The sequence below is a fragment of the Jingyaoa shaoxingensis genome (assembly GCF_014385005.1).
Lineage (GTDB): Bacteria > Bacillota > Clostridia > Lachnospirales > Lachnospiraceae > Marvinbryantia > Marvinbryantia shaoxingensis.
In genome coordinates this window covers 1-57,671 of sequence record NZ_JACRSZ010000010.1, presented here as the reverse complement: position 1 = coordinate 57,671, position 57,671 = coordinate 1, and the positions used below count along the sequence as shown (strand labels likewise).

The window sequence follows — 57,671 nt, the reverse complement described above, 5'->3', positions numbered from 1 at the left end:
TTTTATTTATTTATATTTTCATGGACAGCTGGAATGATTATCTCTGGCCGTTGATTGTAACCAGCAACGCCAGTAAAAATACGCTTCAGGTAGCGCTGGCGCAGTTACAGGGGGCTTATAACAGTACAGATTATGGTATGGTCATGTGCGGAGTTATGCTGGCTACATTACCATTGTTTATCATTTTCCTGCTTTGCAGCAAACAATTTACCGCTGATATTGCAGCAGGATCTATCAAAGACTGATCGTAGAAAGGAAAACGACCGATGTATCGTGGAGAATTATTGAATTTAAACTGGAAATTTCGCCAGGGATTTGATCCTGACTGCGTGAATACACCGCAGGAAGAGGGATATGAAAAAGTACATATTCCGCATACGGTGCAGGAGATTCCATATGACTGTTTTGACCAGTATATGACCTGTATGGTATCCACTTATGTGAAATATTTTGAACTGACAACAGAACAGATCAAGGGGAAACGCATCCTGTTGTCTTTTGAAGGAGTATCTGCTTATTATGATCTGTACCTGAATGGAAAACTGGCAGGTAATCATAAAGGAGCATATTCTATGGCATTGTTTGATGTGACGGATTATGTAAAAGCCGGAGAAAATCGTATGGTTTTGATGGTAGATTCGAATGAGAGAGAAGATATTCCTCCAAATGGCTCTACCGTGGACTATCTGATTTATGGTGGAATTTATCGGGATGTGCGACTGTTTATTCAGGAAGATATTTATATCAGACAGGAACTGGTCCGATATGAAATGAACGATGAGGAAGATACGGTAACACTGGCACCGGAACTTCTCGTAACCAATCACGGAGAAGAAAAAGTAATGTCAGTAAAAACCTGTGTTTATGAAGATGACAGTACACAGGTATTCTGGCAGGATGAGCAGAAAGTGACGGTACCGCAGGGAGCTGCCGCTGTGCATCTGACGGAAAAGGCTCTTCCACAGGTAAAGAGATGGACATTGAATGATCCAAAGCTTTATCGGATTGAGACAGTTCTTTCTACAGAAGACGGAAAAGAAGTGGATCGATTTGAGACGCATACAGGTTTTCGCACGATAAAAGTGACACCAGAGGGATTTTATCTGAATGGGGAAAAAGTAATTTTAAACGGTCTGAATCGTCATCAGTCTTTCCCATATGTGGGCTACGCCCTCGGGAAGCGGGCTCAGGAAAAGGATGCAAAGCTGTTAAAGGAGTTTATGGGATTAAATATCGTTCGCTGTTCTCACTATATGCAGTCAGAATATTTCCTGAACTGCTGCGATCGCATTGGGCTGATGGTTTTTGAAGAGATCCCGGGATGGGGATTTATTGGTGGAGAGGAATTTAAAAAGGTTGTGTTCCAGGATCTGGAAAACATGGTGCTGGGACATTATAATCATCCAGGTATTGTTATCTGGGGAACCAGACTAAACGAAACGACAGACTGTGATGAACTGTATGAGGAGACAAATCGCCGTTGTAAAGAAATGGATTCTTCCAGACCGACCACCGGTGTTCGTTGGGAAACAGGAAGTCATTTGATTGAAGATATTTACAGTTATAATGATTATACAGAAGATGATAAGGGCGAATTCCAGATTCTGACCTCCCAGCAGGCTGCAGAACGTCCGGATTTTGTACCGTACCTGATAAGTGAACATACCGGAGCCATTCTTCCGACCAAACCAGGAGACAGTGAAGAACGGCGCGAACAGTTCGCTATTCGTCATGCAAGAGTGATGAGTAAAGTAAAAACGACCAGAGGATATCTGGGAGCACTTGGATGGTGTATGTGTGATTACAACACACACAACGATCACAACTCCATGAATAAAGTCTGCTATCACGGAGTACTGGATATGTTCCGTGTACCAAAATGGGCGGCCTATGCATATGCCAGTCAGAAATCACCAGAGCAGGAGATCATCTTAGAACCATGTTCGGCGGTCGGTCGTGGAGAACGTTGTGAGCCGGTACCATTTTATGTTCTGACTAATTGCGATTATATTGAAGTGACATTTTCCAAAGATATCACCCGTGCTTATTATCCAAGTATGAAGTTCCCGGGTCTGGCTCATCCACCAATTGAAGTGACGGAAAATGGAGAATTCTGGCAGCATCGTTGGGAAGGAACAAAAATTGTCGGCTATATTGATGGAAAGCCAGTGGCAGAAAGAATCTATTCCAATAATCCACGTCTTTCCAGATATCATACGATTGCAGACGATCTGAAACTGAATAATGACAGAGTAGATGAGACCAGAATCGTCGTTTATGCAGAAGATGAGAATGAAAACCGTATGCATTGTCATCAGGGGGTATTGTCGATATCAGTAGAAGGTGATCTGGAACTGATCGGACCGGAGCATATTCCATTTATGGGAGGAGCAGCAGCTTTCTGGGTTAAGACAAAAGCAACGGGAAAATCTGGGACAGGAACCGTTCATGTATGTGGACAGGCACCTTTGAGAAATTATAAAGAGAGTGTGAAGATTCAATTAATTTAAGACATTTGTGATAAATAGAATCAGAAATCTGTATTGAATTTTGGCTTCATATATGTGAAGGTACTGAACAGATATGAATTATGAGAAATACAGGAGAGATAACCACGAATGACCGGTGACTGCGGCGTACAGAAATAAAGGCTTTGATTTTACGATTACATCGTCCACTGCATTTGATCACAAGTGGATCTATGGAAGAAATATCTTTGAAAGTATTTCCGAGATTGTTGATGAGATCTTTGAAAACTATTTATCCAGGCCGAATGTGAAACAGCCGATTCTGACCCAATATTGTGATGGAAGCAGGGTAACCTGTCCACAATGGATGAGTCAGTGGGGATCCAAAGCACTGGGTGATCAGGGATATTCTGCAATTGAGATACTCCGGTATTATTATGGAGACTCTATGTATATTAATCAGGCAGAGCAGGTGGCAGGAATTCCGGCATCCTGGCCGGGATATGTACTGGCACTTGGCTCTACAGGAGATGCAGTGTTGCAGATTCAGGAACAGCTCAATGCCATTTCCAATAATTATCCATTGATTCCCAGAGTGGCTGTAGACGGAATCTATGGACCGGCGACAGCAGAAGCTGTTCGGATCTTTCAGGGGATCTTCGGCCTGACCCAGGATGGAATCGTGGGAAGAAGAACCTGGTATAAAATTCAGGAGATTTATGTCGGTGTTACCAGAATAGCTGAACTCAACCCTTGAAAACACGGAAAAAAGCCTGAAAAAAGGCAAATTAAAAACCGGTAAACCAGTGATTTTCAGACAAAAATTAATAGAAAATGGGTTGAAAAAGGGAAATGAGTATGCTATCATATTGACAATTTGGGATGAAGGAGGGAAGAGAACACATGTATTCTTGCAGGCGTTCTGTTCCCTTTTCTGCTATAATAATGCTGACAGGCAGATAAGTTGCATGACTGCTTGCAGGCTGGACAACTTATCTATCTGGCAGATAAACAGACATGAACAAGAAGTGCGATAGCACGGATTGTGAATGGATGACACATTTTCGGGAGCTCGCAGAGTGAAGAAAATGTAATTATTATTTTATAAATTGAGGATATAAGAAAGGCAGGTTTACAAATGAAAGCATTCCTTATACTGGAAGACGGCACTGTATTTAGCGGTCAGAGCATCGGTTCAACAAGGGAAGTGATCAGTGAGATCGTATTTAATACTTCCATGACAGGATATCTGGAGGTTCTGACAGATCCATCTTATGCAGGACAGGCTGTTGTGATGACCTATCCACTGATTGGTAACTATGGTATCTGTTATGAAGATATGGAGTCAGAGAAACCATGGCCGGATGGATACATTGTGCGGGAACTTTCCAGAATTCCAAGTAACTTCCGTTCACAGGGAACCATTCAGGAGTTTCTGGCTAAACATGATATCCCTGGAATTGCAGGCATCGATACCAGAGCATTGACCAAGATCCTTCGTGAGAAAGGTACCATGAACGGTATGATTACCACGAATGAGAATTATAATCTGGAGGAAGTGCTTCCAAGACTGAAGGACTACACGACAGGAAAAGTAGTGGAAAAGGTAACCTGCAAAGAAAAGTATGTGCTGGAAGGCAATGGTCCGAAGGTTGCACTGATGGATTTTGGCGCCAAGAAAAATATTGCAAGAAATCTGAACAAACGTGGATGTCAGGTAACTGTATATCCGGCACTGACTACAGCAGAAGAAATTCTGGCAGATCATCCGGACGGCATTATGCTTTCCAATGGCCCTGGAGACCCGAAGGAATGTACTTCTATTATAAAAGAGATCAAAAAGCTGTATGACAGCGAGGTACCGATTTTTGCGATCTGCCTGGGACATCAGCTGATGGCACTGGCTAATGGTGCAGATACTTATAAGATGAAATACGGACATCGTGGAGGCAATCATCCAGTGAAGGATCTGAAGACCGGAAGAGTCTATATTTCCTCACAGAATCATGGATATGTGGTAAATACCGATACATTGGATCCATCCATTGCAGTTCCGGCTTTTACAAATGTCAATGATGGAACAAATGAAGGACTGGCTTATACAGGAAAAAACATCTTTACCGTACAGTTCCATCCGGAAGCGTGCCCTGGACCACAGGATTCCGGCTATCTGTTTGATCGTTTTATGAATATGATGGAGGTGAATAAGTAATGCCAAAGAATCCAGATATTAAAAAAGTACTTGTGATCGGTTCCGGTCCGATTGTCATCGGTCAGGCTGCAGAGTTTGACTATGCAGGAACGCAGGCATGCCGTTCACTGAAAGAAGAGGGAATCGAAGTAGTACTGCTGAATTCCAACCCTGCCACCATTATGACAGATAAGGATATTGCAGATCACGTATACATCGAACCACTTACGGTAGAAGTAGTGGAGCAGCTGATTTTAAAAGAGAGACCGGACAGTGTACTGCCGACTCTGGGTGGACAGGCAGGATTGAACCTGGCCATGGAATTGGAAGAAAGAGGATTTCTGAAGGAACAGGGCGTTCGGCTGATCGGTACCACTGCAGAGACGATTAAGAAGGCAGAAGACCGTCTGGAATTCAAACTGACTATGGAGAAGATCCATGAGCCGATTGCGGCATCCAAGGTAGTAGAATCCATAGAAGAAGGTGTGAAATTCACCCAGACCATCGGTTATCCGGTGGTACTTCGTCCGGCTTATACATTAGGAGGAAGCGGCGGCGGAATTGCTCACAATTACGAAGAACTGACTGAGATTCTGGAAAATGGTCTCCGCCTTTCCCGTGTGGGACAGGTTCTGGTAGAGCGCTGCATCGCAGGATGGAAAGAGATCGAATATGAAGTAATGCGAGACAGTGCAGGCAACTGTATCACTGTTTGTAATATGGAAAATATTGACCCAGTTGGTGTGCATACCGGTGACAGTATCGTAGTTGCTCCATCCCAGACACTGGGCGACAAAGAATATCAGATGCTCCGTACATCTGCATTAAATATCATCAGTGAACTGAATATTACCGGTGGATGTAACGTACAGTATGCATTGAATCCGGACAGCTTTGAATACTGTGTTATCGAGGTAAACCCTCGTGTAAGCCGTTCTTCTGCGCTGGCTTCAAAAGCAACCGGTTATCCGATTGCAAAAGTAGCGGCCAAGATTGCCCTTGGCTATACACTGGATGAGATCAAGAACGCCATTACCGGCAAGACCTATGCCAGCTTTGAACCGATGCTGGACTACTGTGTTGTTAAGATTCCAAGACTGCCGTTTGATAAATTTATCAGTGCAGAACATACGCTGACCACTCAGATGAAGGCAACCGGTGAGGTCATGAGTATCTGCAATAATTTTGAAGGTGCTTTGATGAAGGCAATCCGTTCCCTGGAACAGCATGTGGACTGCCTGTTGTCATACGATTTTTCAGATCTGGATGAAGACGAACTGATGAAGCAGCTGCGAAAAGTAGATGACCGCCGGATCTGGGTCATTGCAGAAGCACTGCGTCGAGGTATTTCTTACGAAGTGATCCATGATATTACAAAGATTGATATCTGGTTCATTGATAAACTGGCAATTCTGGTTGAGATGGAAGAGGCGTTAAAGAATCAGGAGCTTACACCGGAACTGTTAAAAGAAGCCAAGAGAATTGAATTCCCGGACAATGTCATTGCCAGACTGACCGGCAAGACAGAAGAAGAGATCAAAGAAATGCGTTATGCGAATGGCATTGTCGCTGCTTACAAGATGGTAGATACCTGTGCAGCTGAATTTGCAGCATCTACACCATATTATTATTCAGTATTTGGCAGTGAGAATGAAGTGGTGGAAACAAGAGACCGTAAAAAAGTACTGGTACTTGGTTCCGGCCCGATTCGTATCGGACAGGGTATTGAATTTGACTTCTGCTCCGTACATTGTACTTGGGCATTTGCAAAAGAAAATTACGAAACCATTATTATCAATAACAACCCGGAAACTGTCAGCACCGACTTTGACATTGCAGATAAACTGTATTTTGAACCGCTCACACCGGAAGATGTGGAAAATATCGTTAATATTGAAAAACCGGACGGAGCTGTTGTTCAGTTCGGTGGACAGACTGCGATTAAGCTGACAGAAAGTCTGATGAAGATGGGGGTACCGATTCTGGGAACCTCTGCAGAGAATGTAGATGCGGCAGAAGACAGAGAATTGTTTGATGAGATTCTGGAAAAATGCCAGATTCCAAGACCACAGGGACATACGGTATTTACAGCTGAAGAAGCAAAGAAAGCTGCCAATGAACTGGGATATCCGGTACTGGTAAGACCTTCGTATGTACTGGGCGGTCAGGGTATGCAGATTGCCATTAACGATGAAGACGTAGACGAATTCATCGGCATTATTAATCGTATCGCGCAGGATCACCCGATTCTGGTGGATAAGTATCTGATGGGTAAGGAAATTGAGGTAGATGCGGTGTGTGATGGAACCGATATCTTAATTCCGGGTATTATGGAGCATATCGAGCGAGCTGGTATTCATTCCGGAGACAGCATCTCCGTATATCCGGCGCAGAGCATCAGCGCCAGTGTGAAGAAAACCATCGAAGAATATACCAGGAGACTGGCTCAGTCCCTGCATGTCATCGGTCTGATCAACATTCAGTTTATTGTGTGTGGAGAAGAGGTATACGTGATTGAGGTAAATCCTCGTTCCAGCCGAACCGTACCGTATATCAGTAAAGTGACCGGTATTCCGATTGTACCTCTGGCGACAAAGGTGATCTTGGGAACCAAGATCAAAGATCTGGGTTATGAACCGGGACTTCAGCCAGAAGCAGACTATTTTGCAATAAAGATGCCAGTATTCTCCTTCGAGAAGATCCGTGGCGCAGATATCAGCCTTGGACCGGAGATGAAATCTACCGGTGAGTGTCTTGGTATTGCGAAGACTTTCAACGAAGCACTTTACAAGGCATTCCTGGGAGCCGGTATTCGTCTGCCGAAGCATTACAACATGATTATGACGGTACGTGATGAGGATAAGGAAGAAGCAGTGAAGATCGGAAAACGATTTGAAGCACTGGGTTACAATATTTTTGCAACCAAAGGAACCGCAAAGGCTCTGATGGATGCGGATGTACAGGTTCGTATGACACGTAAGATCGAACAGGAATCCCCGAACATCCTCGACCTGATTCTGGGACACAAGATTGATCTCGTTATCGATATTCCATCTCAGGGTGTGGAAAAGAGCAGAGACGGATTCGTTATCCGTAGAAATGCCATCGAGACAGGTGTTAATGTACTGACAGCCATTGACACCGCAGGAGCACTGGTTTCCAGCTTGGAAAATGCGGATGTGACAAAACTCTCATTAATTGATATCGCAACAATCTAAGGAAAAATAGTATCAGATGTCAAAGACCATATTTTCATACAAAATGATTGTATTAAAAATATGGTCTTTGTTTTACATATTGAATTTAACGCGTCAAAGTGTTACAATATAATGAGTTTGAGAACTAAAGTAACCGATACCATTCGGCAGGGAGTATACAATGGCAAAATACATTACAAAGCGACTTCTGATGGGACTGGTCAGTCTGTTCGCACTCATTACAGTCACTTTTTTTCTGACCAGGCTGATGCCTGGAAATCCATTCGATATCAGTAATGTGAATCAGGCAGTGCAGGATCGCATTATGAGCTATTATGGTCTGGATCAGCCGGTACATGTACAGTTTGGCATGTATCTGAAGAATCTGTCTCATGGAGATCTGGGAATATCCTATAAGAAAGTTGGGACAACCGTAAATCAGCTGATTATGCAGGAAGCACCCTATACAATACAGATCGGTATGCTTGCATTTATCATTGCCCTGATTCTTGGAACCATCATTGGCATCGCTATGGCAGTTACCAGAAAAGAAGGAGTGCGTGGGAGTCTGATGTTTCTCACTGTTCTTGGAATCAGCATTCCCAACTATGTGCTGGCACTTTTGCTGATGCTGGTCTGTGGGGTTACGCTGAAATGGTTCCCGGTAGTAGGCTTAGGAAGCTGGAAGCATTATATCTTGCCGGTAACAGCCATGACTGTGTATCCACTTGCTCAGATATCCAAGCTGGTTAAAAGCAGTTATTCCGAAGCCATGCATCAGGATTACGTGATTATGGCAAGAGCCAAAGGAATCAGTAAAGTGCGTATTTCTTTTGTGCATATTCTGAAAAATGCCATGATTCCGGTTATTACCATATCCGGACCGATGGTGGCATTTCTTCTTACCGGTAGTTTTGTAGTAGAGAACATCTTCACCATACCGGGAATCGGACGGGAGTTTGTCAATTCCGTCAGCAATCGAGATTATACAGTAATTATGGGACTTACCATATTTCTTGGAATTATTCTGGTGCTCTGTAACCTGATTTCAGATATTATCTGTGCACTGGTAGATCCCCGTATTAAGCTGGAAAAGTGAGGTCTGTAAGTATGTTAAAACCGGAAGAGTATTTTGAACCGCTTCCTGCCAGTGAAAAAAATGAAGAATACATAGCCATGGAGAGTAAATCTTTTGCAAAAGATGTGTGGGAACGGTTTTGTAGTAATAAAAGGGCGCTGGCGGGCCTGATTCTGTTGGGAATTATTGTTGTCATAGCAGTCATTGGCCCATGGATTTCGCCATATCCTTATGATGGAATGGACACTATGATTTCCAATCAGGGTGCGTCTCTGGCACACTGGTTTGGAACAGATCAGATGGGAAGAGATGAATTCACCCGAGTACTGTACGGAGCACGTATCAGTCTGATGATTGGATTTGTGGCAACGGCAGTGAATGTGGTAATCGGCATTATTTATGGAGGAATCGCAGGATACATCGGCGGTAAAGTGGACATGGTCATGATGAGAATCGTAGATGTGATCTACTCCGTTCCTGCCATGATCTATATTATTCTGATTATGCTGATTCTTGGCTCTAATGTATATAGTGTCATGATAGGTATCTGTGTAAATGGCTGGGTAAATATGGCGCGCATTGTCCGCAGTGAAGTCATTACATTGAAAGAACGGGAATTTGCGGTGGCAGCATTCGTGATGGGAGCATCCAAAAAGAGGATTCTGTTTCGCCATCTGGTGGTAAATGCCATGGGACCAATCATTGTAACGGCAACTTTGATGGTTCCACAGGCAATCTTTAATGAAGCTTTTTTGAGTTTTATCGGAATCGGTATTTCCGCACCGGCAGCCAGTCTTGGAACACTGGCACAGGATGCGAAGATGTTGCTGGCAAAATATCCGATGCAGATGGTATATCCGGTAGCGGTGATCTGCGTGGTAATTTTTGCACTGAACTTTATAGGGGACGGCCTGGAAGAGGCACTGAACCCGAAAGGAAGACGTTAATGGATAATTTACACAGAGAATTACTGAAAATAGAAGATCTGACGGTGGACTTTTCCACCAGACAGGGAATAATTCATGCAGTTCGCAACGTGAATTTTCAGCTAAATACACGTGAGATTCTTGGAATTGTTGGGGAATCCGGTTCAGGAAAGTCTGTCAGTATGTTGTCGGTGATGAATCTGCTGGCGGAAAATGCAGTGGTAAAAAGCGGAAGTATTCGATTTGAAGGAAATGAGTTATCGACTGCACATCTATCTACAAAACAGGAAAAAAAAGAACACGAAAAGATGATGATGGGGATCCGTGGAAAAGAGATCGGTATGGTGTTTCAGGATCCAATGACTTATCTGAATCCGGTATTGAAGATCGGGGTACAGATGACGGAAGGCATTCGGAGACATAAAAAGTGTTCCAAAGAAGAAGCCTGGAAACAGGCTGTCAAACTTCTGGAACAGGTAGGAATTTCTAATCCGGAGAAACGTATGAAGCAATATCCGTATGAATTTTCCGGTGGAATGCGGCAGCGTATTATCATAGCAGCGGCACTGGCCTGTGATCCCAAACTGCTGATCGCGGATGAACCGACTACCGCACTGGATGTAACAGTGCAGGCACAGATTTTAAGCCTGATCGAACAGTCAGTAAAAGGAATGGGAGCCAGTGCGATTGTCATTACCCATGATCTTGGAGTAGTGGCAGAGTTATGCGACAAAATTATCATTATGTATGGCGGAGAGATTGTAGAACGGGGAACAGTAAGAGAGATCTTCAAGGAGACAAAGCATCCATATACCAGGGGACTTCTGGATAGTATTGGAAAGATAGAGGAGGAGAGAGTACCTCTTCATTATATTCCCGGAACACCGCCGAATCTCCTGAATTTGAATACAGGATGTGCTTTTTGCAGCCGGTGTAACAAGGCAATGAAGATTTGCAAAGACTATAAGCCATGTGAGACAATATTCAGTGAAGAACATAGCTGCAGCTGCTGGCTGTACTGCAAGGATAAGGCGCAGGAACTGGTAGAAGCACAGGAAAGAGAGAGGCAGAAAGAGGCATGAGTGAACCGGTTATCAGAGTAGAACATCTGAAAAAGTTTTTTCCGGTGAAAGGAAAACTCTTTGAAAAAAAGCAATATGTAAAAGCTGTCAACGATATCAGCTTTTCTATCAGAAGAGGAGAAACACTGGGAATTGTAGGAGAGTCCGGCTGCGGAAAAAGCTCTCTTGGACGGACTGTGCTGAAGGTGCATCAGCCTGACAGTGGGCACATTTATTTTAATGGAACAGATATTACCAAATTGAATGAAAAGCAGATGCATCCATACCGACAGAAAATGCAGATGATTTTCCAGGATCCTTATGCAAGTCTGAACCCTCGTTTTACCGTAGGTGAGACGATCGCAGAGCCAATGGAGATCTATCAGATGTATGATCCAAAAGAGCGCATGGAGCGGGTGCAGCAGCTGATGGAGACAGTCGGATTAAAGCCGGACCATATTCGTCGTTATCCACATGAATTTTCAGGCGGTCAGCGCCAGAGAATCGGGATTGCCAGAACCCTGGCACTGAATCCGGAGTTTATCGTCTGTGATGAACCGTTTTCTGCACTGGATGTATCGATTCAGGCGCAGATTATCAATTTGTTGGAAAAAATTCAGGATGAGAGGAAGATATCCTATATTGTGGTTGCCCATGATCTGAATGCAGTTCGGCATATCAGTCATAATATCGGTGTGATGTATCTGGGACATTTGGTTGAAATCGGACCGGCGGCCGAAGTATATCAGAACCCGAAGCATCCGTATACGAAGGCACTGATTTCTTCCATTCCAGTAGCAGATCCGGATTACACAGGGCTTGGAAAAAGAATTATTCTGGAAGGAGAAGTGCCAAGCCCGATTCATGTACCAAAAGGCTGTCCATTTTCTACCAGGTGTAAGTATTGTACAGAAAAGTGCAAGGGGCAGATGCCAGAATTAAAGACAGTAGGAGAGGAACAGGTAGCCTGTACACTATATGAGTAGAATACCCTTAAGAGGGAGAAAATAAAGGAGAAAAAATATGAAAAAAAGACTGATCAGTATCATCACAGCAGCGTCTATGGTATGCACCATGCCGGCAGGGACTTTGGCGGCAGATGCAGAAAGCACACAGGGCGGTGAGATCACTATTGCGACGGTATCTTCCACAGGCGGACTGGATCCGGCAGGATTTGCCCTGGATATGTGGACAGAATATGCAAAGCTCTGTACAGACGGACTGGTAAGTTATGACAGTGAAGGCAATCTGATTTATGAATCAGCAGAAAGTGTGGATACCAGTGATGACGGACTGGTATGGACCTTCCACTTAAGAGAAAACCAGTGGAGTGACGGATCCGATGTAACAGCAGCTGATTTTGTGAATACTATCGACCGTGCCCTGGATCCGAATAACGGCAATGCGATTTACGCGAATATGCTGTTTAATATCAGTGGAGCGGAAGAATATAACAGTGGAGAAGGCACTCTGGAAGCTGTGAAAGCGGTGGCTGTGGATGACCAGACACTGGAAATTACACTGGATGCACCATGCAGTTATTTCCTGAAAATGATGTCCATGCCAGTATTTTATCCATCCAAAGAAGGAGCGGCAACCAATGAGAATGAGGTGTGGTGGCAGGATCCTGCAACATCCCTCGGAAACGGTGCATTTACACTGGAATCTTATACAGATGGCGTGGGCTATACGGTAGTAAAGAATCCGTACTACTATCAGGCAGATAAAGTAAGTCTGGATAAGATTAATGTTCAGTTTATCAGTGACCAGACAGCGCTTCTTTCCGCATACCAGACAGGAGAAGTAGATGTGGTAACCGGTCTTCCGGATTATGTGAAAGATCAGTATACAGAAGAAGATGGACTCTTTATCTGGACCATGCTGACATCCAAATTCATGCTTCCGAACTTAAGTGTGGCACCGCTTGACAATGAGCAGGTAAGAGAAGCTATTGCCCTTGCACTGTCCCGTCAGCAGATTTGTGATGTAATCGGCTCTGACTATATTCCGTCTGTAAACTATGTGGCAGAATATATGCTCTCTAACAGCAGTGACCAGTATTTCAAAGATGAACAGGATCCTCTGTTTGAAGAAAATGCAGAGAAAGCACAGGAACTTCTGGCAGAAGCCGGTTATCCGAACGGAGATGGATTCCCGACACTGACTTACAAATATCCGAACAGCGAAAAAGATTCTCTGATGGCACAGGCAATTCAGGCACAGTTAAAATCTGTTCTGAACATTAACATTGAACTGGTGGGAGAAGAAGACGAAGTGTATGCACAGGATAAGAAAGATGGTAATTATGAGCTGATCCGTCACAGCTGGACTGCAGATTACAATGATCCGATTAACTTCCTGAACCTGTATACCAGTGATTCCACGTCTAATTACAATGGAGTGGCTGATGCAGCATTTGATGAAGCAATTGCCAATTCCAATGCAACAGATGATCAGGCAGAACGTAACCAGTATCTGCACGAAGCACAGAACATTCTGGTAAGTGAAAACTTTTATGTAATTCCGGTTGTAACTCAGGTATACATCTGCCTGATTAACCCAAGCATTTCCAATGTGACTACCAACGACAAAGGTGAACCGATGTATCGTTTCGCAACACTGGCACAGTAGAACAGAAGTACAAAGAACACAAAAAATGAGATCCATCCTATAGAGGAAGATCTCATTTTTTGCTTTTAGATGTATCAAAAAATCTTAGTTATCATCTTCAGAAGTATCGGCTGTATATACCTGACGTTTTCTTGCCATTTCATCACTTGCCAGATATTCATCGTAAGTGGTGATCTTGTCGATCATGGAACCGTTTGGCAGGATCTCCATGATACGGTTGGCAGTGGTCTGAACGATCTGGTGGTCACGAGATGTGAAGATAATCACACCAGGGAACTTGATCATACCGTTGTTTAATGCGGTGATGGATTCCATATCCAGGTGGTTGGTAGGCTCATCAAAGAGCAGGACGTTTGCGCCGCTGATCATCATCTTGGAGAGGAGGCAGCGTACCTTTTCACCACCGGAGAGTACTTTCACCTTTTTCACACCGTCATCGCCGGCGAAGAGCATACGTCCCAGGAAACCACGTACATAAGTAGCATCTTTGATCTCAGAATACTGGGTCAGCCAGTCTACAATGATCAGATCATTATCGAATTCTTTGGTGTAATCCTTCGGGAAGTAGGACTGGCTTGTAGTAACACCCCATTTGTAGCTTCCTGAATCCGGTTCCATCTCACCGGACAGGATCTGAAGAAGAACGGTCTTGGCAAGCTCATTACCACCTACCAGAGCGATCTTGTCATCATGGCCAACAGTAAAGGTCAGGTTATCCAGAACTTTTACACCATCAATTGTCTTTGTCAGTCCTTCCACAGCAAGAACCTCATTACCGATCTCACGGTTTGGACGGAAATCAATATATGGGTATTTACGGCTGGATGGCTTGATCGTATCCAGCTCGATTTTCTCCAGCGCACGTTTTCTGGAAGTAGCCTGTTTGGATTTGGAAGCATTGGCACTGAATCGGGAAATAAATTCCTGCAGTTCCTTGATCTTTTCTTCCTTCTTCTTGTTGGCTTCTTTCATCTGTTTAATCATCAGCTGACTGGACTCATACCAGAAGTCGTAGTTGCCGGCGTAGAGCTGAATCTTGCCATAGTCGATATCAGCGGTATGGGTACATACCTTATTCAGGAAGTAACGGTCATGGGATACCACGATAACGGTATTGTTAAAGTTAATCAGGAATTCTTCCAGCCATTCGATAGCAGCCAGATCCAGGTGGTTGGTCGGCTCGTCCAGAAGCAGAATATCAGGATTACCGAACAGGGCTCTGGCCAGCAGAACCTTGACTTTTTCACTACCGCTTAAGTCTTTCATGATAGAGTAATGAAGTTCTGTATCAATCCCCAGACCATTTAAGAGCTGGGCCGCATCAGATTCAGCTTCCCATCCGTTCATCTCTGCAAATTCGCCTTCCAGTTCGCTGGCACGGATTCCGTCCTCATCGGAAAAATCCGGTTTGGCATAGATGGCTTCTTTTTCTTTCATGATATCATACAGTCTCTGGTTCCCCATAATGACAGTATCCAGAACCGGATATTCATCATATTTGAAATGGTTCTGTTCCAGAACGGAAAGACGCTGTCCCGGTGTAATCACAATATCACCGTTGGTAGTGTCCAGTTCGCCGGACAGAATTTTTAAAAATGTGGACTTGCCGGCACCGTTGGCACCGATCAGACCATAACAGTTGCCTTCGGTAAATTTGATATTCACATCTTCGAATAATGCTTTTTTACCAATACGCAGTGTCACATTATTTGCACTGATCATAAAATTCTCCTTAACCTATAATAACTATCCAATAAGTCTCATAGTGTATTGTAACTGATAATTTGAAAAATGCAAGTGTTTATTGAGGAAATAAAGCAGATATGCTATACTGATAATATTATGTACCTGCGTCTGACGCAGGTATTTTACCATCAGTTCATTATATGGGAAAGGGTGCATATGAGCAAAAAGAAGAAAAGAAAGAAAAAAAGATTGCGCTGGATCAAGTTCCTGTTTGAGATACTGGTGCTGACGATACTGGCACTTGTATTGTTTCTTGCATACAAATACACGCAGATTACGAAGACAACCATACAGGAAGATCAACTTGTGGTAAATACAGATATACCGGAAGATGAATGGAATCGGATGAAGAATTATACAACACTGGCATTGTTTGGGGTAGATTCACGTATAGGTGCGCTGGAATCAGGGGCGAACAGTGATACCATTATGGTTTGCAGTATTAATAATGAAACAAAAGAAGTACATCTGGCATCTGTATACAGAGATACCTATCTGGATACCACAGACGGTGAATATCGTAAGTGTACAGAAGTATATTCCATCGGCGGGGCACAGCAGTCTATCAGTATGCTGAATAAGAACCTGGATCTGAACATTACAGACTATGTGACGGTGAATTTTCAGGCACTGGTGGAACTGGTAGATATGTTCGGAGGTGTAGACATTACCCTGTCAGAAGGGGAAGTAGTCTGGTTGAACGGATATCTTGTGGAAGAAAGAGAAGTCCTGGAACAGGAATGTGAGGATGTACCGGGACCAGGAATGCAGCATTTGAATGGTATGCAGGCACTGGCGTACAGCCGTATCCGATATATCGGTCTGGACTATGAGAGAACAGAGCGACAGCGAACCGTGCTGGAACAGGTGATGAAGAAAGCGCAGGATTGCGATCTTATTCAGTTAAATGAAATGATCGACACGATTCTGCCAATGGTTTCCACCAGCTTATCTATTACAGATATGGCAAAGCTGGTAACAGGAATTGGAAAATATACCATGGATGAGACTGTGGGATTTCCATTTGATAAGAAGACAATGGATATCAACAACAGTGACTGCGTGGTGGCAGTAGATCTGGCAGAAAATGTCAGACAGCTTCATTCCTACTTATATGGAAGTAAAGACTATATACCGTCAGAAGCTGTGCAGGAGATCAGCGGTGAGATTAGGTCTGTAACAGGCATTGAGTAAGAATAGAAGTAACGATTCAGAATTCACTGCCCCGCGAAGAGCATGGATTTTGTATCTATAAATGCAAAGAAAAGATACGGCTGGGAAAAAAGAGAAATAGTCGATATATGACTAAAAACATGGGCGAAAATATGACTGCTCTATAATTGGTACAGGAGGCAGTCATATGAGAAAGTACCAAAGAATAAGGAATCTGCGGGAAGATAAAGACATGAATCAGACGCAGATGGCGGAGAAGCTGAATATCAATCAGCGCACGTACAGCAGATATGAAAATGCGGACAGTATGATGCCACTGGACATTTTAGTACAGATTGCAGATTTTCATAATGTAAGTGTGGATTATCTGTTGGAGAGAACGGATGTCCCGAAGCGCTATCCGAGACGGAAAGCAGAGCAGGGATAAAAGCAGCAGAGTTGCCCTATAGTAAAAATTATGTTACGATTGCAGCGTGGTCAAAATGACCACGCTGTTTTGTATAATAAATTGTAAAAAGGAGCAAATACATGAAAAAGAAAAAAACTCCAGCACAGAAAGCTGCACTGTATGGAGTGCTGGTGGCACTTGCCATGATACTAAGTTATATAGAAGTTCTGATTCCTTTGCCGGTTGGTATACCGGGAGTCAAACCGGGACTTGCCAATCTGGTAGTATTTTTTGCACTGTATTCTATGAGCGCAGGAGAAGCATTTCTGATTTCTATGGTAAGAATTATTCTGGTCAGTATCACATTTGGAAATGGATCTGCTTTTCTGTACAGTATGGCAGGAGGAATTTTAAGCTTTCTGGTCATGTGGATTTGCCAGAAAAAGGAGTTTCTGGTGCCGACAGGGGTCAGTATAGCCGGTGGGATTGCACATAATGTAGGACAATTATTGATGGCATCTGTCATTTTGGAAAATGGAGCGGTATTTACGTATATGCCGGTGTTGTTGACCGCAGGGTGCATAACTGGCGGGATTATCGGTATAATTGGGGGACAGATTCGAAGCAGAATCATCAAAAGTTGACAAAAAGGTATCAATATATGACAAAAAATTAACCAGTCACAAAAAATAAATTGTTGAAAACGACGACAAAAGAGATTATTATATTACCAGAGAGCTTTTAAACAGCTAAAAAGATAAGGAGAATGGAAAGCATGAAACTACCAACATTCAAGGGCGGTGTCCATCCAGATGATGGCAAGAAGCTCACAAAAGACTGTCCGGTTCAGACTTATCTCCCGAAGGGAGAACTGGTATATCCGCTTTCACAGGGTATCGGTGCCCCATCTAAGCCAATTGTCAAAAAGAACGATACAGTTCTTATGGGCCAGACGATAGCGGAAGCAGGTGGATTCGTATCAGCGAATATTGTAAGTTCTGTTTCGGGAAAAGTAAAGGCCATTGAGCCGAGACTGACAGTATCAGGTGCAAAAGTACCGTCTATTATTGTGGAGAACGACGGAAACTACACCCCTGTGGAAGGTATGGGACAGTACCGTGATTACACCAAGATGTCCAAGACCGAGATTATTGATGCAGTAAAGGCTGCCGGTATCGTAGGTTTGGGAGGTGCAGGATTTCCGACACATGTCAAGCTGATGCCGAAGGATCCGGATGCCATTGATTACATTATTGTAAACGGTGCAGAGTGCGAACCGTACCTGACCAGTGACTACCGTATGATGCTGGAATGTCCACAGCATATCGTCAGCGGTCTGAAGGTTATGCTTCAGCTTTTTGACAATGCCAAAGGTGTCATTGCAGTAGAAGCGAACAAGCCAACCGGAATTAAGAATCTGGAAGAACTGGTGAAGAATGAGGACCGCATCGAAGTACGTACATTGCAGACCAAGTATCCACAAGGTGCAGAACGTAACCTGATTTATGCGGTGACAGGAAGAAAGATCAATTCCACCAAGCTTCCGGCAGACGCAGGATGTATTGTAGATAATGTGGATACGGTAATTGCAATCCATATGGCTGTCTGTGAGACCACACCATTGATGCGCAGAATCTTTACTGTGACAGGAAATGGTGTCAATCAGCCGGGTAACTACAATGTGAAGATCGGAACTTCCTATGCGGAACTTGTGGAGGCATCCGGTGGATTAAAGGACGGAGTGAAGAAAGTGATCTCTGGTGGTCCTATGATGGGAATGGCATTATCAACCATTGATGTTCCGGTTATGAAGACCTCATCTGCACTGACCTGTTTCATGGAAGATGAAGTAGAGAAGTATGAAGAAAGTGCATGTATCCGTTGTGGCAAATGCGCTCAGGTCTGTCCGTCTCATGTTATTCCACAGAAGCTGATGGAAGCAGCACAGCATTATGACATGGAACGTTTTACTGCCCTGAATGGTATGGAATGCTGTGAATGCGGATGCTGCACATTTATCTGCCCGGCCAAGCGCCCTCTGACACAGGCATTTAAGCAGATGCGTCAGGCTGTAGCGGCGGAAAGAAGAAAGAAGAAATAGGAGGAAGAATTGTGAACGGTTTTTTTAATGTGTCTTCCTCACCGCATGTCCGCAGTGGAGAGACGACAAGAAGTATTATGTTAGATGTGGCGCTTGCTCTGATTCCGGCATCCGCATTTGGAGTATATCATTTTGGAATCCATGCACTTCTGGTATTGCTTGTTTCCGTAGCAGTAGCAATTGTATCAGAATATGCATTTCAGAAAATTACAGGCCAGAAGGTAACCATTACAGATGGAAGTGCTCTGGTGACAGGTCTTCTGATCGGTATGAACATGCCACCTGAGATCCCGTTATGGGTTCCGGCGCTTGGCAGTATCTTTGCTATTATTTTTGTAAAACAGTTTTTCGGCGGAATTGGCCAGAACTTCATGAACCCGGCACTGGGAGCAAGATGTTTCCTGCTGATTTCCTTTACCTCGCTTATGAGTGATTTCACAGTAGATGGTGTGTCAGGTGCGACACCGCTGGTAGAACTTTCCTCAGAAGGCAGCACCAGTCTGATGAATGCCTTCCTTGGCTTTACCCACGGAACCATCGGAGAAGTATCTGCACTGGCACTGTTAATCGGTGGTGCTTATCTGCTGATCAGAAAGGTCATTACCTGGGAGATTCCGGTACTGTATGTAGTATCTTTTGCAGTATTTGAGTTCATTTTTGGCGGTCATGGCTTTTCACCTGTATTCGTGGCATCTGAGATCTGTTCCGGTGGTCTTCTTCTTGGAGCAATCTTTATGGCAACTGACTATGTGACCAGCCCGATAACAGAAAAAGGAAAAGTATTATACGCAGTCCTGCTTGGTGTACTGACCGGTATTTTCCGTACATATGGTGCTTCCGCAGAAGGAGTATCCTATGCAATCATCATCAGTAACCTCCTGGTTCCACTGATTGAGAGAGTCACTATGCCGACTGCATTCGGTTACGAGAGTAATGCAATGAATAAAGAAGGATCAGGTGTTTCTATTAAGACATACAAGCCTGCTATTTCTCTTCTGGTAATTACCCTGGTTGCAGGTCTTGCTCTTGGAGCAGCTTATGAGATGACAAAGGGACCGATCCAGAAGGCAGAAGAAGCAGCAGCAATTGCAGCTTATGTATCTGTTTGTCCGGACGCGGCAGATTTCCAGGAATCTGATGATCTGGAGACAAAAGCAGAGGAACTGATGACTTCTGACAGTGATATTTCCAATGGTACTTATGGCAACATCGTATTTGAAAGCGTATATCAGGGTGTAGATGCATCCGGAAATGCAGCAGGTTATGTTGTAAACGTAACATCCAAAGATGGATTTGGCGGAGACATTACCATTACCGTTGGTGTTTCTGAAGACAAGAAAGTAACCGGAATGGAATTCCTGACCATCAATGAAACGGCAGGTCTTGGTATGAACGCACAGAATCCAGAGTTTATGGATCAGTTTATTGGCAAAGAAGGTTCCTTTAATCTTGTAAAAGACGGAGCTTCCGGAGACAATGATATACAGGCACTCAGTGGTGCTACCATTACTTCCACCGCTGTAACAAATGCAATGAATGCAGCACTGTACTTAATTGGCAGTGCCGCAGAGTAAAGGAGGTGCGAGTGATGAATTCATATAAAGAGCGAATTTTAAACGGTATCATTAAAGAAAATCCGACATTTATCCTCGTACTGGGTATGTGTCCGACACTGGCGGTTACCACGTCAGTAAAGAACGGTCTGGGAATGGGATTGTCTACCATGGCAGTTCTGATCCTGTCCAACTTGTTGATTTCAGCATTGAGAAATGTGATCCCGGATAAAGTAAGAATTCCGGCATATATTGTTGTTATTGCAACGCTGGTAACGGTAGTACAGCTGCTTCTTCAGGCATTTATTCCATCCTTGTATGAGTCACTGGGATTGTATATTCCGCTGATCGTAGTAAACTGTATCATTCTGGGACGTGCCGAAGCGTATGCTTCCAAAGCCACTCCGATTCTGGCAGCCTGCGACGGTATTGGTATGGGGCTTGGATTTACCATTGCCCTGACTCTGATTGCTTTATTCCGTGAGCTGATCGGTGCAGGAACCATCTTTGGTTTCCAGGTAATGCCATCTGCTTATCAGCCGATTGCGATCTTCGTAAGAGCACCGGGAGCCTTTATCGTACTTGGTACACTGATTGCGATCCTGAACGGACTGAATATCAAGAATGCAGCCAATAAGAAAGTAGAAGGATGCGACGGAGACTGCTGCGGCTGTGGCTCATCCTGCGCAGACAGAAAAGAAGAAAGTAAGGAAAGCTAGGAGGAAGAGACATGTCAGAAATGATTTTGGTATTAGTTGGCGCAGCATTGGTAAATAACGTCGTGCTTAGCCAGTTCTACGGTCTTTGTCCGTTCCTTGGAGTTTCCAAGCAGGTAAAGACCGCAGCAAGTATGGGACTTGCAGTTATCTTTGTTATTACCATTGCGTCAGCAGTGGCAAGCCTGATTTACAGTCTGGTACTGGTTCCGTTCAATCTGGAATACCTGCAGACTATTGTATTTATTTTGGTTATTGCCGGTCTGGTACAGTTTGTAGAGATGTTCTTAAAGAAATCCAGCCCGGCACTGTACAATGCACTGGGTGTGTACCTGCCACTGATCACAACGAACTGTGCGGTTCTGGGTGTTGCCCTGACAAATGTACAGAAAGAATATGATTTTGTAACCAGCGTAGTGAATGGTATCGGTACATCTGTAGGATTTACCATTGCGATCGTAATCATGGCAGGTATCCGTGAGAGAAATGCGGATAACACCATCATCAAACCATTACAGGGAATGCCGATTGTATTGTTTACGGCAGCGCTGATGGCAATAGCTTTTAATGGTTTTGCAGGTCTGATCTAAGGAGGAAGGAAAATGAGTAGTATTACAGCAATTATCCTGGCTGCTCTTGTTGTCGGGGTAGTAGGTATTATCGTTGGATTTCTCCTGGTGACAGCCGGTGAAAAATTCAAGGTAGAAGTAGATGAAAAAGAAGTGGCAATCCGTGCAGAACTGCCAGGTAACAACTGTGGAGGCTGTGGCTTCCCAGGCTGTGACGGGCTGGCAGCTGCAATTGCGAAGGGCGAAGCACCGGCGAATCAGTGTCCGGTGGGCGGAGCGCCTGTAGCAGCAAAAATCAGTGCCATCCTTGGTGTTGAAGTATCAGTTGCAGAGAAGCAGGTGGCATTTGTAAAATGTGCAGGTGACTGTGATTCTGCACAGGAAAAATGCAACTATTTCGGAATCAAAGACTGTCGTACAGCAGCAGTGGTTCCGGGAAGAGGAACGAAGAAATGTACCCACGGATGTATGGGGTTTGGTTCCTGTGTATCAGCCTGTCAGTTTGATGCGATCCATGTAGTAAATGGTGTGGCGAAAGTAGACAGATCCAAATGTGTGGGCTGTGGTGCCTGTGCAAAGGTATGTCCGAACGGACTGATCTGCCTGATTCCAGACAGCTCTGTATATGTGGTACAGTGTAGCTCCCAGGAAAAAGGAAAGGCAGTAAAAGAAGCCTGCAGCGCAGGATGTCTTGGTTGTACAGCCTGTGTGAAACAGTGTGAACACGAAGCTATTACCATGGAAGGTAATGTAGCAGTGATAGATCAGAGCAAGTGTGTGAAATGTGGAAAATGTGCAGAGAAGTGTCCTGCAAAAGTTATCCGCATGAGAGAGCTTTAATTAAGAAGTGTGAGTAAAAGAAAGAGAGCGGATCCATCAGGATTCGCTCTCTTTGCGTATCACATTTTTGGGTAAGTACATATGTACTTTATCGATACGGTTCTTATCCATTTTATCTACCACCAGCCGGATGCCTGAAGCAGTTGTGATACCTTCATGAAGTTCAGGCAGGTGATCAAGCTGTTCAATAATATATCCGCCAATAGAATCATAGTCTTCTGATTCCAGCGCAAGATCCAGATCATCTAGATGCAGCGCATCATTGATATCATCCAGCTTCATGGATCCTTCAATCAGATATTCATGATCAGAAATCTCTTTGATCAGATCAGCTTCATCATTATCGTACTCATCACGGATCTCTCCGACGATCTCTTCCAGAAGGTCTTCCAGAGTAATCAGTCCCACGGTAGCACCGTATTCATCCAGAACAATCGTGAAATTAATGGAGTCTTTTCGCATCTCATCCAGAAGTTCCGCGGTGTTCTTAAATTCATAAGTGAAATAAGGTTCGCGGATATGTTCTCTTAGGGAAAAATCTGAAGTGCCGCAAAGCAGCAGATCTTTAATATTCAAAACACCAATTACATTATCGTTACTTCCCTCATATACAGGATATCTGGTGAACTTTTCCTGACGGTAAATCTCCAGAAGCTCCTGAAAGGAAGCATTGATATCAATAGCAACCATATCTACACGGGGCACCATGATATCTTTTGCCTGTGTGTCATCCAGATCAAATACATTATAGATCATCTGTTTTTCATCCTGTTCAATCTCGCCGTCTTCATGGCTTACGTTGACATAGGTACGAAGCTCATTTTCAGTAATGACATCGTTACGCTTATTCGGGTCAATATGAAACAGTTTTAAAAACAGATGAGACAGTGCGTTCGTTATAAAGATAAAAGGCGTCATCACTGTCATCAGTGCATAGATCACACCGGCATAGGCAAGTGCAAGTTTTTCTGAATAGGCAGCAGCCAGAGTTTTCGGAGAAATCTCTCCGAATATCAGAATAACCAAAGTCAGGATACCAGTACAGATACTCACGCCGATACTGTTAAAAATATGAAGGGCGAGTGTAGTGGTCAGGGAAGAGGCAAACAGATTGACGATATTATTGCCAATCAGGATTGCTCCCAGCATTTTACCGGGGTTCTCAATCACCTTCAACAGGGTGGATGCCCTGCGGTTGCCTTCCTCAGCAAGTGTCATAATCTTAATTTTGTTTACCGTAGTAAGTGCAGTCTCTGCAGATGAAAAAAAGGCAGAGAGCAGAATCAATACAATGATTACACCAACTATGGCGGGGTCACTGGAATTCAATTCATCATCTCCAATCGTATAATATTCTTATCCGACATCATAACCTATTTCTGATAAAAATTCAATAAGAAGAAACATATATTAAAAAGAACGGCATATATATTATCATAAAAAATTAGAAAAGAGGAATAAGGTATGAAAGTACGGACAGAACTCAGGATTATAATAAAATCCCTGCTGCTGGCATATGCGATTACCGGCGGCGCTCTTTTACTGGTAGCATTTCTGCTGTTTCAGATGGAACCGGAAGAAAGCATGGTTCTGGCTGGAATACAGGTAATTTATGTGCTGGGAAGTTTTGTCTGTGGATTTGTGGCAGGCAAAGGAATAAGAAAAAAGAGGTTGTTATGGGGAATGGCAGCAGGTGTGTGCTATTATCTGTTTCTCTTACTGGCGTCAGTATGTTCCGGTGGAATTCAGTCTGGACCGGGGCAGCTTTTGATGACTTTTGCCCTGTGTCTGGGTGGTGGAATGCTGGGGGGAATCCTGTCCTGAAAATGGAGCGGGTCTTGCAATTTTAAAAAAAATATGTTATATTATGTCCATTCATGTATCTGATTAATTTCAAGTCAATTCGACAGGAACCCATGATAGACACAAAATCGAAGATTAGAAGGCAAAATCACAGCAAGGCATAGATAAGCTGAGACAGAAAGTAGAAAGGACAAAACTGAAATGACAAGAGAACAGTATGAATCTCTTCCTGCTGCTGAATTGAAAAAAATTGCAAAATCAAGAGGATTAAGAGTAAGCAGCGGAATGCGCAAAGGAGAAGTAGTAGAGCTGATGCTGGAGGAAGACCAAAAGGAAGCTCAGAAAGAAGTTATAGAAGAAAAAGCGGCGCCAAAAGAAAGAACAGAGGAAAAACAGTCTGACAGAGTGGCAGAGAGAGCAACACATCAGGACGTACAGACAGAGAAAAATGCAGAGGACAAGCCTGCACTGGATATGAGCCAGCTGGATAGTGGAATCCGCGTAAGTGGAATTCTGGAAGTCCTGCCTGATGGATATGGATTTATCAGAAGTAATCACTATTTGCCAGGAGAAAATGATGTCTATGTTTCACCATCGCAGATTCGCAAGTTTGGACTGAAGACTGGTGACATTATTGAAGGAAATACCCGTGTGAAGACTGTACAGGAGAAGTTCAGTGCACTGCTATATCTGACAGGTATCAATGGAATGCAGCCATCCGAAGCGGTAAAACGTTACAATTTTGAAGACATGACGCCTATTTTTCCGAATCAGCGTCTTCGCGTAGAACGTGGCAGTAAAGAAGTGTCCATGCGTATTGTGGATTTGATTTCCCCAATTGGTAAAGGACAGCGAGGCATGATCGTATCTCCACCGAAAGCAGGTAAGACAACACTTCTGAAAAGCATAGCCCAGTCACTTCTGGAGCATGATCCGGATCTGCATCTGATCGTGCTTCTGATTGATGAACGTCCTGAAGAAGTAACAGATATCAAAGAAGCAATTCTGGGAACAAATGTGGAAGTGGTATATTCTACTTTTGATGAACAGGCAGAGCATCATAAGCGTGTTTCAGAGATGGTAATTGAACGTGCCAAGAGACTGGTAGAACATCAGAATGACGTAGTGATTCTTCTGGACAGTATCACCAGACTGGCAAGAGCTTACAACCTGGTTGTTCCGCCAAGCGGACGTACCCTTTCCGGAGGTCTGGATCCGGCAGCACTTCATATGCCGAAGAGATTCTTTGGAGCAGCGCGTAATATGAGAGAGGGCGGCAGTCTTACCATTCTGGCGACAGCGCTTGTAGATACCGGAAGTAAGATGGATGATGTGGTTTATGAAGAGTTCAAGGGAACCGGTAACATGGAACTGGTTCTTGACCGTAAGCTCTCAGAAAAAAGAGTATTTCCTGCTATCGATATTCCGAAGTCAGGTACCAGAAGAGAAGACCTGCTTCTTGATCCGGAAGAACAGGAAGCAGTCTATATCATGCGAAAAGCATTAAACGGCATGAAGTCAGATGAAGCAGTAGAAAATATCCTGAATATGTTTGTGAGAACGAAGGATAATAAGGAATTTGTACAGCTGATAAAAAAACAAAAATATATTTAAAGTGGTATTGCAAATGTGAGAACGATATGATATAATTCATTCGTTCTTGGCATAAGTATGCCATAAGTTTAACTGTAGGGACTTACAGGGATAGCCCGGGATATCTTGTTGTGGAAACATTAGGAGCAGCATTGGCCGGGAAGGATTGGGAGTATCCCATAGGCAGTTCACAAATATTATATAAGAGGTGAAAGACATGAGAGAAGGAATCCATCCTGAGTATTATCAGGCAACTGTAACTTGCAACTGTGGCAATACATTCGTAACAGGATCTACAAAGAAAGAGATCCACGTAGAAATCTGTTCCAAATGCCACTCATTCTATACAGGTCAGCAGAAATCCGCTGCTGCACGTGGACGTATTGATAAGTTCAATAAGAAATACGGTATTAAAGCATAATAAGAAGCGTAAGGTAAGGTTGAGGTTGGAAAATCTCAACCTTTTTGCTAGGAGGAAAAAATGGGCGTGAAGGGTTCGGGAATCGGCGGCCAGGCTGTCATGGAAGGTGTTATGATGAAGAATGGAGACCGTTATGCGGTAGCTGTTCGCAAGCCGGATAAAGAGATTATTGTGAAGACAGCAGAGTCACCGGGCTTTATAAAAGGAAAAAAGTTTTTGGGACTGCCATTTATCAGAGGTGTATTTAACTTTGTGGATTCTCTGGTTCTTGGCATGAAGACACTCACGTATTCAGCCGGCTTCTTTGATGATGAAGAAGAGGAAGAGCCGGAAAAAGAAACGTCTAAATTCGAAAAAAGGATTGATGATTTTCTGGGAACCAAGAAGGGCATGGATATTCTACTGGGATTTACCGTAGCATTTTCCATGGTACTGGCGATTGCAGTATTTATGATCCTGCCATATCTGCTGTCTCTTTTATTAAGAAGAGTGACAGATTCCACATCACTGATTTCTGCCTTCGAAGGTGCCCTGAAGATTGCAATTTTCATGGGATACATCACACTGATCTCAAGAATGAAGGACATACAGAGAGTATTTATGTATCATGGCGCAGAGCACAAATGCATTAACTGCATTGAGCATGGCATGGAACTGAACGTGGAGAATGTAATGAAGAGTTCCAGAGAGCATAAACGCTGCGGAACCAGTTTCCTGCTGATTGTTATGGTAGTCAGTATCATTCTGCATATGTTTATCCGTGTAGACTCCAGAGTACTGGGATTTGGAATTCGTATTCTGCTGCTTCCGGTAGTAGCAGGTATTTCCTATGAATTTATCCGTCTGGCTGGAACCAGCGAAAATAAGTTTGTAGCACTGCTCAGTAAGCCTGGAATGGCACTGCAGCACATGACAACCAGAGAGCCGAGCCCGGATATGGTGGAAGTTGCAATTGCTTCTGTAGAGGCAGTGTTTGACTGGAAGAAGTTCCTGAATGAGAATTTTGAAACGAATTACGAGATCGTAGAGAAGGAATATGTAGTCGGAGAAACTATCGTCCCTGGAACAGAAAAGAAAACTGCAGACAGCACCTGTCAGGGTGACGGAGTGACAGCATGACCTGGCAGGAAGTATTAAAGACAGGAACCGCAAGGCTTAAAGCATGTGGCATCGAAGAAGCCGGACAGGATGCCTGGATTCTTCTGGAAGAATATGGACAGATAGACCGGGCACATTATTTCCTTGAACAGACAGAGGAGATGCCGGGAGAACTCAAGGCACAGTATGAACAGGCCATTGAAAAAAGAGCACAGCGGATTCCGGTTCAACAGATTATCGGACGACAGGAATTCTGCGGACTGAATTTTTGTGTAAATGAACATGTCCTGATTCCGAGACAGGATACGGAATGTCTTGTGGAGGAAGTACTGAGGAAGATAAAACCAGGGAACTTCGTTCTGGATGTGTGCACAGGTTCAGGGTGCATTATTATCAGCATCCAGAAACTGATGAAGGATCGTTGCCACTGTTTTGCAACAGATATTTCAGAAGAAGCACTGAAAGTGGCACGCAAAAATGCTGAACAATTGAATGCAGATGTAACATTCTGGAAGGGAGATCTGTTTGAATCTGTCGATGGAAGATTTGACTGTATTGTTTCCAACCCGCCTTATATTGAGAGTGAAGTGATACAGGGACTGGAGCCGGAAGTACGGGAACATGAGCCGATACTGGCACTGGACGGAAAAGAAGACGGACTGTTTTTTTACCGTAAGATTGTGAAAGAAGCAAAGAATTATCTGCAGCCGGGGGGCTGGCTGCTGTTTGAGATCGGATATCTGCAGGGCAGTGCGGTAACCAGCCTGTTGGAGGAGTGTGGATATCAGAATATAACTGTGAAAAAAGACCTGGCAGGTCTGGACCGGATCGTGCTGGCAAGTCTGAAAAAATAAGGAGGAACTATGTTTGATAAACTGGAGGATCTGCTGATCCGTTTTGAAGAAGTATTAAATGAACTGAACGAACCGACAGTTGCCAATAATCAGGCTCGTTTTCAGAAGCTGATGAAAGAACAGAGTGATCTGCAGCCGATCGTGGATGCTTACAAAGAATACAAAGACTGTAAACAGACAGTAGAAGATTCAGTAGCAATGCTGGAAGAAGAAAACGACGAAGAAATGCGTGAGATGTTAAAAGAAGAACTGTCTGATGCCAAGAAGCGAATCGAAGAACTGGAAAGAGAACTGAAGATTCTGCTTCTGCCAAAGGACCCGAACGATGATAAGAACGTTATCGTGGAGATCCGCGCAGGTGCAGGCGGGGATGAGGCAGCATTGTTTGCAGCAGAGATGTATCGTCTGTATGTGAAATATGCAGAAAAGAACCGCTGGAAAGTGGAACTGATGAACTGTGATGAGATCGGTATCGGCGGTATGAAGGAAGTCAATTTCATGATTACCGGAAAGGGTGCTTACTCCAAATTAAAATATGAGAGTGGTGTTCACCGTGTACAGCGAGTTCCGGAGACAGAATCCGGCGGAAGAATTCATACTTCTACCATCACGGTAGCTGTGATGCCGGAAGTGGAAGAAGTGGATGTTGTCATTGATGAGAAGGATATCCGTATCGACGTTATGCGTGCATCCGGAAACGGTGGACAGTGTGTCAATACAACAGACTCTGCAGTCCGACTGACCCATTATCCTACCGGTATTGTAGTATACAGCCAGACGGAGAAATCCCAGCTTCAAAATAAGGCAAAAGCATTTGCTCTGTTACGTGCGAAGCTGTATGATATTGAGCAGCAGAAGGCACATGATGCAGAGGCTGAACTGAGAAGAAGCCAGATCGGTACAGGTGACCGTTCTGAGAAGATCCGTACTTACAACTTTCCACAGGGACGTGTAACAGATCACAGAATCAAGCTGACACTGTACAAACTGGATTCCATTATGAATGGAGATATTGATGAACTGATTGACAGTCTGATTGCGGCAGATCAGGCAGCAAAGCTTGCCAACTTAAATGAGGAATAGAAATAAAACTCAGATCTAAGGAGTGAATACAATGGGAAAATATTTTGGAACAGATGGTTTTCGTGGAGAAGCAAATGTAAATCTGACAGTAGAACATGCATTTAAAGTGGGAAGATTCCTGGGATGGTATTTCGGAAGAAATCACAAGGCCAATATCGTTATCGGAAAAGATACGAGAAGAAGCAGTTATATGTTTGAATATTCTTTGGTAGCGGGACTGACTGCATCAGGAGCAGATGCCTATCTGCTGCATGTAACCACCACACCAAGTGTTTCTTATGTAGTACGAACCGAAGATTTTGATTGTGGTATTATGATTTCTGCAAGCCATAATCCATTCTATGACAATGGTATTAAGATTATCAATGGTCATGGACACAAGATGGAAGCCAGCGTAGAAGAACTGATTGAGAAATACATCGACGGTGAGACAGAAGAACTGCCTTTGGCAACCAGAGAGAATGTAGGTCGTACCGTTGATTATGTGGCAGGAAGAAACCGTTATATCGGTTATCTGATTTCTCTGGCAACCAGATCTTTCAAGCGCTATCGCATCGGACTGGACTGTGCTAACGGAAGTGCATCTTCCATTGCCAAGAGTGTATTTGATGCGCTGGGTGCCAAGACTTATGTGATTAATAATGAGCCGGATGGAACCAATATCAATACGAACTGTGGTTCTACCCATATTGAAGTTCTCCAGCAGATGGTGAGAGATAAGAAGCTGGATGTGGGATTTGCCTACGATGGAGATGCTGACCGCTGTATCGCAGTAGACGAAAACGGAGAAGTGGTAAACGGAGACCTGATTCTTTATGTATGCGGAAAGTATTTAAAAGAAAATGGCCGTCTGAAAAACGACACAGTTGTTACGACTGTTATGTCTAATCTGGGACTGTATAAGGCATTTGACCGTGCAGGAATTGAGTATGAAAAGACAGCAGTCGGGGATAAATATGTATATGAAAATATGATGAAGAACGGACACTGCCTGGGCGGGGAACAGTCCGGACACATCATTTTCAGTAAGCATGCCACAACCGGAGACGGAATCCTCACTTCTCTGATGATTATGGAAGTACTGACAGAGAAGAAGATGTCTCTGGCAGCCCTGACAAAAGAAGTGAAGATCTATCCACAGCTTCTGAAGAATGTCAGAGTGGCAGATAAGCAGGAAGCACGTGAGAATCAGGCAGTTGTGGAAGCAATCCAGTCTGTGGAAAAGGAACTGGGTGATGAAGGCCGCATTCTGGTAAGAGAGAGTGGAACTGAACCGGTCATTCGTGTTATGGTGGAAGCGTCCGAGGAAGCACTGTGCGAAAAATATGTAGATCAGGTAATTGATGTGATGACAAGACAGGGACTGGTAGTAGAGTAGCCCCTGCCTTATAAGGATGTGGAAAGGGATGGATGCGTTTGGGAAGACAGTCCATCCTTTTCGATTTATCAAAAATGAACAGAGATGAGGTAACAAGCAGAAATATGAATACAGAATTTAAGAGACCGGAGCTGGAAGACCGGGATACCATTATGCATTATTTTTCTCTGCAGAAGAGCAGAGGATGCGAATGTACGTTTTCCTGCGTCTATCTCTGGGCGCGATTTTATCATGTTGAGTATGCCATTATGGAGGATATGATGGTGTTCAAATGTGGAGAAGAGGATCCGTTTTTCGATTTTCCATACGGTGAAGAAAAGAATGTGAAGGCAGCGATAGAGGCAATCCGGACATATTGTGAAAAAGAAAATATAGAGTTTTGTCTGGGACAGGTTACTCCGGAACAGTTTACGATTCTGGAACGGCTCTATCCGGATACATTTGAGATCTTTTATGATCGTAACATTGCAGATTATGTTTATGAGAGAGAAAAGCTTGCCAATCTCTCCGGAAAAAAGTATCATGGAAAAAAGAACCATGTGAACAAGTTTCAGAAGACTTATCCGGACTGGAGTTATGAAAGCATCAACGATGAGAATGTGGAAGACTGCTTCCAGATGGCATTAAAATGGCGTAATACCAACGATGTGGATGAGGATGATGAAAAACATGCGGAAATGGCTGTTTCCATGAATTCGCTGCGGTTGTATAAAGAACTTGGACTTCGGGGAGGACTTCTCCGGGTAAATGGAGAGGTAGTAGCTTTTTCATTAGGTGAACCGGTGTGTGACGATACCATAGTTGTGCATATTGAAAAAGCATGTACAGATATTGAAGGAGCATATTCCATGATCAATCAGCAGTTTGTCATTCATGAGACAGAAGGCTTCACCTACATTAACAGAGAAGATGATGTGGGAGAAGAGGGACTTCGCAAGGCAAAGCTGTCCTATCACCCAGTGTTTATGGTAGAAAAGGGAACAGTCCGGTATAAGAGGTAAGCAGGAGGAAGAAAAATGATTTCAGAGAAAATGACAGCAATGGTAAAAAACAGCTCGGCAATCCGGGCAATGTTTGAAGAAGGTAAAATCATGGCCGCAAAATATGGCGCGGAAAATGTATATGATTTCAGCCTGGGTAATCCCAATGTCCCGGCACCGGAGGCAGTAAAGCAGGCAATTGAGAACATTCTGCAGGAAGAAGATCCGCTGATGGTACATGGATATATGAGCAATTCCGGCTATGAAGATGTACGTGCTGCCATTGCTGATTCTCTGAATCAGCGTTTTGGAACGAAGTTTCATCAGGAAAATATTCTGATGACAGTAGGTGCGGCAGGCGGACTGAATGTGGTGATGAAGACACTGCTGAATCCGGGAGAAGAAGTGCTTACCTTTGCACCTTATTTCGGAGAATACCGTTCCTATGTATCCAATTATGAAGGAATTTTAAGAGCAGTTCCGGCAAATACTGTAGACTTCCAGCCAAATCTGGAACAGTTCGAAGCGATGATCTGTGAAAAGACCAAGGCAGTTATCGTGAATTCACCGAATAATCCTACCGGTGTGGTATATTCAGAAGCAACCATCCGGAAGATGGCGGCAATTCTGGAGAAGAAAGAAAAAGAATACGGAACCAGTATTTATCTGGTATCGGACGAACCGTACAGAGAACTGGCATACGATGGAGTAGAAGTGCCGTATCTGACAAAGTATTATCACAATACCATTGTAGGATATTCCTACAGCAAGTCCTTATCACTTCCAGGGGAACGTATTGGCTATCTGGTCATTCCGGATGAGGCAGATGACAGTGAAACAATTATCGGGGCGGCCAATGTGGCAAATCGTATTCTGGGTTATGTAAATGCACCGTCGCTGTTCCAGAGAGTCATTGCAAAATGCCTGGATGCAAAAGTAGATCTGGAATATTATAACAGGAATCGCAAGACTTTGTATGAAGGTCTGGTGAAGGCAGGATTTTCCTGTGTTAAGCCGGAAGGCGCCTTTTATCTGTGGATGAAGTCACCGGTTGAAGATGATAAGGCATTCTGCGAGGCAGCAAAAAAATATCATTTGCTGATCGTACCGGGATCTTCCTTTGGAGGATCTGGCTATGTGAGACTGGCATACTGCGTATCTTACGAGACCATCTGCAATGCATTGCCAAAATTTGAAGAACTTGCAGCAGAATATAAGCTGTAAGAGTGCGTGACACGTGACTGCACGTGTATTTTGAGATATAAGTAGAGAGATGAGGAGAATAGTAATGAGTATCTGGGAAGAAAATGTAAGAAAAGTAATACCCTATACACCTGGAGAACAGCCGGATTTTCCGGATATGATCAAATTAAATACCAATGAGAATCCATATCCGCCATCACCATTGGTAAAGAAAGCTCTGGAGGAAATGGAACTGAATTCCATGCGTCTCTATCCTGCACCGGCAGCAGATGCGCTGGTAGAGGAACTGGCAGAAGCTTATCATGTCAAAAAAGAACAGGTATTTGTGGGCGTTGGTTCCGATGATGTGCTGGCTATGGCGTTTCTCACATTTTTTAATTCAGAGAAACCGATTCTGTTTCCGGATATTACATATTCTTTTTATGATGTATGGGCAGACCTGTTCCGCATACCGTATGAACAGCTTCCGTTAAATGAGGACTTTGCCATTGTACCGGAAGATTACATGAAGGAAAATGGCGGAATTATTTTCCCGAACCCGAATGCACCAACCGGTGTGGAGATGCCATTTGAAGAAGTGGAGAAAATCATTGCCTATAATCCGGAATCAGTAGTGATTATTGACGAGGCATACGTGGATTTTGGAGCAGCATCTGTTCTTCCGCTCATTGAAAAATATGAAAACCTTTTGGTGGTACAGACTACATCCAAGTCCAGATCCATGGCGGGAATGCGTATTGGATACGCTTTTGGAAGCGAGAAACTGATTCATTATCTGAACGATGCAAAATATTCCTTTAACTCCTACACCATGAACCGTCCAAGTCTGGTGCTGGGAAGTGCGGCTATCCGGGATCAGGAATATTTCCGGAAGATCACAGGGAAGATCATGGCAACCAGAGAATGGACAAAGAAGGAACTGAAGCGTCTGGGCTTTACCTTCCCGGATTCTAAGACAAACTTTATTTTTGCAACACATGAGAAAGTGCAGGCAAAAGAACTTTTTGAAGCATTAAAAGAGCAGCACATTTTTGTGCGTTACTTTAACAAACCGAGAATAGACAACTATCTGCGTATTACAATCGGGACAGATGAGCAGATGAAAAAGCTGATTGATTTTCTGGAGCAGTATCTGTAAGAAAGGCTCCTGAAGCAGATAAGAGAGGAAAACATGAAAGAAGAACGGACAGCATACGAGGAGTTCGCTTCTGTATATGATATGTTCATGGAAGATATTCCATACGAAGACTGGCTGGAAAATGTATGCAGAATCCTGTCAGATCAGGGCATCCGGGACGGCCTTGTATTAGAACTGGGGTGCGGTACGGGGACATTTACCGAACTGCTTGCCAGACAGGGGTACGATATGATTGGCGTAGATTCCAGTGCACAGATGCTGGAACGGGCAATGGAGAAGAAGGATCAGTCTGGATTGGATATCCTGTATCTGCTTCAGGATATGCGGGCATTTGAACTGTATGGTACGGTAAGAGCGGCAGTCAGCGTCTGTGACTCCATGAATTATATTTTGTCAGAAGAAGATTTAGAGCAGGTATTTGCCTGTGTGAACAATTATCTGGATCCGGAAGGGATCTTTGTATTTGATTTAAAGACCATACATTATTTCCGGGATGTCTGCGGAGACTGTGTACTTGCAGACAGCAGGGAAGAGGGCAGCTTTATCTGGGAAAATAACTGGTATGAAGAAGAACAGATGAATGAGTATGATCTTACCCTGTTTATACGGGAAGCATCCGGCCTGTACCGGAGAGAACAGGAACTCCATGATCAGAGAGGATATGAGATCACGACCGTATGTCAGGCACTGGAACGTGCAGGCATGAGGTTTGTTACGGTTCTGGATGCAGATACTATGCAGGAACCGACGGACTTCAGCGAACGGATCTATGTAGTAGCGCGGGAACACGGAAAAAAGAAAGGAACAGAACATGTCTGATTATATAGTAAGAGCAACAGCGGCAGACAGCCAGATCAGGGCTTTTGCTGCGACAACAAGAGATATGGTAGAATATGCCAGAAATGCACATAATACAAGCCCTGTAGCAACAGCAGCACTGGGAAGACTTATGACTGCAGGTGCTATGATGGGAAGTATGATGAAGGGGGATGAAGACGTCCTGACCCTTCAGATCAAGGCTGGCGGCCCTTTAAAGGGAATTACCGTAACAGCAGATTCCCACGGGAATGTAAAAGGATACGTGGGTAATCCAAATGTTGTTATTCCGGCAAATGCCAGAGGCAAGCTGGATGTGGCAGGTGCAGTTGGACCGGGATTTTTGAACGTCATCAAAGATATGGGAATGAAGGAACCATATTCCAGCCAGACCATGTTACAGACCTGCGAGATCGCAGAAGACCTGACCTATTATTTTGCAACCTCAGAGCAGGTTCCATCGGCAGTGGGACTTGGTGTACTTATGAATAAAGAAAATACCGTGCGTCAGGCAGGCGGATTTATTATCCAGCTGATGCCTTTTGCAGAGGAGAGAGTGATTGCCGCATTGGAGCAGAAGATCCAGAATGTTACTTCTGTGACTGCTATGCTGGATGCGGGAAATACACCGGAACAGATTCTGGAAAATCTGCTGGGAGATCTGGGAGTAGAATTCACAGACACACTGGAGACCAGATTTCACTGCAACTGTTCCAAGGAACGGGTGTCTAAGGCAATTATCAGTATCGGTAAAAAGGAACTGCAGAGTATGATCGATGACGGAGAGGAGATCGAAGTGAACTGTCATTTCTGCAACACCAATTATAAATTTTCTGTAGAAGAACTGGAAGCACTGAAAAAAGAGGCAACGCGTTAGGCAGATAGGAGACCAACATGAAACATGGGTTTGTAAAAGTGGCGGCGGCAACGCCGGATATTAAGGTGGCAGACTGTATTTATAATGCACAGTCCATATGCAGTGACATGAAAAAAGCAGCAGAACAGGGAGCGAAGATTGTAGTATTCCCGGAACTGTGCCTGACCGGTTATACCTGCAGCGATCTGTTCTGGCAGGAGCGGATGCTGGATGCTGCAAAAGAGGGACTGAGAAAGATCATAAAAACATCTCTTACACTGGACGGGCTGTTTTTTGTTGGATTGCCATGGGAATTGAACCAGAAACTGTACAATGTGGCAGCGGCTGTCAGTAACGGAGAACTTCTTGGACTGGTACCGAAAAAGTATCTGCCCAATTATGCGGAATTTTATGAAGCACGTCATTTCACACCTGGAAAAGAAGACGTGGAATGGGTAACCTTTGATGGACAGGAAGTGCCGTTTGGCATGCATCAGCAATTCCACTGTGCAGAAATACCGGGGCTGATTGTAGCAGCAGAGATTTGTGAGGATCTCTGGGTACCGAATCCACCCAGTGTGGCAGCAACCATGGCGGGAGCTACAGTGATAGTAAACCTGTCTGCCAGCAATGAGAATACAGGTAAGAGTCTGTATCGTACAGCTCTGGTGCAGAACCAGTCAGCACGGCTGATCTGTGGATATATCTATGCCAGCGCAGGAGAAGGAGAATCCACCACAGATCTGGTGTTCTCCGGACATAACCTGATTGTGGAAAACGGCACTGTTTTAAAACAGTCACAGAGATTTAAAAATGAGATGATCTATAGTGAACTGGATATTCACAAGCTGCGCAGTGAACGCAGACGTATGACTACTTATCAGGTAGATGGTTCTTATGAATATACCGATATTGAATTCCATCTGAAAAAAACAGAGACGGAACTGACCAGGTATGTGGATCCGAATCCATTCGTACCATCAGACAAGTCAGACAGAGAGCGCAGATGCGAAGAGATCCTGACCATTCAGGCACTGGGACTGAAAAAGAGAATGGCTCATACCGGCTGTAAGTCTGTGGTAGTGGGCATATCGGGAGGACTGGATTCCACACTGGCACTGCTGGTAATGGCAAAAGCAGTAGATATGCTTGGTCTGCCGAGAACCAGTATTCTGTCAGTCACCATGCCATGCTTTGGTACTACGGATCGTACCTATAACAATGCCTGTGAACTGACCAGAAAACTGGGAGCAACCTTAAAAGAAGTCAACATTCAGGAGGCAGTAAAGAAGCATTTTGTGGATATCGGACAGGATCCGGATAGACATGATGTGACTTATGAAAATTGCCAGGCGAGAGAACGTACCCAGGTGCTGATGGATCTGGCGAATCAATCAGGCGGCATGGTAGTGGGAACCGGAGATCTGTCTGAACTGGCTTTAGGCTGGGCAACCTATAATGGGGATCATATGTCTATGTACGCAGTGAATACATCCATTCCGAAGACACTGGTGCGTCATCTGGTAAAATACTATGCAGATACATGTGGGGATCCGCAGCTTGAACGGGTATTGGTGGATGTGTTGGATACACCGGTCAGCCCGGAACTTCTGCCTCCGGAGAATGGCACGATTTCTCAGAAGACAGAAGATCTGGTAGGGCCTTATGAACTCCATGACTTCTTCCTGTATCATATGATGCGTTACGGAGAAGAACCGGAAAAAGTATACCGTCTGGCAAAGTATGCTTTTCAGGGGGTATATTCCGATGAAGTCATCCTGAAATGGCTGCGTACATTTTACTGGAGATTTTTCACGCAGCAGTTTAAGCGTTCCTGCCTGCCGGATGGCCCGAAGGTAGGAAGTGTGGCAGTATCTCCGAGAGGAGATCTGCGTATGCCAAGTGATGCCAGCATTCAGATCTGGAAAGAACAGCTGGATCATCTGGCATAAAACAGGCAGCATACGGCGATGCTTTATGCCAGAAGCCCGGAACTATGGGGTTTCGGCAATGTTCAGTGCCGAGCGGATGGCACTGAGCAGCATCTGTGAGGTGTATTGACTGCTTTTCTCATAATAGATATTATCCAGGGATTGTGTATCACAGATCTGCCGGGCAAGCTGGTCCAGAGACGGCTGCATCAGAGGATACATGGCAGATACACTATCATTGATATTGCGAAAACCGATACTGTGGATACCGGCATGATCTGCACGCACTTCCACATCCATGACGGCATCCTGCAGTGTAATCTGAGAGGTATAGATGCCAGGTGCAAAAGTAGGTACAGTATTCTGACTGTTTCTGGAAGCAGGAAGAAACATCAGAACAGCCAGAATTATCAGAATCACACCCAGTGCCAGAAAAAGCAGTGTATAGATACATTCACGTCTCCTGAAAAGCAGAATTTTAGTTTTGGAACTCATAACGGGCTCTCCTTTGAAACAGGAATTTTGTTTTTATATCATATGCAGAAAAATAACGGAATAAAACAGCTCCTTTGGGGAAACACTTAGAAAGTGAATAACCCAAAGGAGTTTTTTGATGGAAAAAAAGATATCCACAGATTTATATGAAAATACCAGAATACTGTATGAACTGCTTCGGGCAGATCAGAATTTTGATATGATTTTCCGGCCGGTGCAGGTGGGAGACCGCCCTGCGTGCCTGTATTTTATCAATGGATTCGTAAAAGATGAGGTGCTGGAAAAGCTGCTGGAGTTTTTCTATTCTCTGACGCCGGAGGATCTGCCCCAGAACAGCGAAGAGCTGACACAGAGCCAGATCCCTTATGGAGATGTGCAGCTTCTGACAGATCTGAATGAGGTGGTCTATGCAGTGCTTGCAGGAATGGCATGTCTTCTGATTGACGGATACGATGCCTGTTTTACCATAGACTGCCGCAGTTATCCAATGCGTAGTATCAGTGAACCGGATAAAGATAAGGCGCTGAGAGGATCCAGAGACGGATTTGTGGAAACTCTGGTATATAATACGGCGCTGATCCGGAGACGTATCCGAAGCAAAGACCTGGTGATAGAACAATATCAGGCAGGGGAAGCTTCCAGAACCGATATTGTGCTGTGTTATATGGCAGGACGGGCAGATGCGCATCTGGTGGAAGGATTGAGAGAACGCATTCATGAACTGAAAGTGGATGCCCTTCCCATGAATCAGGAGAGTCTGGCAGAGGTACTCTATAAAGGAAAATGGATCAATCCGTTTCCGAAGTTCAAATACACAGAACGCCCAGACGCTGCAGCAGCATCCCTGCTGGATGGGAAAGTATTGATTTTGATTGATAATGCACCCTCGGCAATGATACTGCCGGCGACCCTGCTGGATATTATGGAAGAGGCGGATGATTATTATTTTCCACCGATAACCGGAAGCTATCTTCGGATCAGCCGTCTGATCATTGCCATACTGACACTGTTCCTGACTCCGTTGTGGCTGCTTTTGTTGGAACATCCCCAGTGGATTCCTGCCGGGATGGAATTCATTCAGGTCGAAGGCGTCATTCATATACCGGTAATCTGGCAGCTTCTGTTTCTGGAATTTGCCATCGACGGATTGAAGCTGGCTGCCATCAATACGCCCAATACCCTGTCCACGCCTCTGAGCGTGATTGCCGGTATTGTAGTGGGAGAATTTGCGGTACAGTCCGGCTGGTTTAATTCCGAAGCCATGCTGTATATGGCATTCGTTGCCATTGCCAATTATACCCAGTCTAATTTTGAACTTGGATATGCGTTAAAATTTATGAGACTGATGCTGCTGGTGCTGACAGAACTCTTTGCATTGCCGGGATTTATTGTGGGAGTACTGGCGGTATGCTTTTTTATCGCATCCAATAAGACAGTATCCGGAAAAAGTTATCTTTATCCACTGTTTCCGTTTTCGGGAAGACAGCTTAAGCGGAGAGTTCTGAAGGAGCAGACGAGGGAAAAAAGACGCAGAAACTGACAGAAGAAAGGTATAAATCAGAAAAAAGGTGAGATATTACTAAGGAAAACAAATTTAACGAACCGGAAAAGGAGATGCGTTATGAGAAATATGAAAAAGATACTGGCAGGATGTCTGCTGGTCATGACCGTCAGTATGGTGATGGTAGGATGCGGGAATAACAATGACAACAATACAACCGGAACAGAAACGACCGCGGGTACCAATGAAAATGGAAATATCAATGATGGTGTAACGGAAAGAAATACAATTCAGAATGACGGTGCAGAAAACAGGAACAACACAGCAAATACAGGCAACATCAATAACGGCAGTCAGAACAATGCCAATGACAATGCAGATGGCGGCGTGCTGGAAGATGTGGGAGCCGGCATTGGCGAAGCAGGCGATGATATAATTGACGGAGCGGCAGATGCAGTAGACCGTCTGGCAGATGACGGCATCGACAGCGAGAATACCGGAAATACAGATACAGGAGTACAATAAGAGATGGAAAACCAGTGGCAGAATGAAGAGGTATTTTGCCACTGGTTTTCTTTCGTTATGGAATCGGAAATTTGGGTACCAGACTTAAGCTGAATATGATAGAATAAAACGATATCAGGATTATAGTAACTGCTCAGTACCTTCACAGTGGCTACTGAATAGTTAATAATTATCATATCAAATCGGAGGTACAACAGATGGAGTTCAGACCATGCATTGATATACATAACGGAAAAGTAAAACAGATTGTAGGCGGATCACTGAAGGATCAGGGGGATCAGGCAAAAGAAAACTTCGTAGCAGAACAGGACGCGGCCTTTTATGCTGAATTTTACAAAAAAGACGGAATCCGGGGCGGCCATGTAATTCTGCTGAATGCCAGAGATTCGGAATATTATGAACGGACAAAAGCACAGGCGCTGGATGCACTGGGTGCCTATCCGGGAGGTCTTCAGATTGGAGGTGGTATCTGCACAGAGAATGCGGAAGAGTTTTTAAGAGCAGGTGCATCCCATGTCATCGTAACCAGTTATGTTTTTAAAGATGGGAAAATCAATTATGATAACCTGGAAAAACTGAAAAAAGAAGTGGGAAAAGCGCATCTGGTTCTGGACTTAAGCTGCCGGAAAAGAGAAGATGCGTATTATATTGTTACAGATCGCTGGCAGAAGTTTACCAGTGTGCAGCTGACCCGGGCAGTGCTGGACGAGCTTGCAGATTATTGCAGCGAGTTTCTGATTCATGCAGTAGACGTGGAAGGTAAGGCATCCGGCATTGAAAAACCGCTGGCAGCCATGCTGGGAGAATGGAACCGGATTCCGGTAACCTATGCCGGGGGTGTAGGATCCTATGAAGATCTGATGACTCTGAAAGAACTGGGACAGAACCATGTGAATGTGACTGTAGGAAGTGCACTGGATCTGTTCGGCGGGCAGATGGAATACCGCAGGGTGTTGGAATTGTGCAGAAAATTGTAAAAAGGATTGTGTTTCACAAATAAAATGTCTATACTGAAAATATAAGAAAAAAGAAAAGAGGGATGGAGAATGAAAAGAAAAAAATGGAACAAAATGGTGTTAATGTGTCTTTGCTTTATACTTGCTCTGGCAGTTCCGGTATCTGCGGCACCTGGAAAAGCAAAGCAGAAGAAGATTTACAGGGAATTCATACAGAAAAAAACAGTATCAATGTCTTCGACATATATGCTGAATGGAAAAAAATGGACCGGAAAAACCAGATTCAAAATAGATGCATTTGTACTGCTTGATATGAATAAAGACGGAACATATGAATTATTTACAACAGATAACAGTTACAATAAAAGCAGAAAAGTAGTTTACAATAGAGTATTTACTATAAACAAAAAAGGAAAGATTGTATATCTGGGTGACTTTGAAAATTCAACAGAACTGTATAAACAACAGAGAAAGATATTTTACAATTATAAGAAAAAGGGAGTTGTTGAACAGGCATATCTGTACCATTCCAAATGCAATGCCTTGAAAACGCTGAGCAATAAATATGGACTTTTAAATACGGATATCAGATATGTTTACAATAAACCATACAGTTCCCTGGTTAAGAACATTAAAGCATATCCGTATATTACGAATAATGCAGCGAATAGAAATAAATATTTAAAATAAAAATCATCCCGTGGAAAAATCCCACGGGATGAATCATGTCTGTGATTCGATTTAGTGCTCTGGAATGATCATGCCGTAAGTGCCGCCCTTACGCTTGTACACAACATTAACTTCATCACTCTCTGCATTATGGAACATGTAAAAATTATGTCCGAGAAGCTCCATCTGAATGCAGGCATCTTCCGGATACATTGGTTTCATCTCGATCTCCTTGGTACGGATAATCTTAATCTCTTCCGGTTCGATGTTCTCTTCTTTTTCAAGGAATTCTCTGCGGAAATTGCCGCCGTCCTGCTGCTTGGCTACCAGTTTGTTTTTATATTTACGGAGCTGACGCTCAATCACTTCCTCTACAAGATCAATAGAAACATACATATCGTTGCTGACCTGTTCGGAACGGATAATATGTCCCTTGACAGGGATGGTTACTTCGATCTTCTGACGTTCCTTCTCAATACTCATGGTCACATTCACTTCTGTGTCCGGTGTAAAATACCGTTCCAGCTTTCCAAGCTTGTCAATAACAGTGTTCTTTAAGCCCTCTGTAACTTCCAGATTCCTTCCGCTGATGATAAACTTCATATGTTCAGCCTCCTTTAATCAGATACCATAAAAAGTATCCAGAATAATTTAGAAAACACATAACTGTTCAGAACCCACTGTCCTGTGAAGATACTGAACAGATAGGAAAACACAGGTTTTCTGGTAATTACAGTGTAGCACATTTTTCGTTTCACCGCAATCTTATGAAAATATTTATTGTGCAAAAACGGGAATAGTGTTAAGATAATGGGTAGTATCGGCAGAAGCACCTTTGCTTCTGCAAGTAACAGAGACTTAGGAGAGTAAGAATGAATTTTATTGAAAAAGTGTTTGGTACACACAGCGACCGTGAGCTGAAGAGAATCAAGCCACTGGTTGATAAAGTAGAAGCACTTCGTCCAACCATGCAGGCATTGACAGACGAGCAGCTTCGCGCAAAGACTCAGGAATATAAAGACAGACTGGCAAATGGAGAGACACTGGATGACCTGCTTCCGGAAGCATATGCTACTGTCCGTGAGGGTGCAAAGCGTGCCATCGGACTGGAGCATTACCGTGTACAGATCATTGGTGGTATCATTCTTCATCAGGGGCGTATTGCTGAGATGAGAACCGGTGAAGGTAAAACTCTTGTTTCCACACTCCCTGCATATTTAAATGCGCTGGAAGGAAAGGGTGTGCATATCGTTACTGTCAATGATTACCTGGCAAAGCGAGATGCAGAATGGATGGGAAAGGTTCATGAATTCCTTGGACTGACTGTCGGTGTAGTATTAAATGACATGGATAATGACGAGCGTCGTAAACAGTACGCCTGTGATATCACATACATTACCAATAACGAGCTGGGATTTGATTATCTGCGTGATAACATGGTTATTTACAAGGAACAGCTTGTACAGAGAGAACTTCATTATGCCATCATCGATGAGGTGGACTCTGTATTGATCGATGAAGCCAGAACACCTCTGATTATTTCAGGCCAGAGTGGAAAGTCTACCAGATTATATGAAGTGGCAGATATTCTGGCACGTCAGCTTCAGAAAGGTGAGGCCAGCGGAGAAGTGACCAAGATGACAGCCATCATGGGTGAAGAGATTACAGAGACCGGCGACTTTATTGTAAATGAGAAAGATAAAGTGGTTACACTGACTCAGGAAGGTGTAGAGAAGGTAGAGAAGTTCTTTAACATTGAGAACCTGGCAGATGCAGAGAATCTGGAGATCCAGCACAATGTGGATCTGGCACTGCGTGCTAACTATCTGATGTTCCGTGACCAGGATTATGTTGTAAAAGATGATCAGGTCATGATTGTAGACGAATTTACCGGACGTATCATGCCGGGAAGACGTTATTCAGACGGTCTGCATCAGGCAATCGAAGCGAAAGAGCATGTAAAGGTAAAACGTGAGAGCAAGACACTTGCTACTATTACATTCCAGAACTTTTTCAATAAGTATAATAAGAAGTCTGGTATGACAGGTACTGCGCTTACCGAAGAGAAAGAATTCCGTGATATCTATGGTATGGACGTTGTAGTGATCCCGACGAACCGTCCGGTTGCCAGAGTGGATCTGGATGATGCGGTTTACATGACCAAGAAAGAGAAATATCGTGCAGTAGTGGATGAGATTGAGAAAGCACATGCCAAGGGACAGCCGGTTCTGGTTGGTACCATTACCATTGATATTTCCGAACTGTTAAGCGGCATGCTGAAAAAGAGAGGCATTCCTCATAAAGTGCTGAATGCCAAGTTCCATGAGCTGGAAGCAGAGATTGTAGCAGATGCCGGTGTACATGGAGCAGTTACCATAGCCACCAACATGGCAGGCCGTGGTACGGATATCAAGCTGGATGATGTTTCTAAGGAACTGGGTGGACTGAAGATTATTGGTACAGAGCGACACGAGTCCAGACGTATTGACAATCAGTTACGTGGACGTTCCGGACGTCAGGGAGACCCTGGTGAATCCAGATTCTACATCTCATTGGAAGATGATCTGATGAGACTGTTCGGATCTGAACGTCTGATGAATATGTTCCGTTCTCTGGGCGTGGCTGAGAATGAGCAGATCGAGCACAAGATGCTTTCTTCTGCCATCGAAAAGGCACAGGAGAAGATCGAGACCAATAACTACGGAATCCGTAAGAACCTGTTGGAATACGATCAGGTGAATAACGAACAGCGTGAGATTATCTACAAAGAAAGACGCCGTGTACTGGATGGCGAGAGCATGAGAGATTCTGTTCTGAAGATGATCCGGGATGTGACTGGAAAATACGTGGATATGTGCAATGAAGTGGAAAACGGAATGAACATTCAGGAACTGAACCGTATCCTGATTCCGATTATTCCGGTAAAACCACTGACAGAAGAAGATGCAAAGCTTTCTGTTTCAGAACTGAAAGACAAGCTGGAAAAAGAAGCCATTGCTCTTTATGAGGAAAAAGAGAAGATCTTCCCGACGCTGGATGAGATGCGTGAGTTTGAGCGTGTGGTAATTCTGAAAGTCATTGACCGCAAGTGGATGGATCACATTGATGATATGGATCAGCTGCGTCAGGGTATCGGTCTTCAGGCATATGGACAGAAGGATCCTCTGGTAGAATACAAGATGAGCGGATTTGAGATGTTCGATGAGATGCTTTCTGGTATTCAGGAAGATACCTTAAGACTGATCTTCCATGTCCGTGTGGAAGAAAAAGTAGAACGTGAGGAAGTTGCGAAAGTAACCGGTACCAACAAAGATGATACTGTTGCCAATGCACCAAAGAAACGTACAGAAGAAAAAGTATATCCGAATGATCCGTGCCCGTGTGGAAGCGGAAAGAAATACAAACAGTGCTGCGGACGTAAAAAATAAAAAGATGCAGACTGCCGCAGACAGAAACTGCCTGTTGCAGTCTGCATTTTGTTATGGCAACGAGAAAATAGGAAAGAAGGTGACAGAGTGGTCGAATTAGATCAGTTCAAGTATACGCTTGGCACATATGAAAAACCATTACTGGAAGTGAGGGATTCACTTTGACCTGGCTAACAAGGAAAAGCGAATCGAAGAATTAGAAAGAAAGATGGAAGAACCGGACTTTTGGGATGATCCGGAACAGTCTCAGGAGTTTATGAAAAAGTTAAAGTCCATGAAGGACGATATTGCAACCTATCATACCCTGCAGGAGCAGTATGAGGAGATTGAGACACTGATCGAAATGGCAGAGGAAGAGAATGATACTTCTCTGCTAGATGAGATTCAGACAACACTGGATGAATTCACAACAGCTTTTGACAATATCCGAATCAAAACCCTGCTTTCAGGCGAATATGACAATGTGAATGCCATTGTATCCCTGCATGCCGGAGCCGGCGGAACAGAATCCTGCGACTGGGCAGGCATGCTGTACCGTATGTATACCAGATGGGCAGATAAAAAAGGCTATGAAGTAGAGGTTATCGATTATCTGGATGGAGATGAGGCCGGAATTAAGTCCGTTACCTTTGAGGTGAGGGGAGAAAATGCCTATGGCTATCTGAAGGCAGAAAAAGGTGTACACCGGCTGGTGCGTATTTCACCGTTTAATGCTGCAGGCAAGCGACAAACATCTTTTGTACAATGTGATGTGATGCCGGATATCGAAGAGGATCTGGATGTGGAGATCAAAGATGACGATATCCGCATTGATACGTATCGTTCCAGTGGTGCCGGTGGACAGCACATTAACAAGACATCTTCCGCGATCCGTATCACGCATATTCCGACCGGAATAGTAGTGCAGTGTCAGAATGAGCGGTCGCAGTTCCAGAACAAGGATAAGGCAATGCAGATGTTAAAGGCAAAGCTGTATCTGTTGAAGCAGCAGGAGAATGCAGAGAAAGCATCTGGCATCCGTGGAGAGAAAAAAGAGATGGGATGGGGAAATCAGATCCGTTCCTATGTCATGCAACCATATACTATGGTAAAAGATCACAGAACAAATGCAGAAACAGGAAATGTAGACAGTGTACTGGATGGGAACATTGATTTATTTATCAATGCATATTTAAAATGGATTGCCCTCGGAAATGAAAAAGAAGAGGAACAGTAAAGGAGGATAAAGATGGGAATTATCAGAACAGCAATTGGAGCAGCCACAGGCAGTATAAGATCAGGATTTCAGGATCAGTTTTTAGAAGCCATTGAACCGGAGGAAATGGATGCCCAGACCGTGTTTACCAGAGGTGTTATGGTCAGAAAAGGATCAAACAGACCAACAACAGATGTGATATCCGACGGCTCTGTGATCCATGTATACGACAATCAGTTTATGATTCTGGTAGACGGTGGCAAGATTATCGATTACACCGCAGAACCTGGATACTATACAGTAAGTAATTCCTCAGCACCATCGATGTTTAACGGACAGTTCGACGAGGCTTTGAAAGAAACATTTTCCAGATTCAAATTCGGTGGAACGACACCGGTATCTCAGAAAGTATTTTATATTAATTTACAGGAGATCAAAGGAATCAAATTCGGTACCCGCAATGCAGTAAACTATTTTGATAATTTTTATAATGCGGAACTGTTTCTGCGCGCACACGGAACGTACTCCATTAAGATTACAGATCCACTGAAGTTTTATACAGAAGTAGTACCAAAGAATGCACAGCGCGTTGAAATTGAAGAAATCAATGACCAGTACCGCAGTGAATTCCTGGAAGCGCTGCAGTCATCCATTAACCGTATGTCTGCAGAAGGAATGCGTATTTCTTTTGTGACATCCAAGGCAATGGAACTGGGAAGATATATGGCAGATGTGCTGGATGATCAGTGGACTAAGACACGCGGTATGGAGATTCAGGCAGTAGGAATTGCCAGCATTTCCTATGATGAAGAGTCTCAGAAGCTGATCAATATGAGAAATCAGGGGGCAATGATGTCAGATCCTTCTGTAAGAGAAGGGTTCGTGCAGTCTTCCATTGCCCGTGGAATGGAAGCAGCAGGTTCCAATGCCAATGGTGCAGCAGCCGGGTTTATGGGCATGGGAATGGGCATGGGAGCAGCAGGCAGCTTTATGGGGCAGGCTTCTCAGACGAATATGCAGCAGATGCAGATGAATCAGATGGCACATCAGCAGGCAATGATGCAGCAGCAGACAGCTCAGCCGCAGCAGCCACAGGCAGCGGGCTGGACCTGCGGTTGCGGAGCAGTTAATACAGGAAACTTCTGTTCTAATTGTGGCAAGCCAAAGCCATCAGCAGAATGGACCTGTTCCTGTGGAAATGTAAACAAAGGTAATTTCTGCTCTAATTGTGGAAAACCAAAAGCATAAGGAGTAGAATATGGCAGTTGTTACGTTTAAATGTCCGAACTGCGGAGGAGATCTGCAGTTCGATCCTGCTTCACAGAAATTTCAGTGCGAATACTGTTCTTCTGAATTCACACAGGAAGAAGCTGCTGCAGCGAATCAGCAGGCAACAGAATCAAAACAGCAGGAAGAGAAGGATGAGAGTAAGAATGACAGAGAAGCATTTGAAGAAGCAGATCTGTATCTGTGCCCAAGCTGCGGAGCGGAGATTGTGACCGATGCAACTACAGCCGCTACCTTTTGTTTCTATTGCCACAATCCGGTGATTCTTCAGGGAAAACTCTCCGGACAATACCGTCCGGATAAGATCATTCCATTTGCCGTAGATAAAAAAGAGGCAGTGGACAGCTTCCTGAAGTATGTGAAGAAAAAGCGATTTATTCCCAGAAATTTTTTCTGCAAAGAGCAGATCGAAAAGATCAGTGGAATCTACTTTCCGTTTTGGCAGTATGACTGTAAGACAGAAGGTGGCTGGCACGGAGAGGCAAAGAGAATTCGTGTCTACCGGACCGGAGATATGGAACATACGGAAACAAAGGTATATCATCTGGATCGTGAAGCGGAAGTGGAGTTCCGTGAACTGACCAGAAATGCACTGAACAAAGAAAACAGACAGCTGGTAGAGGCAGTACAGCCTTTCCGCCTGGAAGAAACCAAAGATTTTTCTATGGAATATCTGAGCGGTTTTCTGGCAGAAAAAAGAGATATTGAAAAATCTGATCTGGCAGAGGAATTACATAAAGAAGTGCAGAAGCATTCAGCAGATATGGTAAAAAGCAGTGTGCATGGCTATGATACCGTTTCATCTCTGGAAAGTGAGTTCCATATTCAGGGCGAAAACTGGAAATATCTGCTCGTTCCGGTATGGGTGCTTACCTATCGTGGAAAGAACGATAAGATCTATTATTACGCAATGAACGGACAGACACGGAAAATCAGCGGTGAACTTCCGATTGATAAGAAAAAAGTAATAAAACTGTTTTTTGGTGTGTTTGCAGTAGTGTTCCTGCTTATGCTGTTGGGAGGATATTGGGGATGGTAGAGAGATACAGGTCAAAAAGAAAGATCTCTTTCATATGGCTGACACTGTGTATATGGCTGTGTCTGTCTGGCATGACAGCATATGCAGAATGTCTGGTACAGGATGACGCACAGCTTTTTTCTGACAGTGAAGTGCAGCAGATAGAGACTCTTGCAAAAGAGATAGAAACTTCCTGGCAGATGAATGTATTGGTTATGACTTGTGATGATGCAGATGGCAGGGAATCCAATGAAGTATTGGAAGAGACCTACGAAGAATATGGTCTGGAGAGCAATGATGCAAAAGGCGGAATTGCACTGATTATCGATATGGATAACCGGGAACTGAACCTGGTGACAGAACGTGATATGATCCATTATATTACTGATTACAGGGAGGAAAGTATCTATGACGTGGCACAGAAGTATGCATCAGACGGGGAATATGGCGAGGCAATGACAGCCATGCTGGAGAAGACGCTGGAGTATATGAAGAGCGGTATCCCGGAGAATCAATATTCGTATGATACAGAGACCGGAGAGATTACGTACTATCACAGTCTGACCGGGGAAGATGTCCTGATGGCATTTCTGGGAGCATTGCTGGCAGCTGCACTTGTAACGGTAATTTTGTACAGAAGTTATAAGATTGTAAAAAAATACCGGTATTCCACAGAACAGAATGCCAGACTGACAATTACGGCACAGAATGACCATTTTGTGCGTCAGTTTGAGACACATCGCAAGATTGAAAATGAGTCGTCCGGTGGAGGCGGAGACAGTGGAAGAACATCTACACACAGTTCTTCAGGCGGACATACATATGGTGGCGGCAGTGGACGTGGATTCTGAAGAAGCTGCCACATAAAGGAGTGAATATGAAAGGAAAAGAACAGTTTTATGTTGTAAAGGAAAAGGCAGTACCGGAAGTTCTGCTGAAAGTGGTAGAAGCAAAAAAGCTTCTGGAGACCGGACGTGCTGCTACGGTTCAGGAAGCCTCTGATATGACAGGGATCAGCCGTAGTTCATTTTACAAATATAAAGATGATATCGCGCTTTTCCATGAAAACACAAAAGGGAAAAAAATCACATTTGTAATACAGATGGATGACCAGCCAGGGTTGTTGTCAGATGTTCTGAAAGTAATTGCAGAATATCACGCTAATATTCTGACCATCCATCAGACAATACCGGTCAATGGAGTCGCTTCGCTGACACTTTGCGTGGATATTTTACCGACGACAGGGAACTCAATGGCCCTGTTTACCGATATTGAGAATCTGACAGGGGTACACTATTTGAAGATTCTGGCGAGCGAATAAAAGCAATAAAAAGAAAACAGGTGGAAACAAAAAACATGGATATTATAAAGAAAATTGCTTCCGAACTGGAAGTACAGGCATGGCAGGTAGAGGCTGCTGTAAAATTAATTGATGAGGGCAATACCATACCATTTATTGCCAGATACCGTAAGGAAGCAACCGGAACGCTGGATGATGAACAGCTTCGTAAATTACACGAAAGACTGGTATACCTGCGCAACCTGGAAGAAAAGAAGCAACAGGTGCTGGCAAGCATTGAAGACCAGGGTAAGCTGACAGAAGAACTGAAGAAAAAGATCCTGGAGGCGCAGACTCAGGTACTGGTAGAGGACTTATACCGTCCATATCGTCCGAAGAGAAGGACGCGTGCTACTATTGCTAAAGAAAAGGGACTGGAAGGGCTTGCTAATATTATTTTGCTTCAGATGACGAAAAAGCCACTGGAAGAAGAAGCCAAAGCTTATCTGAATGAAGAGAAAGAGGTATGCACGGTTCAGGATGCAATAAATGGAGCAAAGGATATTCTTGCCGAGAGCATTTCAGATGAAGCGGCATATCGTACCAGAATACGTGAGATGACAGAAAAAGAAGGTGTTCTGACAGCAGAAGCCAAGGACGAAAAGGCAGAGTCTGTCTATGAAATGTATTATCATTTTCAGGAGCCGGTATCCAAACTGGCGGGACATCGTGTGTTGGCACTGAATCGCGGAGAAAAAGAAAAGTTCCTGAATGTGAAGCTGGAAGCACCGGAAGAACGCATTTTAAGATATCTGGAAAAGCAGATAATCAAAAAAGAGAATCCAAATACAACGGATATCCTGAAAGAAGTGGCAGAAGACAGCTACAGACGTCTGATTGCACCGGCAATTGAACGAGAGATCCGCAATGCATTGACAGAAAACGCGGAAGAAGGAGCCATCAATGTTTTTGGAAAGAATCTGCAGCAGCTGCTGATGCAGCCTCCGATTGCAGGACAGGTAGTATTGGGCTGGGACCCGGCATTCCGTACCGGATGTAAGCTGGCAGTTGTAGATCCTACCGGAAAAGTGCTTGATACCACAGTGGTATACCCGACTGCACCGACAAATGAGAAAAAGATACGGGCTGCAAAAGATAAAGTAAAAGAATTTATCGACAAATATCATATTACGTTGATTTCAGTAGGAAACGGAACTGCTTCCAGAGAGTCTGAACAGGTGATTGTGGAACTTCTGAAGGAGATATCCACACCGGTACAGTATGTCATTACGAATGAAGCGGGAGCATCTGTATATTCGGCCAGTAAGCTGGCAACAGAAGAATTCCCGAATTTTGACGTGGGACAGAGAAGCGCCGCATCCATTGCCCGAAGAGTACAGGATCCATTAGCTGAGCTGGTCAAGATAGATCCAAAGTCTATCGGGGTAGGCCAGTATCAGCACGATATGAACCAGAAAAAGCTGGGCGAGACTTTATGCGGTGTGGTAGAAGACTGCGTAAATAAGGTCGGAGTAGACTTAAATACTGCGTCAGCTTCTCTTTTGGAATATATTTCCGGTGTCAGTAAGGTGATCGCAAAAAATATCGTAATATACCGTGAAGAAAACGGACAGTTTGTGGATCGTAAGCAGCTTCTGAAGGTTGCGAAGCTGGGACCGAAGGCATATGAACAGTGTGCCGGATTTATGAGAATCCAGGGCGGTAAGAATCCACTGGATCAGACCAGTGTGCATCCGGAAAGTTACCATGCAGCAGAACTTTTGCTGGAAAAACTGGGTTACACCACAGCAGATATTACTGACCGTAAGCTGGAAGGCTTATCAAAAAAGATCAAAGACTATAAGAAACTGGCAGAGGAACTGGAGGTTGGCGAGATTACCTTGCGCGATATTGTCAAAGAACTGGAAAAACCAGCCCGTGACCCGCGTGATGAGATGCCAAAACCAATCCTGCGTACTGATGTTTTGGAAATGAAGGATTTGACACCTGGCATGGTGTTAAAGGGAACCGTGCGAAATGTTATTGATTTTGGCGTATTTGTAGATATCGGAGTGCATCAGGACGGACTTGTCCACATTTCTCAGCTTACAGATAAGAAATTCGTCAAACATCCTCTGGAAGTTGTGAGTGTGGGGGATATTGTGGAAGTAAAAGTCATGAGCGTAGATCTGAATAAGAAACGAATTCAGTTAACCATGAAAGGCATTTAAAATGGGAAAGATCAGAAGCGTTACAAAAATGACAGATAATCGTTTCCTGAATATGTATTATCTGAATGCGGAAAACCGGCTGGGCGGGGATGTGAATTATTATGTTGCATCCCGCGCATCGGAAGCAGGTCAGATGAAGCTGGCAAAAAAAGATGAGAATCCGGACGGGGTAGCTATCTACAGCCTGTATGGAGAAAAAAGAGATAAAATCGTACTGATTCATCAGTACCGTTATGCAATCGATGATTTTATTTATGAATTCCCGGCAGGTCTGGTGGAAAAGAACGAAGACTATCACAGTGCGGCAATCCGTGAATTAAGGGAAGAAACAGGATTGAAACTGGAGCCTCTTCAGGTACCAGCCTATATGGAAAAACCATTATACACCACGATTGGAATGACAGATGAATGTTGTTCCATGGTCTACGGCTATGCATCCGGAGAGATCAGTACAGAAGGGGAAGAAGACAGCGAAGAAATCGAAGTGGTCTTAGTAGACAGGAAGGAAGCAAGACGGATTCTGAAGGAAGAAAAAGTGGCCATGATGTGTGCCTATATGCTGATGCATTTTATCACCAGCCCGGATCCGTTCTATTTTTTGAAGTGTGATGAAGATAGAGACATTTAGCGAAAAAGAGACGTTCGAATTAGGAAAAAAACTGGGAACAGAAGCGAAACCGGGACAGATATATGCACTTCTGGGTGATCTTGGCGTGGGAAAAACCATACTGACCAAGGGATTCGCAGAAGGTCTTGGTATTACGGAACCGGTGAGCAGTCCTACATTTACTATTGTACAGGTGTATGAAGAAGGCAGAATGCCATTTTATCATTTTGATGTGTACCGCATTGGAGATATAGAGGAAATGGATGAAATCGGATACGAAGACTGCTTTTTCGGAGAGGGCGTATGCCTGGTAGAGTGGGCAAATTTAATTGAAGAAATTATGCCGGAGGAGACGATCTGGATTACGATAGAGAAGGATCTGGAAAAAGGATTTGATTACCGGCGAATAGAGGTGAAATAAGATGAAGGTTCTGGGAATTGACAGCTCAGGGATGGTGGCAAGCGTTGCGGTAGTGGAAGATACACAGATGCTGGCAGAGTATACCATCAACTACAAAAAAACACATTCACAGACACTGCTTCCTATGTTGGATGAGATTGGCAAAATGATTGAGCTGGATCTGTCCACGGTAGATGCAATTGCAGTGGCAGCAGGTCCAGGTTCTTTTACCGGTCTGCGCATCGGTTCTGCAACTGCCAAGGGACTGGGACTGGCATTAAAAAAGCCACTGGTATCCGTCCCGACACTGGAAGGTATTGCGTATAATTTTTGTGGGAGTGATAAACTGGTCTGCCCAATGATGGATGCAAGACGAAGCCAGGTCTATACCGGAATTTATAAGTTCAGCGGAAATGAACTGGAAAAAGTTGAAGATCAAATGGCAGTTCCGGTGGAAGAGATTCTGGCAAAGCTAAATCAGCTTGGACAAGAAGTGGTACTGGCAGGAGACGGAGTGCCTGTTTATCTGGATATAATACAAAAAGAACTGAAAGTGCCATATTTGCTTGCACCTTCACATTTGAACCGCCAGCGTGCAGGAGCAGTGGCGGCTCTTGGTATGCAGTATGCACAGGCAGGGCATCTGGAGACTGCCATGGAACATCAGCCGAATTACCTGAGACTGTCACAGGCAGAAAGAGAAAGGGCAGAAAAACAGGCAGGAGAAAAACATGCCTGAATATAGCCGAGATATTTGTGTCAGGAAAATGACAACAGAAGATTTGACAGAAGTGGCAAGAATCGAAAAAGAGACATTTTCTCTTCCGTGGTCACAACAGGGCTTTGCAGACTCACTTGCGCAGGAGAATACCTGCTATCTGGTGGCATGCATAGGGGAAAAACTGGTAGGATACTGTGGTTTTCTGCAGGTGCTGGATGAGGCAGATATTACAAATGTGGCTGTGGATGCAGCATGCAGGAAATGCGGAGTAGGGGAAAGGATGCTTCTGGAGCTTCTGAAGGCAGGAGAGGACAGAGGTGTACGGGCATTTACACTGGAGGTGCGGGAAAGCAATCTGGCTGCACTTGCTTTATACCAGAAGATAGGATTCGAAACGTGTGGTGTCCGTAAGAATTTTTATGATTTTCCAAAAGAGAATGCAGTGATAATGTGGAAATATCTCCAGTCGTTTCCGATAGGATAAAATGGAGGTTTCCTGTATAATCTTTTTCATCACAGGAAATGGAGGATGAGAGATGAAACAGGAAAAATGCTGTAATATGTGTGGAAAAAAGATTGTAGAGAAACAGGAAGACTGTCTGGAGGTGCAGAAAGAATGGGGATATTTTTCGGAAGAAGACCGGAAAGGGTATCGTTTTTGCATCTGCGAAAATTGTTTTCAGGAGCTTGTGATCCGTTTTGCGATCCCTGTCGAAATGTATGAACAGACAGAACTGATATAAAAACTGTTCAAAAGCTGCTGATCAGGAAGATGTGGCAGGAAGGACAGACATAAGACAGAAAGTATTGGTGCGATATGTTAGATGTATGTTTACTTGGGTGCGGTGGAATGATGCCGCTCCCGTATCGCTGGCTGACTTCGCTGATGATGCGATATAATGGCAGCAGTATTTTAATTGACTGTGGAGAAGGAACACAGATAGCAATCAAAGAAAAAGGGTGGAGTTTTAAACCGATTGATGTGATATGCTTTACACATTATCACGGAGATCATATCAGCGGTCTGCCTGGGCTCCTACTGACGATGGGGAATGCCATGCGCACAGAACCGCTGACTCTGATTGGACCGAAAGGACTGGAACGTGTAGTCAGTGCACTTCGGGTGATTGCACCGGAACTGCCTTTTGAGATAAGGTTTCGAGAGATCCAGGGAGCGGAGCAGGTATTTGAGATGGATGGGTATCGGCTGATAGCATATAGGGTAAATCATAATGTATTATGTTATGGATATTCTATCGAGATAGACAGAGCAGGCAAATTCGATGCATTAAGGGCAAAAGAGCAGGAGATTCCGCTGAAATATTGGAGTCATTTGCAAAAAGGAGAAACCATAGAAGCGGATGGAAAATGTTATACACCTGATATGGTGCTGGGAGCACCAAGAAAGGGGATTAAACTGACATACTGTACAGATACCAGACCGACGCAGTCACTGATTGACAATGCACGTAATGCAGATCTTCTGATTTGCGAAGGTATGTATGGAGAACCAGGCAAAGAAGAAAAAGCAGTCGAGCATAAGCATATGACTTTTATGGAAGCGGCAGAAGTGGCGAAAAAGGCAGATGTCAGTGAAATGTGGCTGACACATTACAGCCCGTCCCTGAACCATCCGGAAGAATATATGAAAACAGTGACAGATATTTTTCCGAATGCATATCCGGGAAAAGATGGAAAATCCACAGAACTCATGTTTGAAGGGGAAGCGAAATAAGCATTATGAAAAACGAAAAAGATGTATTAATACTGGCAATAGAGAGCTCCTGTGATGAAACAGCAGCAGCAGTTATAAAAAACGGAAGAGAAGTGTTATCCAACATTATCTCTTCTCAGATTGCGCTTCATACACTGTATGGGGGCGTAGTGCCGGAAATTGCGTCAAGAAAGCACATTGAAAAGATTAATCAGGTAATAGAAGAAGCCTTGAAGCAGGCAGAAGTAACTTTGGATGATATTGATGCCATAGGTGTAACTTATGGACCTGGGCTGGTAGGAGCGCTTCTTGTCGGTGTGGCAGAAGCAAAAGCTATCAGTTATGCGGCAAAAAAGCCACTGATTGGTGTGCATCATATAGAAGGACATATTTCAGCCAATTATATAGAGAATAAAGATCTGGAGCCGCCGTTTGCCTGCCTGGTGGTATCAGGAGGTCATACGCATCTGGTGGTAGTTGAAGATTATGGAAAATATAAAATCCTTGGACGTACCAGAGATGACGCAGCGGGAGAAGCGTTTGACAAAGTGGCGAGGGCAATTGGTCTGGGATACCCGGGAGGACCAAAGATTGATAAATTATCCAAAGAAGGAAATCCGGAAGCAATCAGTTTTCCAAGAGCGCATATAGCAGAATCTGTATATGATTTCAGTTTCAGCGGGCTGAAATCGGCCGTTTTGAATTATCTGAACGCAGCCAGAATGAAGGGAGAAGAAGTTGTTGCAGCAGATGTGGCAGCATCTTTCCAGAAAGCTGTTACAGATGTACTGGTAGAGCATGCAATGATGGCAGTAAAAGAGTATGGATTTGATAAGCTTGCCATAGCTGGAGGTGTGGCGTCCAACTCGACACTGAGAAAAGAAATGGAAGCAGCCTGTGAAAAAAATCATGTGAAGTTTTATCATCCTTCACCAATTCTGTGTACGGATAATGCAGCCATGATTGGCGCAGCAGCATATTATGAATATCTGGCAGGAACAAGGAGCGGATGGGATCTGAATGCGGTACCGAATCTGAAACTTGGAGAGAGGTAAAAACTATTTTCGCAGCGGTTCAATACCTTGGACAATAAACTGAGCAGCATCCATTTTTTAAGGAATAAAAAAGTTGAAAAAAATGTAAAATTATAGTTGACAAATATAAAACCTGGTGTTAGAATAATTCTTGCCTTTTGAAGTGCAGGAAAACATGAGGCGCTAAAATGGAGAGATATCGAAGTGGTCATAACGAGGCGGTCTTGAAAACCGTTTGTCCGCAAGGGCGCGTGGGTTCGAATCCCACTCTCTCCGTCAACTGAATAAAGTTGAAAATCAGTCTGGAGAAGTACCCAAGAGGCTGAAGGGACACCCCTGGAAAGGGTGCAGGTCGTTAATAGCGGCGCGAGGGTTCAAATCCCTCCTTCTCCGTTAGTCAATGAAAAAATAAAAAAGTAGTTGACAACGCTTTGGACTTGTGATAAAATACAGAAGTTCGAAACGAAAAAGAACCTTGATAATTGAACAGTGAAACAACCTTGAAAGATTCTAAAAGTTAATTCAAGGAACTGACCTTATAAAACAGTAAAAGGGATAAATTAGCTAGACGTTAATTTTGAACTGGATTCAAACATTTTATTTGAGAGTTTGATCCTGGCTCAGGATGAACGCTGGCGGCGTGCTTAACACATGCAAGTCGAGCGAAGCACTTAAGAATGATTCTTCAGATGAATTTTTTTGTGACTGAGCGGCGGACGGGTGAGTAACGCGTGGGTAACCTGCCTCATACAGGGGGATAACAGTTAGAAATGACTGCTAATACCGCATAAGCGCACAGTGCCGCATGGCACCGTGTGA

The 57,671-nt window shown here is 44.0% G+C and carries 52 protein-coding genes, 2 tRNA genes, 1 rRNA gene and 2 pseudogenes (1 of these 57 running past the window's edge); 53 read left to right on the top strand and 4 right to left on the bottom strand.

Going from position 1 to position 57,671, the window contains the following annotated elements:
- The 10 genes and pseudogenes from H8716_RS10590 to H8716_RS10545 form a co-directional block, all read left to right on the top strand.
- Positions 1 to 245, top strand: the final stretch of a protein-coding gene (locus tag H8716_RS10590) for a carbohydrate ABC transporter permease (RefSeq protein WP_249308800.1). Its footprint begins 604 nt before the window's first position; the window shows 245 of its 849 coding nt (coding positions 605–849); the start codon falls outside the window, past its left edge; it ends in the stop codon at positions 243 to 245.
- Between the two features lie 21 nt (positions 246 to 266).
- Complete coding sequence (locus H8716_RS10585) at positions 267 to 2,510, top strand: glycoside hydrolase family 2 protein (RefSeq protein WP_249308798.1); 2,244 nt, start codon at positions 267 to 269, stop codon at positions 2,508 to 2,510.
- Positions 2,511 to 2,628: 118 nt separating this feature from the next.
- Positions 2,629 to 3,225, top strand: a pseudogene (locus H8716_RS10580) (peptidoglycan-binding protein); the annotation flags it as partial.
- 381 nt (positions 3,226 to 3,606) lie between these two features.
- Positions 3,607 to 4,680: a carbamoyl phosphate synthase small subunit gene (locus H8716_RS10575; protein WP_249308791.1), complete on the top strand. Its 1,074-nt coding sequence runs from the start codon at positions 3,607 to 3,609 to the stop codon at positions 4,678 to 4,680.
- Complete coding sequence (carB, locus tag H8716_RS10570; RefSeq protein WP_249308790.1) at positions 4,680 to 7,877, top strand: carbamoyl-phosphate synthase large subunit; 3,198 nt, start codon at positions 4,680 to 4,682, stop codon at positions 7,875 to 7,877. Before H8716_RS10575 ends, carB begins: the two co-directional genes overlap by 1 nt.
- Positions 7,878 to 8,037: 160 nt before the next feature.
- The gene (locus tag H8716_RS10565; RefSeq protein WP_249308787.1) at positions 8,038 to 8,955 is read left to right on the top strand and encodes an ABC transporter permease; all 918 of its coding nucleotides are present in this window, start codon (positions 8,038 to 8,040) and stop codon (positions 8,953 to 8,955) included.
- An 11-nt stretch (positions 8,956 to 8,966) separates the two neighbouring features.
- Complete coding sequence (locus tag H8716_RS10560; protein WP_249308786.1) at positions 8,967 to 9,881, top strand: ABC transporter permease; 915 nt, start codon at positions 8,967 to 8,969, stop codon at positions 9,879 to 9,881.
- A complete protein-coding gene (locus tag H8716_RS10555; RefSeq protein ID WP_249308784.1) occupies positions 9,881 to 10,942 on the top strand; it encodes an ABC transporter ATP-binding protein in 1,062 nt (353 codons plus the stop codon). Before H8716_RS10560 ends, H8716_RS10555 begins: the two co-directional genes overlap by 1 nt.
- Complete coding sequence (locus H8716_RS10550) at positions 10,939 to 11,907, top strand: ABC transporter ATP-binding protein (RefSeq protein WP_249308782.1); 969 nt, start codon at positions 10,939 to 10,941, stop codon at positions 11,905 to 11,907. Before H8716_RS10555 ends, H8716_RS10550 begins: the two co-directional genes overlap by 4 nt.
- A 37-nt stretch (positions 11,908 to 11,944) precedes the next feature.
- A complete protein-coding gene (locus H8716_RS10545) occupies positions 11,945 to 13,552 on the top strand; it encodes a peptide ABC transporter substrate-binding protein (protein WP_249308781.1) in 1,608 nt (535 codons plus the stop codon).
- Positions 13,553 to 13,636: 84 nt separating this feature from the next.
- Here the strand turns inward: H8716_RS10545 and H8716_RS10540 are convergent, their stop codons facing one another.
- Positions 13,637 to 15,274, bottom strand: coding sequence for an ABC-F family ATP-binding cassette domain-containing protein (locus tag H8716_RS10540; RefSeq protein WP_249308780.1), 1,638 nt, complete (start codon positions 15,272 to 15,274; stop codon positions 13,637 to 13,639).
- Between the two features lie 180 nt (positions 15,275 to 15,454).
- Here H8716_RS10540 and H8716_RS10535 point away from each other — a divergent pair, with 180 nt between their 5' ends.
- The 9 genes and pseudogenes from H8716_RS10535 (at position 15,455) to H8716_RS10495 (ending at position 22,638) form a co-directional block, all read left to right on the top strand.
- Positions 15,455 to 16,492, top strand: a complete 1,038-nt coding sequence (locus H8716_RS10535; RefSeq protein WP_249308776.1) for an LCP family protein — start codon at positions 15,455 to 15,457, stop codon at positions 16,490 to 16,492.
- 166 nt (positions 16,493 to 16,658) lie between these two features.
- On the top strand, positions 16,659 to 16,898 hold the full coding sequence (locus H8716_RS10530; protein WP_249308774.1) for a helix-turn-helix domain-containing protein: 240 nt from the start codon (positions 16,659 to 16,661) through the stop codon (positions 16,896 to 16,898).
- A gap of 101 nt (positions 16,899 to 16,999) precedes the next feature.
- Positions 17,000 to 17,503, top strand: coding sequence for a Gx transporter family protein (locus tag H8716_RS10525; protein WP_249308768.1), 504 nt, complete (start codon positions 17,000 to 17,002; stop codon positions 17,501 to 17,503).
- Positions 17,504 to 17,634: 131 nt separating this feature from the next.
- Entirely contained in the window at positions 17,635 to 18,960 is a 1,326-nt protein-coding gene (rsxC, locus tag H8716_RS10520) for an electron transport complex subunit RsxC (RefSeq protein WP_249308766.1), read from the top strand.
- 11 nt (positions 18,961 to 18,971) lie between these two features.
- Positions 18,972 to 19,895: pseudogene (locus H8716_RS17880) on the top strand (RnfABCDGE type electron transport complex subunit D); the annotation flags it as partial.
- 3 nt (positions 19,896 to 19,898) lie between these two features.
- Positions 19,899 to 20,534 (top strand): RnfABCDGE type electron transport complex subunit G, encoded by a 636-nt coding sequence (locus H8716_RS17875; protein WP_283243108.1) that lies wholly within the window; start codon positions 19,899 to 19,901, stop codon positions 20,532 to 20,534.
- 14 nt (positions 20,535 to 20,548) lie between these two features.
- On the top strand, positions 20,549 to 21,232 hold the full coding sequence (gene rsxE, locus H8716_RS10505) for an electron transport complex subunit RsxE (protein ID WP_249308762.1): 684 nt from the start codon (positions 20,549 to 20,551) through the stop codon (positions 21,230 to 21,232).
- 11 nt (positions 21,233 to 21,243) lie between these two features.
- Positions 21,244 to 21,819 (top strand): electron transport complex protein RnfA, encoded by a 576-nt coding sequence (locus H8716_RS10500; RefSeq protein ID WP_249308759.1) that lies wholly within the window; start codon positions 21,244 to 21,246, stop codon positions 21,817 to 21,819.
- 12 nt (positions 21,820 to 21,831) lie between these two features.
- A complete protein-coding gene (locus H8716_RS10495) occupies positions 21,832 to 22,638 on the top strand; it encodes an RnfABCDGE type electron transport complex subunit B (RefSeq protein ID WP_249308755.1) in 807 nt (268 codons plus the stop codon).
- Between the two features lie 36 nt (positions 22,639 to 22,674).
- Here the strand turns inward: H8716_RS10495 and H8716_RS10490 are convergent, their stop codons facing one another.
- Positions 22,675 to 23,967, bottom strand: a complete 1,293-nt coding sequence (locus H8716_RS10490; protein ID WP_249308753.1) for an HlyC/CorC family transporter — start codon at positions 23,965 to 23,967, stop codon at positions 22,675 to 22,677.
- Between the two features lie 135 nt (positions 23,968 to 24,102).
- On the opposite strand from H8716_RS10490, the gene H8716_RS10485 reads away from it, so the two are divergent.
- The 13 genes from H8716_RS10485 (at position 24,103) to H8716_RS10425 (ending at position 37,813) form a co-directional block, all read left to right on the top strand.
- A complete protein-coding gene (locus H8716_RS10485) occupies positions 24,103 to 24,462 on the top strand; it encodes a TIGR04086 family membrane protein (protein ID WP_249308752.1) in 360 nt (119 codons plus the stop codon).
- A gap of 180 nt (positions 24,463 to 24,642) precedes the next feature.
- Positions 24,643 to 26,055 carry a transcription termination factor Rho gene (gene rho / locus H8716_RS10480; RefSeq protein WP_249308751.1) on the top strand — a complete coding sequence of 471 codons (1,413 nt, stop codon included), beginning with the start codon at positions 24,643 to 24,645 and terminating at the stop codon, positions 26,053 to 26,055.
- 196 nt (positions 26,056 to 26,251) lie between these two features.
- Complete coding sequence (gene rpmE, locus H8716_RS10475; protein WP_249308750.1) at positions 26,252 to 26,455, top strand: 50S ribosomal protein L31; 204 nt, start codon at positions 26,252 to 26,254, stop codon at positions 26,453 to 26,455.
- 66 nt (positions 26,456 to 26,521) lie between these two features.
- Entirely contained in the window at positions 26,522 to 27,574 is a 1,053-nt protein-coding gene (locus tag H8716_RS10470) for a DUF1385 domain-containing protein (protein ID WP_249308868.1), read from the top strand.
- Positions 27,571 to 28,407: a peptide chain release factor N(5)-glutamine methyltransferase gene (gene prmC / locus H8716_RS10465; protein WP_249308749.1), complete on the top strand. Its 837-nt coding sequence runs from the start codon at positions 27,571 to 27,573 to the stop codon at positions 28,405 to 28,407. The genes H8716_RS10470 and prmC overlap by 4 nt, the downstream gene beginning before the upstream one ends.
- Positions 28,408 to 28,416: 9 nt before the next feature.
- Positions 28,417 to 29,490, top strand: a complete 1,074-nt coding sequence (prfA, locus tag H8716_RS10460; protein ID WP_249308747.1) for a peptide chain release factor 1 — start codon at positions 28,417 to 28,419, stop codon at positions 29,488 to 29,490.
- Between the two features lie 31 nt (positions 29,491 to 29,521).
- Positions 29,522 to 30,868: a phosphoglucosamine mutase gene (gene glmM / locus H8716_RS10455; protein ID WP_249308745.1), complete on the top strand. Its 1,347-nt coding sequence runs from the start codon at positions 29,522 to 29,524 to the stop codon at positions 30,866 to 30,868.
- Positions 30,869 to 30,972: 104 nt separating this feature from the next.
- Entirely contained in the window at positions 30,973 to 31,869 is an 897-nt protein-coding gene (locus H8716_RS10450; protein ID WP_249308743.1) for a DUF2156 domain-containing protein, read from the top strand.
- A 15-nt stretch (positions 31,870 to 31,884) separates the two neighbouring features.
- Positions 31,885 to 33,072 carry a pyridoxal phosphate-dependent aminotransferase gene (locus tag H8716_RS10445; protein WP_249308740.1) on the top strand — a complete coding sequence of 396 codons (1,188 nt, stop codon included), beginning with the start codon at positions 31,885 to 31,887 and terminating at the stop codon, positions 33,070 to 33,072.
- 64 nt (positions 33,073 to 33,136) lie between these two features.
- Complete coding sequence (gene hisC / locus H8716_RS10440; protein ID WP_249308736.1) at positions 33,137 to 34,189, top strand: histidinol-phosphate transaminase; 1,053 nt, start codon at positions 33,137 to 33,139, stop codon at positions 34,187 to 34,189.
- Positions 34,190 to 34,222: 33 nt separating this feature from the next.
- Positions 34,223 to 35,008 carry a class I SAM-dependent DNA methyltransferase gene (locus tag H8716_RS10435; RefSeq protein ID WP_249308735.1) on the top strand — a complete coding sequence of 262 codons (786 nt, stop codon included), beginning with the start codon at positions 34,223 to 34,225 and terminating at the stop codon, positions 35,006 to 35,008.
- Positions 35,001 to 35,882 (top strand): Hsp33 family molecular chaperone HslO, encoded by an 882-nt coding sequence (hslO, locus tag H8716_RS10430; protein ID WP_249308734.1) that lies wholly within the window; start codon positions 35,001 to 35,003, stop codon positions 35,880 to 35,882. The genes H8716_RS10435 and hslO overlap by 8 nt, the downstream gene beginning before the upstream one ends.
- A gap of 17 nt (positions 35,883 to 35,899) precedes the next feature.
- Entirely contained in the window at positions 35,900 to 37,813 is a 1,914-nt protein-coding gene (locus tag H8716_RS10425; protein ID WP_249308733.1) for an NAD(+) synthase, read from the top strand.
- A 42-nt stretch (positions 37,814 to 37,855) separates the two neighbouring features.
- On the opposite strand, the gene H8716_RS10420 is transcribed toward H8716_RS10425, so the two are convergent.
- Positions 37,856 to 38,287: a hypothetical protein gene (locus tag H8716_RS10420; protein ID WP_249308732.1), complete on the bottom strand. Its 432-nt coding sequence runs from the start codon at positions 38,285 to 38,287 to the stop codon at positions 37,856 to 37,858.
- Positions 38,288 to 38,405: 118 nt separating this feature from the next.
- On the opposite strand from H8716_RS10420, the gene H8716_RS10415 reads away from it, so the two are divergent.
- The 4 genes from H8716_RS10415 to H8716_RS10400 all read left to right on the top strand — a co-directional run bounded on the left by H8716_RS10415 (position 38,406) and on the right by H8716_RS10400 (position 41,959).
- Positions 38,406 to 39,827: a spore germination protein gene (locus tag H8716_RS10415; protein WP_249308730.1), complete on the top strand. Its 1,422-nt coding sequence runs from the start codon at positions 38,406 to 38,408 to the stop codon at positions 39,825 to 39,827.
- 81 nt (positions 39,828 to 39,908) lie between these two features.
- Positions 39,909 to 40,313, top strand: coding sequence for a hypothetical protein (locus H8716_RS10410; RefSeq protein WP_249308729.1), 405 nt, complete (start codon positions 39,909 to 39,911; stop codon positions 40,311 to 40,313).
- A gap of 197 nt (positions 40,314 to 40,510) precedes the next feature.
- Complete coding sequence (gene hisA, locus H8716_RS10405; RefSeq protein WP_249308728.1) at positions 40,511 to 41,290, top strand: phosphoribosylformimino-5-aminoimidazole carboxamide ribotide isomerase; 780 nt, start codon at positions 40,511 to 40,513, stop codon at positions 41,288 to 41,290.
- A gap of 69 nt (positions 41,291 to 41,359) precedes the next feature.
- Positions 41,360 to 41,959: a hypothetical protein gene (locus H8716_RS10400; protein WP_249308726.1), complete on the top strand. Its 600-nt coding sequence runs from the start codon at positions 41,360 to 41,362 to the stop codon at positions 41,957 to 41,959.
- Positions 41,960 to 42,010: 51 nt separating this feature from the next.
- Here H8716_RS10400 and hpf read toward each other — a convergent pair whose 3' ends face one another.
- Positions 42,011 to 42,541 carry a ribosome hibernation-promoting factor, HPF/YfiA family gene (hpf, locus tag H8716_RS10395; RefSeq protein WP_249308724.1) on the bottom strand — a complete coding sequence of 177 codons (531 nt, stop codon included), beginning with the start codon at positions 42,539 to 42,541 and terminating at the stop codon, positions 42,011 to 42,013.
- A 269-nt stretch (positions 42,542 to 42,810) separates the two neighbouring features.
- On the opposite strand from hpf, the gene secA reads away from it, so the two are divergent.
- From secA to H8716_RS10310, 17 genes are all read left to right on the top strand, one after another.
- Positions 42,811 to 45,366 carry a preprotein translocase subunit SecA gene (secA, locus tag H8716_RS10390; protein WP_249308723.1) on the top strand — a complete coding sequence of 852 codons (2,556 nt, stop codon included), beginning with the start codon at positions 42,811 to 42,813 and terminating at the stop codon, positions 45,364 to 45,366.
- An 87-nt stretch (positions 45,367 to 45,453) separates the two neighbouring features.
- Positions 45,454 to 46,582 (top strand): peptide chain release factor 2 gene (gene prfB, locus H8716_RS10385; RefSeq protein WP_249308721.1). Its coding sequence is split into 2 segments (ribosomal slippage): positions 45,454 to 45,528 and positions 45,530 to 46,582, totalling 1,128 coding nucleotides; the frame shifts between segments, so codons are not numbered across the junction.
- Between the two features lie 12 nt (positions 46,583 to 46,594).
- Positions 46,595 to 47,809 carry an SPFH domain-containing protein gene (locus H8716_RS10380; protein ID WP_249308719.1) on the top strand — a complete coding sequence of 405 codons (1,215 nt, stop codon included), beginning with the start codon at positions 46,595 to 46,597 and terminating at the stop codon, positions 47,807 to 47,809.
- Positions 47,810 to 47,819: 10 nt separating this feature from the next.
- Positions 47,820 to 48,887, top strand: coding sequence for a TFIIB-type zinc ribbon-containing protein (locus H8716_RS10375; RefSeq protein WP_249308718.1), 1,068 nt, complete (start codon positions 47,820 to 47,822; stop codon positions 48,885 to 48,887).
- Positions 48,881 to 49,717 (top strand): TPM domain-containing protein, encoded by an 837-nt coding sequence (locus H8716_RS10370; RefSeq protein WP_249308717.1) that lies wholly within the window; start codon positions 48,881 to 48,883, stop codon positions 49,715 to 49,717. Before H8716_RS10375 ends, H8716_RS10370 begins: the two co-directional genes overlap by 7 nt.
- 26 nt (positions 49,718 to 49,743) lie before the next feature.
- Positions 49,744 to 50,187, top strand: a complete 444-nt coding sequence (locus tag H8716_RS10365; protein ID WP_249308716.1) for an ACT domain-containing protein — start codon at positions 49,744 to 49,746, stop codon at positions 50,185 to 50,187.
- A gap of 35 nt (positions 50,188 to 50,222) precedes the next feature.
- Positions 50,223 to 52,376, top strand: a complete 2,154-nt coding sequence (locus H8716_RS10360; protein WP_249308714.1) for a Tex family protein — start codon at positions 50,223 to 50,225, stop codon at positions 52,374 to 52,376.
- Between the two features lies 1 nt (position 52,377).
- Positions 52,378 to 53,004, top strand: a complete 627-nt coding sequence (locus tag H8716_RS10355) for an NUDIX hydrolase (RefSeq protein WP_249308713.1) — start codon at positions 52,378 to 52,380, stop codon at positions 53,002 to 53,004.
- Positions 52,985 to 53,404 carry a tRNA (adenosine(37)-N6)-threonylcarbamoyltransferase complex ATPase subunit type 1 TsaE gene (gene tsaE, locus H8716_RS10350; RefSeq protein ID WP_249308712.1) on the top strand — a complete coding sequence of 140 codons (420 nt, stop codon included), beginning with the start codon at positions 52,985 to 52,987 and terminating at the stop codon, positions 53,402 to 53,404. The genes H8716_RS10355 and tsaE overlap by 20 nt, the downstream gene beginning before the upstream one ends.
- A 1-nt stretch (position 53,405) precedes the next feature.
- Positions 53,406 to 54,122, top strand: a complete 717-nt coding sequence (gene tsaB / locus H8716_RS10345) for a tRNA (adenosine(37)-N6)-threonylcarbamoyltransferase complex dimerization subunit type 1 TsaB (protein ID WP_249308711.1) — start codon at positions 53,406 to 53,408, stop codon at positions 54,120 to 54,122.
- A complete protein-coding gene (gene rimI / locus H8716_RS10340) occupies positions 54,115 to 54,588 on the top strand; it encodes a ribosomal protein S18-alanine N-acetyltransferase (protein ID WP_249308710.1) in 474 nt (157 codons plus the stop codon). The genes tsaB and rimI overlap by 8 nt, the downstream gene beginning before the upstream one ends.
- A gap of 52 nt (positions 54,589 to 54,640) precedes the next feature.
- On the top strand, positions 54,641 to 54,847 hold the full coding sequence (locus H8716_RS10335; RefSeq protein ID WP_249308705.1) for a hypothetical protein: 207 nt from the start codon (positions 54,641 to 54,643) through the stop codon (positions 54,845 to 54,847).
- A 74-nt stretch (positions 54,848 to 54,921) separates the two neighbouring features.
- Positions 54,922 to 55,839 (top strand): ribonuclease Z, encoded by a 918-nt coding sequence (locus H8716_RS10330; RefSeq protein WP_249308703.1) that lies wholly within the window; start codon positions 54,922 to 54,924, stop codon positions 55,837 to 55,839.
- 5 nt (positions 55,840 to 55,844) lie between these two features.
- Positions 55,845 to 56,873, top strand: a complete 1,029-nt coding sequence (tsaD, locus tag H8716_RS10325; protein ID WP_249308700.1) for a tRNA (adenosine(37)-N6)-threonylcarbamoyltransferase complex transferase subunit TsaD — start codon at positions 55,845 to 55,847, stop codon at positions 56,871 to 56,873.
- Between the two features lie 169 nt (positions 56,874 to 57,042).
- A tRNA-Ser gene (locus H8716_RS10320) sits at positions 57,043 to 57,128 on the top strand.
- A 28-nt stretch (positions 57,129 to 57,156) separates the two neighbouring features.
- Positions 57,157 to 57,245 (top strand) — tRNA-Ser (locus H8716_RS10315).
- Positions 57,246 to 57,449: 204 nt separating this feature from the next.
- A 16S ribosomal RNA gene (locus tag H8716_RS10310) occupies positions 57,450 to 57,671 on the top strand; the annotation flags it as partial.

Bases quoted from the DNA above. Each gene is read 5' to 3' on its own strand.
- H8716_RS10585 (WP_249308798.1), top strand. From the start codon at position 267: ATGTATCGTGGAGAATTATTGAATTTAAACTGGAAATTTCGCCAGGGA.
- H8716_RS10575 (WP_249308791.1), top strand. From the start codon at position 3,607: ATGAAAGCATTCCTTATACTGGAAGACGGCACTGTATTTAGCGGTCAG.
- carB (WP_249308790.1), top strand. From the start codon at position 4,680: ATGCCAAAGAATCCAGATATTAAAAAAGTACTTGTGATCGGTTCCGGT.
- H8716_RS10565 (WP_249308787.1), top strand. From the start codon at position 8,038: ATGGCAAAATACATTACAAAGCGACTTCTGATGGGACTGGTCAGTCTG.
- H8716_RS10560 (WP_249308786.1), top strand. From the start codon at position 8,967: ATGTTAAAACCGGAAGAGTATTTTGAACCGCTTCCTGCCAGTGAAAAA.
- H8716_RS10555 (WP_249308784.1), top strand. From the start codon at position 9,881: ATGGATAATTTACACAGAGAATTACTGAAAATAGAAGATCTGACGGTG.
- H8716_RS10550 (WP_249308782.1), top strand. From the start codon at position 10,939: ATGAGTGAACCGGTTATCAGAGTAGAACATCTGAAAAAGTTTTTTCCG.
- H8716_RS10545 (WP_249308781.1), top strand. From the start codon at position 11,945: ATGAAAAAAAGACTGATCAGTATCATCACAGCAGCGTCTATGGTATGC.
- H8716_RS10540 (WP_249308780.1), bottom strand. From the start codon at position 15,274: ATGATCAGTGCAAATAATGTGACACTGCGTATTGGTAAAAAAGCATTA.
- H8716_RS10535 (WP_249308776.1), top strand. From the start codon at position 15,455: ATGAGCAAAAAGAAGAAAAGAAAGAAAAAAAGATTGCGCTGGATCAAG.
- H8716_RS10530 (WP_249308774.1), top strand. From the start codon at position 16,659: ATGAGAAAGTACCAAAGAATAAGGAATCTGCGGGAAGATAAAGACATG.
- H8716_RS10525 (WP_249308768.1), top strand. From the start codon at position 17,000: ATGAAAAAGAAAAAAACTCCAGCACAGAAAGCTGCACTGTATGGAGTG.
- rsxC (WP_249308766.1), top strand. From the start codon at position 17,635: ATGAAACTACCAACATTCAAGGGCGGTGTCCATCCAGATGATGGCAAG.
- H8716_RS17875 (WP_283243108.1), top strand. From the start codon at position 19,899: ATGAATAAAGAAGGATCAGGTGTTTCTATTAAGACATACAAGCCTGCT.
- rsxE (WP_249308762.1), top strand. From the start codon at position 20,549: ATGAATTCATATAAAGAGCGAATTTTAAACGGTATCATTAAAGAAAAT.
- H8716_RS10500 (WP_249308759.1), top strand. From the start codon at position 21,244: ATGTCAGAAATGATTTTGGTATTAGTTGGCGCAGCATTGGTAAATAAC.
- H8716_RS10495 (WP_249308755.1), top strand. From the start codon at position 21,832: ATGAGTAGTATTACAGCAATTATCCTGGCTGCTCTTGTTGTCGGGGTA.
- H8716_RS10485 (WP_249308752.1), top strand. From the start codon at position 24,103: ATGAAAGTACGGACAGAACTCAGGATTATAATAAAATCCCTGCTGCTG.
- rho (WP_249308751.1), top strand. From the start codon at position 24,643: ATGACAAGAGAACAGTATGAATCTCTTCCTGCTGCTGAATTGAAAAAA.
- rpmE (WP_249308750.1), top strand. From the start codon at position 26,252: ATGAGAGAAGGAATCCATCCTGAGTATTATCAGGCAACTGTAACTTGC.
- prmC (WP_249308749.1), top strand. From the start codon at position 27,571: ATGACCTGGCAGGAAGTATTAAAGACAGGAACCGCAAGGCTTAAAGCA.
- prfA (WP_249308747.1), top strand. From the start codon at position 28,417: ATGTTTGATAAACTGGAGGATCTGCTGATCCGTTTTGAAGAAGTATTA.
- glmM (WP_249308745.1), top strand. From the start codon at position 29,522: ATGGGAAAATATTTTGGAACAGATGGTTTTCGTGGAGAAGCAAATGTA.
- H8716_RS10450 (WP_249308743.1), top strand. From the start codon at position 30,973: ATGAATACAGAATTTAAGAGACCGGAGCTGGAAGACCGGGATACCATT.
- H8716_RS10445 (WP_249308740.1), top strand. From the start codon at position 31,885: ATGATTTCAGAGAAAATGACAGCAATGGTAAAAAACAGCTCGGCAATC.
- hisC (WP_249308736.1), top strand. From the start codon at position 33,137: ATGAGTATCTGGGAAGAAAATGTAAGAAAAGTAATACCCTATACACCT.
- H8716_RS10435 (WP_249308735.1), top strand. From the start codon at position 34,223: ATGAAAGAAGAACGGACAGCATACGAGGAGTTCGCTTCTGTATATGAT.
- hslO (WP_249308734.1), top strand. From the start codon at position 35,001: ATGTCTGATTATATAGTAAGAGCAACAGCGGCAGACAGCCAGATCAGG.
- H8716_RS10425 (WP_249308733.1), top strand. From the start codon at position 35,900: ATGAAACATGGGTTTGTAAAAGTGGCGGCGGCAACGCCGGATATTAAG.
- H8716_RS10420 (WP_249308732.1), bottom strand. From the start codon at position 38,287: ATGAGTTCCAAAACTAAAATTCTGCTTTTCAGGAGACGTGAATGTATC.
- H8716_RS10415 (WP_249308730.1), top strand. From the start codon at position 38,406: ATGGAAAAAAAGATATCCACAGATTTATATGAAAATACCAGAATACTG.
- H8716_RS10410 (WP_249308729.1), top strand. From the start codon at position 39,909: ATGAGAAATATGAAAAAGATACTGGCAGGATGTCTGCTGGTCATGACC.
- hisA (WP_249308728.1), top strand. From the start codon at position 40,511: ATGGAGTTCAGACCATGCATTGATATACATAACGGAAAAGTAAAACAG.
- H8716_RS10400 (WP_249308726.1), top strand. From the start codon at position 41,360: ATGAAAAGAAAAAAATGGAACAAAATGGTGTTAATGTGTCTTTGCTTT.
- hpf (WP_249308724.1), bottom strand. From the start codon at position 42,541: ATGAAGTTTATCATCAGCGGAAGGAATCTGGAAGTTACAGAGGGCTTA.
- secA (WP_249308723.1), top strand. From the start codon at position 42,811: ATGAATTTTATTGAAAAAGTGTTTGGTACACACAGCGACCGTGAGCTG.
- H8716_RS10380 (WP_249308719.1), top strand. From the start codon at position 46,595: ATGGGAATTATCAGAACAGCAATTGGAGCAGCCACAGGCAGTATAAGA.
- H8716_RS10375 (WP_249308718.1), top strand. From the start codon at position 47,820: ATGGCAGTTGTTACGTTTAAATGTCCGAACTGCGGAGGAGATCTGCAG.
- H8716_RS10370 (WP_249308717.1), top strand. From the start codon at position 48,881: ATGGTAGAGAGATACAGGTCAAAAAGAAAGATCTCTTTCATATGGCTG.
- H8716_RS10365 (WP_249308716.1), top strand. From the start codon at position 49,744: ATGAAAGGAAAAGAACAGTTTTATGTTGTAAAGGAAAAGGCAGTACCG.
- H8716_RS10360 (WP_249308714.1), top strand. From the start codon at position 50,223: ATGGATATTATAAAGAAAATTGCTTCCGAACTGGAAGTACAGGCATGG.
- H8716_RS10355 (WP_249308713.1), top strand. From the start codon at position 52,378: ATGGGAAAGATCAGAAGCGTTACAAAAATGACAGATAATCGTTTCCTG.
- tsaE (WP_249308712.1), top strand. From the start codon at position 52,985: ATGAAGATAGAGACATTTAGCGAAAAAGAGACGTTCGAATTAGGAAAA.
- tsaB (WP_249308711.1), top strand. From the start codon at position 53,406: ATGAAGGTTCTGGGAATTGACAGCTCAGGGATGGTGGCAAGCGTTGCG.
- rimI (WP_249308710.1), top strand. From the start codon at position 54,115: ATGCCTGAATATAGCCGAGATATTTGTGTCAGGAAAATGACAACAGAA.
- H8716_RS10335 (WP_249308705.1), top strand. From the start codon at position 54,641: ATGAAACAGGAAAAATGCTGTAATATGTGTGGAAAAAAGATTGTAGAG.
- H8716_RS10330 (WP_249308703.1), top strand. From the start codon at position 54,922: ATGTTAGATGTATGTTTACTTGGGTGCGGTGGAATGATGCCGCTCCCG.
- tsaD (WP_249308700.1), top strand. From the start codon at position 55,845: ATGAAAAACGAAAAAGATGTATTAATACTGGCAATAGAGAGCTCCTGT.